Raw genomic sequence first — 57671 nt, 5'->3', positions numbered from 1 at the left:
TTTTGTCCTCTACCTTGGGCAGGCTTTCCGAATCGCCATAAGTCGATGAGCTCGCCGCATACACAAAGCGTTTGACCTGGGCATCGCGGCTGGCCACGAGCATGTTCAAAAAACCCGACACATTGACCTCGTTGCTCGTCACCGGATCGTTGATCGAACGCGGCACCGAACCCAAAGCGGCTTGGTGCAGCACATAATCGGCTCCGGCCACTGCCTTCTGGCAATCGGCCAGGTTGCGGATATCGCCTTCGACCAGCGTAAAATTGGCATCGGCCAGGCAGGCGGTCAAATTGTGGCGGTGTCCGGTCGCGAAATTATCGAGGCACACAACGCGATGTCCTTTCGATAAAAAATATTCGCACAGGTTCGCCCCAATAAAACCGGCACCTCCGGTAATCAAAATCTTGTAACTGCCTTCGTTTTCCATGGTATTCAAGGATTATCTTTTGAAAATCCTGTGGTATAATTTGGCGAAGAAACCTTCCGGTTTTTCCTCTTCGTGGTATCCGTTCGAATAATTGCCATAGCCGTAACCATAGCCATAACCGTAACCATAGCCGTAGCCGGTTCCGTATTTGGCCTTGTTCTCGTATCCGTTGAAAATGATGCTGATGTTATTGAGCTCGCCGCGGCGTTGGCGGTTGTTGAGCAAGGTCACCATGTCTTTCTTGGTGAAATTCTGGCGCATGATGTAGAGCGTCACATCGGCATATTCGGCGAGTTCGAGCGCATCGGAAACGAGCCCGACCGGCGGCGTATCCAGTATGATGTAATCGTAACGCGACTTGAGTTCGCGCATCATTTCGCGCATCGCATCGCTGATGATGAGCTCCGACGGGTTCGGCGGAATCGGCCCCGAAGTGATCACGTCGAGGAACGGGATGTGTGTCGGCTGGATGATCTCGTCCATCGTTTTTTGCCCGATCAGGTAGTTCACCGTACCGATGTCGTTCGAAATATTAAAGTCGTCAAAAATCTTCGGCTTGCGCAAATCGAGCCCGACGATGACCGCTTTCTTTTCGCTCAAGGCAAACACCGTGGCGATGTTGAGCGAGCAGAAGGTTTTGCCTTCACCCGAAATCGACGAGGTGAGCATGAGTGTTTTCGAACCTTCGATTTCCTGCTTCTTGTACAGGAATTGCAGCGACGAACGAATCGCGCGGAAGGATTCCGACAAGGCCGATTTCGGTTTCTTGAACACCGCGAGGTTGTTTTTGGTTTTCTTGATCCCGACCACACCGATGAGTGGAATCTTGGTCAGCTTGCCGATGTCTTCGGTGTTGAGGATGGCGTTTTCGATAAAGAAAATCCCGAGTACCACCAGCAATGGAATCAACATCCCAAAGAAAAATGCCAAGACATAATTGATGCTCGTGTTGGGCCCTACCAAACCGCCGCCGATGTCTTTGGCCGGGTCGATAAAATGGATGTCGGACAGGTTCGCGGCCTTGACAATCTCGGCCTCGCTGCGTTTCTCGAGGAAGGTATTGTAGATGTTGTCGCTCAGGTCATACTTGCGCATGATCTTGAGGTATTCCTGTTTGTCTTCGGGCAACTGCCTGATTTCGCCTTCGATTTTCCCGATCTTTTCGTTGATGAGCTTGAGATCGTATTGGAGCGAAGCCGAAGCCGAAGTGATGTTTTCGAGCAATACTTTCTTGGTCGATTCCATCTGGCTGTCGAATTCCTTGAAAATCTTTTCGCTCTTGACCGAATACGCCAATTCTGAACGCTGGGTCGACAATGAAATGATGCGCGCGACATTGTTGATGATGTTCGGGTCCTCGATTCCGGCCACCGTTGGCGCAGGAAGCTTCGAATAATCGACACTGTTGCGCAGGTACATCTTGAGCGAGTTGTAATAGGCAATTTTTCGGTTGATCAGATCGCGGTCTACATCAAACTGGCGCAATTGCTGTGTGATGCCCGAACCGTCCTGCTCGAGGTTCAGGATGTTTTTGCTGCGGTTGAAATCCTTGAGTTCGTCGCCGGTTTCCTTGAGCTGCTTGCCCATGGCGATCAATGTGCTGTCGATGAATTCAATCGTATTGGTGGCAAACTGGTTCTTTTTGTTGAGCTGGCTGTCGATCAGGATCTGGACCGTCGCATTGAGGTAATCGACCATGCGTTTTTTGTTCGGGCCTTTCATCGACAGGTTCAGGATCGATCCGGCTTTGGCATCGCTGCCCACGTCGAGCATCATGTATTTCTGTACCGAACGGTCGAAATTGTTGAAACGCACGAAATAGACCTGGTTGACGTAATGCCCCGCATCGTCGTTGATCTCGAGTTTCCAATTCAGGAAAGGCAAAGACACCTGCTGCCCCACTTTAAAACGCTTGACGTACTTTTCGTGGGCAACGTTCATCGAACTCCTTTCCTTGTCGCTGTAGCGCATGAGCTCGGCGTTTCCTTCTTCAAAATTGATCAGGATTTCGTATTCGGTATTGCTCAGGAATTTGATCTCGATCAGCGAACCCTGCAATTGGTACTTGGTCTCATCGATGTCGATGCTGAAAGGCGTGGCGCCATAGACGTCGACAAAATTGTACTTGTCTTTCTGCAGGTAATCGATGTAATACTGGAGATGGTCCACGACCAGTTCGTTGTGCGAACGCGACAACAATGTGGTGGTGATGTTGTTGACCTGGTCCGAAGTACCGCCCCAGTTGAATACGAGGCTTGTATTGGAGGTAAAGAACGGGTTGTTTTCTTCCTTGATCGCAACCGAAGTCTCCATCGAATAGATCTTCTGCTTCCGGATGTTGACCTGGTAGGCAATCGTAAAAGCCACCGCGAGGCTCACGATGAACCATTTCCAATAACTGAGGATTTTTATAAGGTAACCCTTGAAATCGAAATTGTTGTGGACGTTTTCAAAAAAGGTTAGATTTTTAGTATCGATCATGCTTTGCGGTTTATTTGCTTAAAAGTACCAACGTCGTCGTAATCAGGGTCAGCACCGAAATGAGCGTCGTAAGCGATTCGATTCCCGTACGGCCGGTTCCCCATGATTTCTGTTTGAGCGGCTTCACATAAATATAATCGTTCGACTGGATGTAGTAGTAAGGCGATTGCATGACCTTGACATCGGTCAGGTCGATATCGTGCATTTCGGTTCCGTGCGGGAATTGCCTGATGATGGTCACATTGTGGCGGTCGCCCGTCACGGTGATGTCGCCCGAATTGGCAATGGCTTCCAAAATAGTCACCCTTTCCTTAAAAATCGATTTGGTTCCCGGAGAGCCGATTTCGCCATTGATCGTGTAATTGAGTCCCGACAATTTGACGGTGACAAAAATGTTCGCCTCCTTGTTGAAATATTCCTTCGAGCAATTTCTTTTCGACCCTTTGGCGCACTTCTTTCGAGCGTGTAGCCGATGACATTGACTTCGCCCAAAATTGGCATGCGGATGTTGCCGTGGTCGTCCACATGAAACCCATCGAAGTAAAGCCCGGCTTCGGTCATGCTGGTTTCTTTTCTTTCTGTGGGCGTAAAAATGGCCACCAATTTCGGGTCGATGGCTTTGATGGTGATGATCAGCACGTCGTTGGTTTGGATTCTGTAGGGTTTGGAAACCACGGGGTTAATCGTATTGATCGTATCGTTCTTATCTTTCTTCTGCAGGTAAACGAGGTCTTTGGTCGGTACGCACGAGACAAAGAAAAGTCCGGCAACCACCAATAAAATAAGTATCGTTTTGTTCATTTTTGACAAAAAATTTAGCAAACAAAGATAGTTTTTCATTTATAAAAACAAAAAAGAACGCCGTTAAATTGAATTAATTGTTTTTGAAGGAGTTTTCAAACGGAATCCGCTGTAAAATACTACGTCCCAAAGTGACTTCGTCGGCATATTCGAGTTCGTCCCCGACGGCAATTCCGCGCGCAATCGCCGAGATCGTAATGCCGCAATCCTTGATCTGTTTGTAGATGTAAAAATTGGTCGTATCGCCCTCCATGGTTGAGCTCAGCGCAAAAATCAATTCCTGCACCTTGCCCGATTGGACCTTTTCGACCAGCGACGCAATCGTGAGCTGCCCCGGACCGACGCCATCGATGGGCGAAATCTTGCCGCCGAGCACATGGTACACCCCGCGGAACTGGCGTGTATTTTCGATCGCCATGACATCGCGCACGTCTTCGACCACACAGATCAGTTGGTGGTTGCGCCCCGGATTCGAACAAATCTCACAGACTTCGGTGTCCGAAATGTTGTGGCAATTCTGGCAAAACCGGATCTGCTCGCGCATCCCGAGCAACGCTTCCGATAAAAAAGCCGTCTGTTCCTTGGGTTGGCGCAACAAATGCAACACCAATCGCAGCGCCGTGCGTTTACCGATTCCGGGTAACTGTGCCATTTCGTGTACTGCTTTTTCGAGCAATTTTGAAGAAAATTCCATGCGGCAAATGTAATTAATTAGACAATTAGAAAATGAGATAATTAGATAATTGACCTTTTGGAGACGCGTGGCGGAATTTGCATTTTCTAATTGACTAATTTTCTCATTGACCCATTTTCTAATTCCATTTTTGTATTTTGGCTTCCTATTAAAACCAACCTATGGAACCCAGCGTAATCCTCTCCCTGATCATCATCTATTTTGGAATCCTGCTCGTGATTTCGCATGTCGTGAGCAAGAAAAATTCCGACAATGATGCGTTTTTCAAGGCCAATAAAAATTCGAAATGGTACCTCGTCGCCTTCGGGATGATTGGCACCGCGCTTTCGGGCGTGACGTTTATTTCGGTGCCGGGACAGGTGGGTTCGCCCGACATCCAGTTCAAGTATTTCCAGTTCGTGCTGGGCAACGCCATCGGTTTTATCCTGATTGCCAAAGTGCTACTACCGCTGTATTACCGCATGAACCTGACCTCGATTTACGGTTACATCGAGCAACGGCTCGGGCATGTTTCGTACAAGACCGCAGCGACGATATTTCTGATCAGCCGCACGATCGGTTCGGCGGCGCGGCTGTATCTGGTCGTGATCGTATTGCAGCATTATGTATTCGATGCCTTCCATGTGCCTTTTTGGATGACGGTCCTGATTTCATTGGGATTGATATTCGCCTACACCTACCGCGGTGGACTCAAAACGATCATCATCACCGATACTTTGCAAACGGTCTTCCTGGTTTCCTCGGTCATTTTTACGATTTATTTCATCTGCGACAGCCTAGATTACAGCATGCCGCAGGCATTCGAGGCGGTCAAGGAAAGCAATTATTCCAAGATTTTTTTCTATGAAGACTGGCTCAAAAGCAATTATTGGGTCAAACAGGTCTTGGGCGGTATTTTCGTCACGATCGCGATGGTGGGGCTCGACCAGGATTTGATGCAGAAAAACCTCAGTTGCAAGAACATCGGTGAGGCACAGAAAAATATGTTCACGTTTACGGGGATTTTTGTAGTGATCAACCTCTTTTTCCTGAGTGTCGGGGCATTGCTGTATTTGTATGCCAACAAGAACGGCATCGACATCCCGATGCTCGACGGCAAACCAAGAACCGATTTGTTGTTCCCCGAAATCGCATTCAAACACCTCCAGCTCATCCCGGCGATCGTATTTTTACTGGGCTTGACCGCGGCGACCTTCGCGACGACCGATTCGGCTTTGACCGCACTCACGACTTCGTTTTGCGTGGATTTTCTCGGTATGGACAAGCAAAACAACAAATACCAGAACCCGGTCAAGACGCGCCATTTGGTACACATCGGGTTTTCGGTATTGATGTTTCTGGTGATTTTGGTGATTTACCTGCTCAACAGCGATTCGGTGGTGGCGCTGATCTTCAAGATTGCGGCCTATACTTACGGGCCACTTTTGGGATTGTATTCGTTTGGCTTGTTTGTCAAGACCAAGACGGTCAAGGAAAATTTAGTTCCGCTGATTTGCATCCTCGCACCGACGATCACTTTTATCATCAGTTCCTATTCGACCGAATTGTTTGGCAATTACCAGTTCGCAGAAGAACTGATTATTTTGAACGGCGGACTCACGTTCCTCGGATTGTTGCTCATCAGTAAGCCAGCGGATCGGCAGACGCGGTTTTAGTCTTTTTTTTACCGCAAAGACGCTAAGTTTTACTTCGTCAGTTCGACCTTCGGTCTCGGGTCGCAAAGGTGTACAAAGGTTTAGCTTTGCTTTTAAAGCTTTGTGTTTCTTTGCCCATCTTCTTTTTGCTTTGCGGTATAAATCTTATTAGGTCAAACTTGTGATAAACGTGAATTTGAAAACTGCTGCCTAGCCCTGATTCCTCCGGCAGTCGCTTCGCTCGTGTGCAGCGAAAATCCTTTTCATGACCGCAAGGAATGAAAAGATTGTAGCGCATAGCAGGACCCGAGCTCCAAATAAAAATATTTGGAGTGAACTGACGAAGTAAAAAGCTCCTAATACTGCCCCGTAGCCAACATCACAAGCGTACACGCCACTTCGATTTCAATCCCATTCATGCGCAAGAGCTGGTACAATTCCGGGTTTTCGGTACCAGGATTGAAGATGACGCGCTTGGGCGAAAGCGACAGGATGTAATTGTAGTATTCGCGCTGGCGTTGCGGATTGAGGTAAAGCGTCACCGTATCGATGTTGGTAAACGGCACCTGCTTGGTCTGGATTTTGACGCCCGCGACTTCGGCTTCCTTGAGACCGACGGCCACTACAGGCTGGTCGTGGTTGACCAATCGGTTGATGGCCATAAACGAATAGCGCGCCGGATTGGCCGAGGCGCCCAAGACTAAGGTTTTCTTTTTCATATTCATTTTGCAAAAGTAGTTCATTTAAAATTACTATCTTTCGGATGGAAGATTCTTAATTTGATCCTAAAGATAATCTGCGGTTGACATTAAGTTGACTTTCGAAACGCCCCATCAATCTAATTTTGCACAAAAACTATGGAACTTTTCATTTACCTTTTCGCGGCTTTGTTTTCGGTGTTGAACCCGATTGGGACCGTCCCTATTTTTGTAGGACTCACGCAGGATGACACTAAAAAAGAACGCTCGCGCATTTCGCTCTGGACCGCGATCAATGTTTTCATCATCCTGATTATCTCTTTTTTTATCGGACAATATGTATTGGAATTTTTCAGTATCAGCATCGACGCCTTGCGCATTGCAGGCGGATTGATCATCGTGGGTTCGGGGTTTTCGTTGCTCTCGGGCAAGTTCAAGAAAACGCGTGGGATCAACAAATCGGTCGAAAGTGAAATCCAAAATAGAAACGACATTGCGCTGACGCCTTTGGCCATGCCGATGCTCGCCGGGCCGGGTTCGATTTCATTGCTCATCGCGTTTTACCAGGAACACCACTCGACTCCAGAAATCCTCTTTTCTTGTCTAGCGATTTTGGCGGTGGCCCTGGTGATTTTCCTGATTCTGAGAAGCGCACATTACCTGGCCAAAATATTGGGCGGATCGGGAATTGTGGCCATTTCGAGGATTGTCGGATTCATCGTCATTGCGATCGGCATCCAATACATCGTGAGTGCGATCATTAGCATCATCAAGGGCAATTTGATGTGATTTTTTAGCCACGAATTCACGAATTTTAAATGTTATAATTCGTGCATTGCTTCGCCAGTTCGCTTTTGCTGTGTCGCGGCCATAAAAAAGAAAAGCCTTCCGAAACCGGAAGGCCAATTCTCAAACAAAAAAACTAAACATTGTTCAATATCGAAACGGAAGTTAGGGACTCCCGATTGCGATCAATTATTGCAATACGATTTTCTGCGTCGCGGTGTAATCCCCTGATTGGAATTGCAATACGTAAACGCCACCGCTCAGGTTGCCCAAATCGATTTCCTGGTTGAAGAAACCGGCATTCGACCCGATTTGCTTTTCGAAAACTTTGGCGCCGGTCAAGCTGTAAATACTTACCGAATTCTTGTCGCCAGCCGTTTTCACATCGTATACCACATTGATTTTCTTGTCTACCGAAGGATTCGGGAACACTGCGAATGAATTGTGGTTGGCAAACGAATCCGTACCCAAAAAGAGGCTGGTCACATTTTCATGGTTGAACGTGATCACGCCGGTGCTGCTGCCTACAAAAGACGCAAAAGTCAGGCGGTAGATTTGCTGGTTGGCCAATTTGATGTAGAACGCCTTGTCGGTCTGGATGGTGTACGTAAAGGTCGACATGTTGAATGTTTTCCAGTCGTAACCGATCGCGTTGATGTCTTCGGTGAAAGTAAGGTTGGTAATGTCAGGCGTTCCGCTTGGCTCGATGTTTTCGGCCACCTGTACATCTGGATGGTGCAGCACACCGGTTACGTCCTGCCAGAAAGAGCCGTCCCCGAAGTAATCGGTTTTGTATTTGGTGAACGTGAGGTCCCAATCAGCCACTGCCGGTTCAGCTACGACAGCCGCATTGTTTTCCAAAGAATAGTAGTTGAATTTGTTCGTCGGATTGGTCGCATTTGGAAGCACTACCTGTTGGTCGGCACCCCAAGCTGCTCCATCCCAAGTCGAATAGGTGAACGTGTATCCGCCAAAGAAATCATCGATCTTGAATTTGCGGAAAGTCCCGTTGGCATACTTCAAAACAAACACGATCGCGCCCGTTACGTGGTGGTTGCCCGGGTTGTATTCGCCCCAGCCATAAGTCGCCGATGCGTTGTCGAAGGCACCGTTCTCCCAAGCCAGTTCGCTGTTGTAGAGACGCGTCCAGTTGGCGATTTGCGTCACATCGATCGTAGCCCAGTCGGCGATGTCGCCCGAAGCTTCGTACACTTCGATGTTTCTCGCATCGTTGATCCTGGTTGCAAAAGCAAATGCGCTGGTTCTCAGGAAAGCCAAATCCCATGAAGCATGCGGATAGGTATTGGTCGCCTGGTTGGCCAATTTGTAGTACACCTGGTTTGCGTAGCTCGGGCCCATGGTCACCGAACCAGCTACGACCTGTGCCTGTGCGGTCCAACCGAATAAAATAGCTGTGATTAGTAGTAATCCTTTTTTCATGATTGTAAATATTAAATAGTTATTGTATTAATTCTCTAGTATCAATTTGTATTCGAACTTCGGATAGCCGCGCACCCCATTTTCACTGAGAAAACCGAGCATCCGTATCTTGTAGTGGTTGCCATCGAGGTCCTTGAGCACATAAAAACGGTCGGCAAAAGCGGTTCCCGAGAACACGTCGCGCCAATCGGCCCCGATCACGCGCTGGTCGTTGGCAAAATTGTTGGGGTTGACGTCGCGCAATTTGAAATCGTCAAATTCATCCGAATTACCCGGATTGGCAATGTTGACGCGGTAGGCTTTGACACCCGCCTTGAGGTTGTTGAGTACAAAGTCGGAATAGCCGTAAGAACCCGCGCCCAAAATCACATTGGTAAACACGGTAAAACTCAAGTCCCAGTTGGTTTTCTGCGGCTCCACCGACACGATATTTTGCGTCGTGAAGCTGAAGAACGTGAAGTTGTAATTGGGCGATTTCGGGATCACGACTTCGGTATGCGTGGTACTGTTCAGGTTGGCGTATTGCAAAATGTAATTGTCACCGCTTCTGAGAATCCTGATTTTTTTCCAACCGCGCGGATCACCCGTTACGGCTACGCTTCCTTGCGGCGGTGTCGTCGTACCGACTTTGTAACCGAGGTTGACGAGATAGACTTTGTTGTCGTCGTTGTTTTCGGAAATCGCGTCGATGGCAGTTTCTTCGATCAGACCCGTCGGGGCATCGATGTAATTTTCGTTTTCAGGATCGAAAGTCCCGATCGTCACCTGATTCTGGAAAGCCTGTACGCTGGCCTGGTTGACCGCATCGATATTGGTCACATTGAGGTTCCTGGCCGCCATGTAAATCGAGCCGTTGATTGTCACGCGAAATTGGTCGCCGCTGTAAAAACCAAGGTCCCAACTGTCGCGGCGTGCCTTGGTCGTGATTTCGGTACTGAGGTCGACAAATACCTGGTCGCCTTGGTTCGGGCCGCCGATTTCGGGTTCCAGCGTCGTACCCAAGGAAGGCAAAAAGGACAAGCGCACCGATTTATAGCCCTGGATGTTGTGGTATTCCGAATAATTGATCTCGACCACTTCGAAGGTGACCATGCGATCGACATCGGTGTCGTCGTACGGCAGCATCTGGTTGTGGTAGATAAAAGAGATTCCGGTCTGACCGGCCTGGAAAGGCAATTCAAAACTATTGTCTTCCATTTCGGGCTCTGTGTGGAATTCGACACCGTACTCGGCATCCTCCGCATTGGCCCTGATCTTGACCGTCCCGGCGCTTACCGCAGGTTCCGAGAACACAATGTTGATTTGCTGCTCCGCTCCCATGTCACTATAACTAATAGACGGGGTTTGGAAAGCCACCACAAACGGCTGCGCCTCCATACGGTCGTCGGGTTCGCAGGCCGAAAAAATGGCCAGAAACAGCAACAGGTTCAAGAAGTATAATTTCGTTTTCATGTCCTAAAAGTTTAATCGGTACAGTAATTTTAAAAAGTAGGAACGGCCATAGCCCATCAAGATGCTGTTGGTTGGGCCGGCGTGCGCGGTTCCACCATCGGTACTCGTATTGACACTGGTAATGTCGAGAATGTTGCGCGCGCCCAAAGTCAACTCGAGTTTGTTTTGGAGCATCGGCTGGCGCAAAGAAGCATCAAGCCATGAGAATTCGTTCTGCTTGCCCCTGGCCAATACGCCATCAGACAATACAAATTGGTATTGCGGGCCGGTGTACTTGAGGAAAGCCGAAAAAACGGTCTTCCATTTGGGCAAGGTATAGGAAGCATTGGCATTCCATTGCACGGCATAGAGGTAATCGTCATTGCGGAGTTCCGGATCGGCATTGCTGTCGAGCACTTTGGATACGCCCGAAAACGTCACACCCGCATTGACCGTCAGGTTTTTGTACAACACCGATGAAGTCAGCGTCGCGCCATAGGTCCGGAACAAATCGATATTGTCGAAAGTGAATGCAATACTGCCTTTGTCATTGAGGTACTGGATCTGCTCGATGCGGTCCTGGACATCGATAAAGAAGGCCGAAAGGTTGTTCTTGAACAGCACACCGTTTTGCGACTGGGCGGTCTTGCTCAGGAAAACCGAAGCCGAAAATCCTTGCTCTGGCTTGAGGTTCGGGTTGCCCTGGCTGTCGTGGTTCACGTCTACATAATAGGTATACAGTTCTTCATAATTCGGCAATCTTGGCGCGGTTCCCACGACGGCACGCAGTTCGAAACCATTGTCGAAGGCGTATTTCGAACTCAAGGATACGGCGGCCTGGGTATCGAATTTCGAAGAAAACAAAGCGCGTGCCCCGGGACGGATCGAGAATTTCTTGCCGAAATGGATCTCGGTCGAACCAAAAACATCATAAGAACCCAAACGCTTTTTGACCGTCTCGGTCAACACGCCTTTCTGCGGCGCGACAAAACCGTCGATGTCGCTGATTTCATAACCGAGCTGGAAATCGATGGTTTCGTTATCGAGGAAATTGCTGAAATTCCCTTTCGAATAATAGCCTTCACGCGATTCGAATTCATATTCATTCACGCCCGATTTTTTGTCCTGGCGGATGTCAAACACAAAAGTTTCGACATTGCGTTCCTGCTGCTGGAACGAAAACGACACGTCATAATTCATGAAATCGAAACGGCCGGCCGCATTGAGGTGGTGGAAATAACGTTCGGTCTTGAAGGTATTGTCGTCGAAAACTTTTGGAAAGGTCGTATCCGTAGCGGGATTTTCGTTGACGTACACATCGTCGGTATAAAAATCGGTGTTCTCGTTGAAGTATTCGAATTTGTAGAAAAGACTGTGCTTGTCGAGGTTGTAGCCCAGGAACGCCTTGACATTGACCTGGTCTTTGGGCAGCCATTCATAGCCGCGCAAACCGTCGTCCTCGAGATGATATTTGCCCTGTTTGTCGTTGAGGAAACCCTTGAAATAATTGGTCGTGATCAGTGCATTGGCATACAGGCGGCTGTTGAAATTGTGTCCGATTTTCAAGGACTGGATGTGACGCCCGCGGCTCATGAGGCTGTACTCCTTGCCGATGGTCTCCTCTTGGATCGACGGGGTGATTTCCCATTTAGAGCTTCCGCTTTTCTTGGTAATGATGTTGATGATGCCCGAAACGGCGTTCGCGCCATATTCGACGCCCATCGAGCCTTCGACGATTTCGATCTGCTGCACGTCATCGAGGTTGATTTGGGTCAAATCGGTGTTGTTGCCGAGCCCTTCGTCATTGATGACCGGGATGTTGTCGATCAGGATCTTGAAATATTGGGCATCGAGCCCGAACAAACGCACGCTCGATTTGCCGTTCATCGCATTCGGGATGATGTTGATGTTGAGCGACTGGTTGAGCAAATCGGCCAGGTTGTTCCCGGCTTGGCGGTCGATATCGGCCCGCGTAATCACATTGACTTTGTACACCGATTTCTTGACCGATTGCGGGTTGTATTGGCCCGTAATGACGACCTCATCAATTTTATTGGCTTTGCGGATGGTATCGTTTTGCGCAAAGGCTTTGGTGCCCAAGAGCAGAACGGTAACGGCGTATAGGGAAGAAGGTATTCTCATGGTGTGCTATTGTGCGGTGGCTTTGAATTGGACTGCGCTTTTGTCGATGACGATGCCTTTCCATTTTTCATACGAGGAGATGATGAACCAAATGTTGATGAGCAGCATGGCCATCGTCATCAGCAATTCGCCGGTTTCGTCCGTTTCGAGAAACAGGTGGAACAGGAAAATATTGAGGGTAATCGGCAGTGCGATAAAAGCACCAATCATCCAAAAGATTTGGCTCAGGACCAAGGCGCCGGCGAGCAATTCGGCAAAACCGAGGAACTGCCAGAAGTAATTGCTTTGCTTGAGTCCGAAAAAGAAATTCTTGATCATGAGCACTTCGGTATTGGGTGCCACTTCCTCCCCGGCTTTGACTTGTTCGATCATTTTGTTGGGCGCTGGGATCGGCTTTTTGAATTTGTCCATTCCACCCGAAATGAGCATAAAACCCAAGAACAGTTTCAATGCAATGTGTAAGATTTTGATTTTGAGGTTAGAGGAAGTAGTGCTGTGCATACAATCTTTTTATTTAGACTAATTACAGATAATTTTTCTGCAAATATATTTATTATTTTTAATTGTTCTAAATAAAAATATTATTTTTGCATCAGAAATAAATAATCAATTACCAATGAAAAAAGGAATACTTTCGGCAATTGTGCTGTTGCTTGCGCTTCACACCACTGCCCAGGACGCAAAAAAGAAAGAAGACATCAAAGCCATCAAGTCGATGTGTGGCTGTTATGAGGTGAAGTTCAATTTCGCCGAGACTTTTATCCGCAGCAAGGATGAAAATTACGTGCCTTCGAAACCAAAATACGACTGGGGCCTCGAATGGGTAGAACTGGTGGAGGACCAACCCAACAAAATTGTGATGCAACACTTATTGATCGTAAGCGACACCATGATCGTCAAGCACTGGAGACAGGACTGGGAATTCGAAAACACCCGTTTCTATAATTTCTACAAAGACACAAGCTGGAAATACAAAACACTTCCGGCCGCTTCGGTCAAAGGCCAATGGACACAGCGCGTGTACCAGGTCGACGACAGCCCAAGATATGAAGGTTCTGCCACCTGGGTTCACGTAGATGGCCGCCATTTCTGGGAAAACACCACCGATGCGCCGCTGCCACGCCGCGAGCATACCATCCGAAAAGACTACAATGTTTTGCAAAGAACCAATGTACACGAAATCGTCAAAGACGGTTGGATCCACGACCAGGACAACGTGAAGATTGTACGCGATGACGCCGGGAAAGACACCGTGCTGGCCGAAGAAAAAGGCCACGATGTCTACACCAAAGTAGCCGATTCCAAATGTGCCGCCGCACAAAAATACTGGGCCGAGAACAAAGCCGTCTGGAAAAACGTACGCGACAAATGGGCCACCGTTTTCGCCAGAAACAAAGACCTCGACTTATTGCCAACGGTCAACAAACAGCCGCTCTACATGCATTTGTTTGAACTCAAGCCAACGGCCACCAAAGCCGAATCGGACAAGATCATCGACAGTTTCGTCAAATAATAAATTTGGGGTTAAAAAAAATCCCGGGCGCCATCGGTGTCCGGGATTTTTGCTTTTAGGAAATGCCTTTGATGGCTTCGAGTACGCTTTCTATTTTTTTGAAATCTTCGGTTTGGGGCAAACGCAAGGTCTTCACCCATAAATTGTCATCTTTGACTTCTATTTCCAGACCTTTGACGCCATCGAAATGCTGGAGTACTTTGATGACCTGCAATACATTTTCAGGTTTTTCGACCGTAAAACTTTCGTAATTCCGGAGTTTGATGTCGTCATCGCTCCTGAAGGCATCCGATAAACTTTCAAATCCCGATTTTTCGCGCAGGTAAAAATGTCCCGACAGCCGATCATCCTTGACCCAAAACATCAATTGCGATTGGTGGTAATTGTCCTGGTACCGACCGCCATGGATATGCACCGCTGGAAAAAACACAAAGTGGCCATTTTTGGCATACGGCTCGGCATACGACCATTCATCATATTTGGATAACATCTGCGTGGCCTCGAGTGCGGCGATTTGGGCATCCGAAAAATCATCGAATTGATAGCCTTGTTGTTTGAGGTGGTTGATGAGCCGCTGGGCTTCGCGCTCCTCCCCTTGATAAAATTGCTCGATCTCGGCACTGCTCTTGACGCGATTCGGGTTGTCGTGTGCGACCCAGTGTCCCGATTCGGCTTGCTCGAGCGTCAGTTTGGCTCCGGTAACCGGATCGTAAATGAATTCGTCTTCGAGGCTCTCCTGGAGTCTTTTTTCTTCGGCCTTATCGCTTTTGCTTTTGTAGGTCAGCACGCGCCATAGGATCAAGACGATGCACAGACTCAACACAATGACCAAACTATCGCTCATGGCCAAAGAAAATTAGTTTCTGGGAAGAAAAATTTCGGCGATCATGCAACGCGCACTGCCGCCGCCACAGGCTTCGATCGTGTCGAGGTTCGAGCTCAAAATCGTGGCGTGTTTGGCCAAACGATTGAGTTGGTCCTGGGTCAGGCTCTCGTGCGCCGCGCTACTCATGACCAGGTAATGTTTGTCATCGGTGCCGCGCAATTCGAGCATATTGCCCGCAAAGTGTTCAAGCTGGGCTTCGGTGATCAGGATGATTTCCTTGCCGTCCTGTTTGAGGTTGTCGAGTACGTTCTTGCGTTCGGTCTTGTCATCGATGCAATCGGCGCAGACCACGGCAAAGGTTTCGCCTATGCACATCATCACATTGGTGTGGTAGATCAATTCGCGTCGGCCGTTGACGGTTTGGAATGCCTCGAAAATAACGGGCGCGAGGTCGAAATCCTCGCAGAATTCGATGAACAATTCTTCATCGGCGCGTGGCGACAAGGCGCAATAAGCCTTCTCGTTGGTCCGGTCGAGTACCAAACTGCCGGTGCCTTCGAGAAAATAACCGTCGTCCTCGGCTTCGGTGTAATCGACGACATTCTCGATTTCAAACCCTTTTTCCTCGAGCAGGTCGAGGATGTCCTCGCGGCGTTCGCGGCGTCGGTTTTCGGCAAACATCGGATACAGTGCCACATCGGCATTTTCGTGGAACGAGACCCAATTGTTCGGGAAGATCGAATCGGGTGCGTCGCGTTCGGGCAGGTCATCGACCACAGTGACATCGACGCCTACCATGCGTAGTTTTTGCACCAATTCATCGAATTCAAGCTGGGCATTGGCATTGATCATCTGCGGCGTCAATCCGTCGATCGCTTTTTGGTAATAATTGTTCTCGGTGGTCTGTTCGTTCATTCGGAACGCCACCGGACGGATCATCAGTACCGCATTGGTCGTTTGTTTCACGGCTTAGTTTTTTAGGATTTGCGCAAATTCTTCGATCAGCCCAAAAGTGACTTCGGCCATCGTATTGATTTTTTCATCGAGACACGGATTGACTTCCACGACCTCGAGGCAAACGGTTTTGGGATTTTGGGCGAATCCCATCAACAAGCCGCGCGCTTCTTCGGGCTGGAGTCCATCGGGTACCGGGGTTCCTGTTCCGTGCGAAGTCAATTGCGGATCCATCGAATCGACGTCAAAAGAAACATAGAGGATATCGCAGGCGGCCAGCTTCTGGTCGATTTCGGACAGGATCTGCCCTACGCCCTTTTCGCGCACCTCGGCCACCGGAATGTTCTTGATCCCGAGACGGTCGATCACCGCGACCTCTTGTTCTTCTACACTCCTGACCCCGATGTAAACGATGTCTTCGGGTTTGATTTTGGGTGCAATCTGCCCCACATTCTTGAGTTCATGCCACTGCTCGATCGTCTTTTGGTCGACTTCATTCGATTGGCATTCGGTATTGTCGATCCCCAAAGCCGTAGCCAATGGCATCCCGTGGATGTTGCCCGAAGGGGTCGTATAAGGCGTATGGATATCTGCATGCGCATCGATCCAGACCACACCCAACCGTTTGGAAGGGAAAGCGGTCCTGATTCCGGCAATGGTACCACCGGCCGAACCGTGGTCGCCCGCCATAATCAGCGGAAAGGCGCCCTGGTTTAATGTTTCGGAAACGCTGCTGTTGAGTTCGTTGTAGATTTGCAATACGCCATCGATGCGCTTGGCGTAGGTGTATTCGGTACAGGCGTCGAGCAGGTGGTTGTAGTTCGGGAGCCGGTGTACTTTATTTTCGCCGAACAGGCAACTCCCTTTTTTTCGCGCTGCGGTTAAAATAGCGTCTGGGCCAAGGGATGCACCGCGCGTTCCGGCAGTGATTTCAGATTTATTGATTAAAAAAGTAATGCTTTTTGACATAAGTTTTGGTTTGCATTCGAAAAGTATGAAAATATTTCCGATTTGAAGTGGCTTGAAGCGCCCGAAGATTTGGTATCGAAATCGTTTTCGTTCACAAATATAAACAAAGCGACCTGATTTCGACCATTACCATTGGGTTAAAATTTAACGGAACTTCTGGAGGTCTAGGTTAAAATAATACAGCAGGAATCGTTTGGCCTTGATGCTGGTATGGAGCCGAAAACCCGCCTTCACGATGCCCCTGATCGAACGCGCATTGTTGCTGGTCACCACAATGAAAACTTCGGGATGCTTTCCTTTGGCCAGCACCTCGCCCGCGATTCGGTTGATGACGTAAGGATAAATATTGCGCCCTTTGTAATCGGCCATTGTCACGCAGTCGCCGATGGCCGGGCCTTTTTTTTGGATGAGCTTGAGGATGTTGAGTTTGGGAAACAGAAAGCTTTGGTGCGCGAAGATGTCTTGGTCCATGATGAAATAACGGGTCCGCCCATCGGACAGTTGTTCGGTTTGTACCTCCATCCCGATTTCAGCCAATGCAGACCAATCGGCTTTTGTCATGCTGTAGATTTGCATGTCGATGTCGACCACCTTTAAATATTTGCGGAATTTCCGAATCATGACTTGCGTTTTAAAACCGAAAACAACCGGGCGAGCGTTTTTTTATGCCGCTTGAGTTTGCTTTCCACAAACATATAGCATTTTAGGTAAAACGGACTGATGACCCAGTGGTATTTTGAATTTTCGAAAACAATCTGCACATCTGCAAAACTGTTTTTGAGATTGATCACACCCGCCGATCCGCCCAACGAAATATTATAGCCGTCGCAGCCTTCCGAAAAAACAAACCGGATGGCCTGCCATTGCAGGAAATGTCCCGCGAGCAAATCGGGTTTTTGGCGTTTGGACCCTCCCAAAATATAGGTGTAATAATTCCCGCCTTTGAGCAACAACACCGCCCCTTTGAGGTCGCCTTCATGGAAAGCCCCAAGGAACTTGGCCATCCCGCTATTGACCATGGCAATCAGGTCGGGACCGAAGGCATGCCAATCGCGTATCGAATACTGGTTGGCCTCGGCGTTTTGCAGACACAAATCGTATCCCAGTTTGATTTGGTCAGCCGTTTCCAAAAACCGCAATTCGAGCCCTTTGCGTTCGGCACTCCGGATGTCGCGGCGCGTCGTACTCTTAAACATTTCCAACAGCGATTCGGTCGAGTCGGCTTTGCGCAAATCGACCCAGTTGAGTCCATAACCCGAATACACATATTTGAACAGTTGTCCTGGTTTGGCATCGACCAGCGATGGAAGCTCGGGCAACGTTGGGTAGACATGACGGTTCGGGCTTGCGGCTACCGGAAGGGAAACATGCGCATAACAGCATTTCCAAAACCGGGCGCGCTGTGGCACTTTGGCGACCAGTTCGTCGAGGTATTTTTCAAAACCTTCGGAGACAATGGGTCCGTAGGGTACGACATAAAACCGGAACATCGCGGCCTTGGCAACCACCGCAGCAAAACCGCCGTGTATCTGCCCGTCTTGCTGTAGAATCCCGACCTCGAAATCAAAACCATAGCCCGAGAACGTAGCGTTCCATTGCGCGAGCATCAGGTGGCTGGCCTTGTCTTCGGACAACACGAAGTCATCCCATTTCTGGAGCCATTGTGTCTCTTTTGTAAAAATGATTTCCATCAGTCAACAAATCGGTAAGGCAAATGAGCGGCATTGGCAATGACGATTTTTCCACCCGGATCGACATCGAGCACCGCCTTTTCGAAATTGGACAGGAAAGCCGCCAGTTGTTTCAACGTCGGATTCCAGATTTGTCCCGAGGCGATTTTTTCCCCGAGGTAGTCAAAATTAGCAGATACGGTTTCATCGATGGCCGTTGCAGAACTGAACATTTTTCCTTTGTGGTAATTCTTGAGGACGGCAAAATAAGTGTGTGCGATGCAAAGCCCGTTTTCCTTAATGAGTTTATCGATATTCTCGCGCATCAGCGATTTCTTGAAATCGATCATCTCGACGGTCTGGAAAAACCAAAATTCTTCTTCGCTTATCCGGTGCCTAAACAGAATGGGCGTATACTCGGCCATCTTGAAAGGCTTGTTCTTGGCCGTCTGCCAACGCAGGAAAACCGTGAGCAAGGGTCCGCACAAACGCAGGAAATTGAAGACAAACGGAATCAAACGGCTTATTTTCTTTTGATAGACGAGCTGCTTGAAATTGGCCGCCGTCATTTTGTAACTGAGGATGATGGTCTCATCGGCATAATGGTGGAACATGATGTTCTTGATCATCACCCCGATTTTGCCCGACAAGGGCAAGTGCCTGTTCCCCTCTGCGAAGCGGCGCAACGTAAAGTCGGAGGCGTTCATCTGGTTGATGACACCCACGGCCGAGGTCCCGCAATCGATACAATTCCACAACAACTGGATGTTCTTGTCCTTGAGCGTGCTTTCCATCGCCTTGGGGCTGAAATTGTACTGCCGGAACGAGGAAAAATTATACGGCTGGAAACCGTGGTCGATCCAGGTGGGCAAATCCCCGAAAGGCGGCTTGAAGTTTTCGAAGTCGCTGAAACTTTCCTCCTTGCTCCTTTTGAGCGACTGCGACAACGAATGGTACGCCAGTTCATGCCCTTGGTCGCGCCAAAGCGACAACTCATCGGCGTCGTTTTCGAAAGAAGCGTTGTCCTGTTTTTTGGAATAGTGGTTGAGAAAAAAGCCCTTGGTGACCTTAATTCCTTTGTCTTTAAAAAAATTGCGTTGCAAAACCAGATTTTCGCACGTGTCGTAATCGCAATGATCGGTGAAACAGACCACGGCCGAAAACGGATTTTCCGAACGGCTGAACTCGACCGCCTGGCGCACCGGAAACAACAAAGCCGGCATGGTAGAGAAATCGTATTGGTGGTAAGCCTGTACAATCTTCTTGATGTTGCCTTCGCCACTGTAGACGGCCAAAGGCGCCGATTTTTTGGTGTTGAAACGCCAAAGCAATTGTTTGTTTTTCTTCGGCTTGATTTCCCAGATGCCCTGGAGGGTATTGGCCTGCACGAGCTGTCCATTGGTCAGTCTGATGATCTTGGGCGAAAATTCGTTCAGGATACTGTTGGCGTCATTCTTAATCCAACTGTAATCATGGTTGCGGATCGAGGCAATCGGCTGCGTAAAATTGATAATGATATCGAAAGACTGCAGTTCATGCTGCGGCACAGCCGTCAGGTCCATATTGAGTTTATGGTCCTGAAACTGCCACTGGATTTTGTAGTGTCCCGATAAGGTTTTTACTGAAACCGATTCTATCATAATACCTGCCGATACAATTGACGAAGATAATTCAAATTAAAACAATTCGTTTGATTTACGAAAAAAAAAAGCCCTCCGGTTGGGAAGGCTTTGGATCAATTGATAATCGTTTAATTCTTGACAAATTTGCTGTTGCCGATTTTGCCGTCCTGCGTTTCGGTGGCGATCAGGTAGATCCCTTTGGAGAAACCGGACACGTCTATTTGCTGTGTAGGGCTATTTACACTTTGCCTGTACACCGTTTTGCCGTCGGCGGAAAGAATCGTGATGCTTTTTAGATTGGTGTCGCATTCGACGGTGATGGTGGTTGAGGCGGGGTTGGGGTATACTTTGATTCCAGCACCTGTATTTCGCGTCTTGTTCGCAGTCGGATTCTTCACGCTTGCCTTTAGATCACCAGGCTGTTTGTTACTCCTATATAAAAATGTATCACTACAACCTTCGATGTAAGCGGAAAATTTAGCCCCAACATCTGCAACAAATCCTGGATTAAGTTCAACAAAATTACCGGCATGATAAATGGCTCCGGCCCCGGCATTGACAATATTGGTTGCTTTGATCCATTGGATGCGTTGCTCCTCGTCTACCGCTGGTGCGACCACATCAATGTCCTGGTTCAAAGTATTGAAACAATTTCCTTGGTGCCATACCCATTGGGGAAGGCCAATTTCAGAAGTATTTCCACCAAGAGCAAACGAATTTAATGTCAATGTTGGAGAAATCACATCTGGATTTGCAATGGTAAAGATACTAGTGGAAGCGTCATTTGCCATGTAAATTTCATCATCTAGTCCGAGCTGCAAAGCTCCAAAATGCCCTCCCGCAACTGTGAATGATCCTACTTGCGAAGACGTCTCGGTATTAATTTGAAATAATGATCCAGCCAATCCTGTACAATACAATAATTTAGAATTTGGTGAAAATTCCAACCCGTACATAATTCCTGAAGGAAATGGAACATGACTTGTAATCGCCACTGTTCCTGTAGTATTATTGAAACTTCCTAATACCAACCCATTTTCAGTCATGTTGATAATAGCGATCTTACGGGTATCTCTTGAAATTTTCATTCCAATTGTATATTCACCGGCGACATCAATACTATAAGTGGTCATTTGCATTGGTCTATTGGCATTTCCCATCCCGTCTTCTACTCCATTTTCCGTTACAAGATAAGAATAGACATCAACTGTATTATCCAGAATATCCTGAATTGCCAATACCACCCAATAATTAACCCCATCAGAATGTATGGTCGAGGTCATCGCTTCTGATGCCTGATTGCCAAACACATGTGGATTTCCTGAAAAATCCAAAAGCGGTTGTGGTAAAGTTGCCACAGGTGGTCCCGAAAAATTCACATTTGACACGTACGCACCCAGTGCACCTGAGCAAGATGCACCTGTTATGGTGAAAATAAAATAATCTTGCGACACATTGGGTCGGGGTACAAAAATTACATTTTGGGCACTTGAATTATGCCCCATCAAGGCACTACTCACGAGTGTTGGCACTCCTGCCGTGACATGCCATAAATCTATACCATTACTGTACAAACACAAATCGCCTGCGGCATCTGATACTGTTGCACATCCTTCCATTGGTTCAAATACTGGTGAAGTAACCGCCATAGCCGATGCTACCGGAGGCAGGTTCAAAGGCAAAAAATTGATGCGATTGCTTTTGCCAAAAGTCCAATTGGCATTCTCAAGGTTTTGGCCCAGTAGCCCACCCGAGAAAAGCAAAATGGCTGTTATAAATAAGTTTTTCATAATTCCAGATTTTACTTATTTATTGACCTTGCAATAAAGCTTTCATTTGCATTTTGAGAGCTTCCAGTTCTTTTTGTTGCGCCTCAAGTGTTTTGTTCTGCTCAATCAGATACAAAGTTAGCTCCTCGATTTTACCCATTTGTTTGGCCTGCATTTCCCCGAGGTCAAGACCATTTTTTACCAACTCTTGAGCAGACTCTATTCCAGGGAGGTGGCTGTTTTGCTTAACATAAATTTCTACCTCACTTAAAGGCGTCAAAGCATAATCCTCGGCGAAAACACTGTCCTGCCAATCAGTGGTTGTCTTGAGGGCCACCTTGATTTTCTCGGTCAAGATTCCCTTTTCGACATACAGTTTGTAGTCATAAGGCGTGGCTGCCGTTGGGACATCACCAATAAAAACCCTTCCTCCAGCAGATGCTGGCCCAGAAGCCACTGTGCTGAAAATCAAATCCCTGCCATTAAGACTAACTGTTCTATCGCTTCTCAAATAATCATCATCGTTGTAGATGTTTTGGACACCGATTACATAAGGCGTTGCCAATGAACCGTTTCCGGATACGGTAGCAAAATCACCCGCATTGATATAAGTGCTGCCTCCCGGCCCCAACTGGTCAGTGGTCAAAACCAAATCCCCGAATTGATTAACGGTCAATACCTTCCCATTTGAAGTAAAACCGGTATTGTTGGCACTCGTCAAATTCTGGAGCCTCAACCCAGAATAGCCATTCACACCACTAAGATTGCTTACAATATTAACCCTGGCATTGGCGCCACCTAATTTATTGACGTTGAATGTTAAACTTTCATCGAAGAAATTACCCATGACAAGTGGATCGGTAACATTCGTATTGTGGATTAACAACAAATTATTTGCTGCAAAAAAAAATGGTCCGGATCCAACCTGATTCCCTATAAAAATGTTGGAAGAACCTGTAGAAACTGCACTTGGATCAAAATGACCTGCCCTGTAGCCAATATAAACATTGTTACTCCCATTTGAATAACTTCCTGATGCTGTCCCAACAAAAGTATTTTGGGAACCGCTTGCGTTTACATAATAGCCTGATGCACTACCCAAAAACACATTCTCTGTTCCTGTAGCAGGCGAAAGCGAATTGGAATAACCCGCGCCGGATCCCAAAAACGTATTGTTGCCGCCATTGTAAAATGCACCTGCGTTAGCGCCAATATAAGTGCTGCTGGAACCATTCAGGTTGGTTGCCCCAGAGCCAGTCCCTATAAATGTATTGTTGGCACCTAAAGGAAATGCAGGATTGTTAGCGCGAATATTAAAACCGCTATTGAATCCCATAAAAACATTAAACCTTCCTGCCGGAGTAAGATTATCAGGCGTGAAGGTGTTGTTTTGCGCAAAAACTGTTGAAATACCCAACAGCATCAAAATTTTGAAAAGTGTTTGTGTTCTCATCATTCAAATATTAAAAGGTTAACGTTAGATCATGGTAATCCTCATCTGAGAATAGTGGCGTCTCTCAAATGAAATCTGGCGAAAGCCAACCTTCAAATAATTCAATTAGGGAGTGAAGTATGGGGCTGTTGTGTGGTGGATTAAAAATAGTCAAATATTCTTACACTTTATCGATTCCGTATATTTAACAGTTAAGAAAAAGAAAAGCCCTGCAAATGCAAGGCTTTCACTATCAAATATTTATTTTCGGTTATCGTTTGTCCATCGCAACGAAATCGCGCAGCGGATGCCCGGTGTAAATTTGTCTCGGTCTTCCGATCGGTTCTTTGTTGACGCGCATTTCTTTCCATTGTGCGATCCAGCCCGGCAAACGGCCGATGGCGAACATCACGGTAAACATTTCGGTTGGGATACCGAGCGCACGATAGATGATGCCCGAGTAGAAATCGACGTTCGGGTACAATTTTCTCGATACGAAGTATTCATCCACCAAAGCCGATTCTTCCAATTTTTTAGCGATCGCCAAAACCGGGTCGTTGACGCCCAAAGTATTCAATACCTCATCGGCGGCTTTCTTGATGATTTTCGCACGCGGGTCGAAGTTTTTGTAGACGCGGTGACCGAAGCCCATCAAACGGAACGGATCGTCCTTGTCTTTGGCCTTGGCCAAATATTTATCAGCGTCACCGCCATTTTTCTGGATTTCTTTCGAGCATTTCCAAAACCGCCTGGTTGGCACCGCCGTGCAATGGCCCCCAAAGTGCAGAAACCCCGGCCGAGATCGAAGCAAACAAACCGGCATGCGACGAACCTACCATCCTTACCGTCGAGGTCGAACAGTTCTGTTCGTGGTCGGCGTGCAGGATGAACAATTTATCGAGCGCATTGATTACGGTCGGATTGGCAGTATATGGTCCTGTCGGCAAGGCAAACATCAAATGCAGGAAATTCTCTACATAGCCTTTGGTGTTGTCGTAATAGTTGAGCGGGAAGCCCATCATCTTGCGGTACGTCCAAGTTGCGATCACGAGGAATTTACCCATCGTCTTGCAGATGGCTTCGTACATTTCTTTTTCGTTTTCGACATTGACCACTTTAGGGTTGAAGGCCGTCAACGCGCTGGTCAGGGAAGACAACACGCCCATCGGATGTGCCGTTTTAGGAAAACCGTCGATGATGTTTTTCATTTCCTCATTGACGAGGGTGTATTTTCTGATGTCATTCTCAAACTGCTCCAATTGTGCCTTTGTCGGCAATTCACCAAAAATGACGAGGTAAGAAACTTCGAGAAAATCTGCTTTGTCGGCCAGGTCTTCGATCGAATAGCCGCGGTAACGCAGAATGCCTTCTTCCCCATCGAGGAAAGTGATGTCGCTTTTACAAACCCCTGAGTTCTTGTAACCCGGGTCCATCGTAATGGCCAACGACATATCACGTAATTTACTGATATCGATACCGACTTCATTCTCGCTCCCGACAATTACCGGAAGGTCATACTTCTTCCCGTCGAGTTCTAATATTGCTGTTTTTGACATAATTATGGGTAGTTTAATCTTGAAAATAATAATTTAACAAATCTAGGGAATTTAAGATGAATTAAAAAAAGAATATTGCAATGAAATCGTTAATTATTGTCTAAAAAAATTAAAAATCCACGCATAAAAAAACCCATCGGATCGATGGGTTATAGTGGGTGTTTTGAATCAGCTATTTTTTGAGCAGTTTTTGTACCCGGGTTCCTTTTTCGGTGTGTACGCGCAAATAATACACGCCTTGGACCAACGACGACACATTCATTTTAGCCGCTGTTTCGCCTACAATGGCCGTTTGGACAATCCTGCCTTGGGCGTCGTACAACTGGACGTTTTGGATGATTTGCTCAGAACGTACCTCGACTACATCGCCTGCCGGGTTCGGATGGATCAAAACCAAATCGTCCGTGGCAAAAGCCTCGGTATCCATGAGCTGGAACGTGGTCACCGCCGGAGCGGTCTCTATCGGATAATTGTAATCGAAGAAAATATTGGCCTTGTTGCTCACCACCGTATTGGCCGGCAACGACCATAAGGTCTTGATTTTAAACACCACATTGCCGTGCTCGCCCGCGCCGAGGTTGATGTTTTCAAAGATGAACTCGACCTTGTTGCCCGTAATCTTGACCTGGACCGGGTGCGAATTATCCACCATTTCAAAACTGTCGATGTCGAATTTAGAGCCATCGATCGCATCGGCCACGACAATATTTTGCGCCGAAGCCGTACCGGTGTTTTCAAAGTTGATTACATAATGCAGGTACTTCCCGATTTCAGCCGCATCGACAATCGTCCCCTGCAGGCAATGCTTGTCGTTGGGATCGAAGGAACCGACGGTAATCTGCTGCATTTCGAAATGATTGTCATAGGTAACCTCATCGGTATTGTTGAGGGCAATGTCACCCATGAAATGCAAAACATCGCCATTGTTGAGCCCGGGCGTCTCCATCGGTCCGTTCAAATTGAGCTTGACGGTAATTTCCCTGGTCTCAAAAGGCTGCAACCCCGTAAAGTTGTAGACACGGCTCGAAAATGCCTGGCTGTTGCTGCCCGGCACCGAGGAAACGAAATCGAGCACATAATCATCGAATTGAAAATTGATGCTCCCCGACTCCACCTGGTTGCCCTTGTTTTTGTAGATGATTTTATACTCGGCATCAAAACCCGGCCTGGCGCCCTGGATCGGGGCAATCGTTACATTGACATCGTGGTGGATGCCATTGGGCGTGATGCAGAAACTTTGGATGTGGGTGCTGTTGGTGGTCATGAAAGTGACCGTAGTCCCCGAGGGCGCAATGGTAAAATATTCCGGATTTTCCATCACCGGCGTCACCACCACTTCGGGTTCATACTGTACATAGAAACGGTAATTACCGGTTTCATCCGAAAAAGCCGCGGAATTTCCGCCCGGATAGTTGAACCTGACCTTGACATTCCTGAAGCTCGGATCACTGCCGCCGCAACCATTGGTGTTGGCGTCAAAACGCACGATTCCGGTGATCGTATTGTAGGCCCCGCCCGGAACAAAGCTGCAATAGGTTCCGATTTGTACATTTGACTGGTCGTCGATGTCGATGTGCTGCGCAGCGCCCGCAATCGGATCATCGATACAAACCTGCAACAAGGCCGGGCAACTGACGACCTGCAGGTTTTCGAAACCCTTGCCGGTTTTGAGGTTGATGAACTGCAGCAACGGATTCGAATCGAAACGCACATTGGTCAGGTAAGCGATATTTTGCGACAAATCGATTGTCGTGATGTTGGTATTGCTGATGTCCACCTGGTTCAGATTGGTCAAGGCCGTCAGATCGAGACTGTTCTGTGACGAATGGCTCACCACCAAACGCTTGAGGCTCGCCAAGGCCGAAACATTGATATTGGATACCTGCGGGCAATTGGCATACAGGTATTCGAGTTGGACCAGCGGATTCAAATCGAGCGTCGTAAACGAATTGGCGCCGACTTCGAGGTTTTTGAGCTGGGGCACGAGCGACAAATCGATCGCCGAAAAATTGTTGTCCCCCACGAACAAGGTGGTCAGATTGGTCAGCGGGGCCAAATTGAGCCCCGAAATATTGTTGTCATAACAGGCCAACCAATTGAGCTGCGTGAGCGTGCCTACATTGAGGCTTGTCAGATGGTTGCCCGCGCATTCGAGAAAAGTCAGTTGGGTCAACGGGGCGACATCCAGGGATGTCAAAGCGTTGTTGTTGCAGCGCAGTTCCTTGAGGTTGGGCAGTTGGCTTACATCAATTGTTGCCAAATTGGGGGCTTCCTCGCAACGGAAAACTTCCAAAAGCGGCAAATTCCCGGTCGTGAGCGTGGTCAGTACTTCGGCATTGGTACACAAAAAATTGACCAGTCCGCCGAGGCTGCTGATGTCGAGCGACGGCAGTTGCACATTGTTTTCGCATTTGAGGTATTTGAGGTTGGGCATGCCCGCCAACGTTACCGAAACCAGTTCGGGATTGTTCGAAATATTGAGATCTTCGAGCAAAGCCATCCCTGTGTAATTGACCGAAACGATCTGGTTGTTGTTGCAGGCCAGCACCTTAAGATTGGCAAAAGCCTGGATGCCCTCGAGGGAAACAATATTGGATGAAGACACATAAAGCCTTGCAATGAGCAAAGCTTCGGTGTCCTGGATTTGCAAGTCGTTGTTGGTGTCAATTTTGACCGATTGGCCGGCGGCATTCAACGCGATATAATTCGTGCTGGTTGCCGAGAGCAGCTTCGCCTTGAAATTGGCATCCGGGATATACACGTCTACCGCACGGGCCATTCCTGAAACCAGCAAAAGTAAGAGTAGTATTTTTTTCATAAAAGCCGCTTGATTTATTGCTTGATAATCTTTTGCGTTTGCGTACCCTCGGCTGTGGATATCTTAAAATAATAGATTCCAGAGGTATACTGTCGCAAAGATACTTCACTTTTGCGTTCGCCGGCCAAATTTGTTTGCAACAATCGGCCTTGTCCATCGTAAATTTCTACCGACCGGATGTCGCTTTGGGCGGTAAGGTAAACCGTATCGCCTGCCGGATTGGGAAAAATATTTACACCCAACGGTTTGTCGAATGCCTGGGTCGCCAAAATCTGGAAGGTCGTGACGGCCGGTTCGGTGATGACCGGAAAGTTGTAATCGAAGAAAATATCGGCCTTGTTGCTCACACTGTCATTGGCCTGCAAGCTTTCTTTGGTCTTGATCTTGAAAGTAACGTAGCCTTTGGCTTCGGGTTCCAAACCGATGCCGTAGAACAAAAATTCCACGCGGTTGCCTTCCCTCCTGGAACTGGCCACTTCGGGATGCGAACTGCCGGTGATCTGCAAACTCCCTACTTCATATTTCGCCGCATCGATCATGTCCCTGACAAAGACATTTTCGGCGGCCGCGGTTCCGGTATTTTCAAAATTGATCGTGTAATGCAGGTATTCCCCAATTTTCTCGGGCGAAACCACGTTGCCTTCCATGCAAATTTTATTGTTCGGATCAAAAGAACCCGTGACCAGGTCGTGCAAAGTGACGGTGTTGTCGCTCAAATCTTCATCGGTCATGCCATTGATTGAAACCGTCGCGGTGAAATCGAGGAAGTCGTTCAAATTGACCGGCGGCGTATCCATCGGGCCATTGACACTGAACACCACATGGATTTCACGGGTCTCGAACGGCTGCAGGTTGACAAAATCATACGTATACAGCCCATTGCCGATGCTGCTTGGCGTCTGGCTGGTCGAAACCACATCGAGCACCTCGTCCTGGAATCCCAGGCTGGCGGTTCCCGAAACCGTCTGGTTGCCTTTGTTGCGGTACATCAAGACATATTCGGTATCGAATCCGGGACGCGGGGTGTTCCATTGCACGAGGAACACTTCTACATCGGGATGCACCCCGACAGCCGAGATGCAAAAACTTTGGGTCGCGACCGAACCGTTGGTCAGCGGAAAGTTGATGGTCGCCACAGGTGGGTTCACCGAAAACAAGGCCGGGTTTTCCAACGTCGGTGTCACGTTATAGGTTCCGTTGGCTACCGAAAAGAAATACATCCCGGTGCAGTTTTGCATGCTGGCGCCGCCATTCATCGTGCCATAGTTGACTGCCATACTGATGCCCCAGTACGGAATGGGCTGGTCATTTTGGCATCCGTCACCCGCGGCATCGAAATAAACATAGCCCGAAACAGAATTCAGGACCGGTGAAGGTTCGGCCGTGCAATAGGAATTGACTTCTATCGCCCCGCCAGTGAATGTGGCCAAATCGGCTATTTCTATATCGTCCCCGCAGATGTAGGTCAGGCTCGGGAATTCTGAAAATTGCAGTTCGCTGAAATATTGGCGCATGCCATTTTTGAGCAACATCGTATGCAAATCGGGATTGTCACCGATGCCCAGATCTGACAGATAAAAATTGTTCGTTATATCAATCAGCCCGATGGGTGTAGAAGCCAGTCCCAACGAATACAGGTAAGGCAATTGGGAGACATCGAGCGCCGTGATTGGACTGCCGGTCAGGTCGATCAACTTCATGGAATTGGGTTGCGCAAACACCAAAGATGATACATTCGTAGCATTGCAATACAAGTTTCGGAGTTGTTCCATCCCGGTAAAATCTAAAGTGGTGAGCGGGTTGTTGGTACAACTCAAGGTCTCTAAGTCTTGGATCCCCGAAAAATCGAGCGCGCCCAAATGGCAATCATCGCAGGCCAGGTATTTCAAGGCCGGCAAATTGACCATCGACAAGCTGTTCAGGGCAGCATTGCCCGACACACGCAGGAACGCCAGGCTGGGCAAATTGCCGACCTGCCAATCGGACAACAAATTTGTCCCGCAATCGACGCCTTGCAGGTTATCGAGTCCCGTTAAATCGAGGGCCGTAAGCAGGTTGTTGCTGCAACCGAGCGATTGGAGCGCCGAAAGCCCGGACAGGTCGATACTGGTCAACTGGTTGTCGGCACAGCCCAACACTTCGAGATTGGTCCGGCCGGCCAAATCAAGGCTGCTGAGCTGGTTGCTGTAGCAAAACAAATATTTCAAATTGGGCACTTCAAGCGACGTCAGTGCATTCTCGTAACAATACAACACCCTCAGGTTCGGCATCATCGAAACATCGAGCGATGGAATCTGGTTGCCCTGGCAATTGAGCCCCTTGAGGTTGACAAAAGCGGCAATCCCCGTCGCATCGGCAATATTACTCGAACTGATGTCGAGCGAATCGATGGCCTGCGCCTCGGCCAGGTCGATTTCCAGGTCCTCGTTGGCATCGATCTTTATAAAACCGCCATTGCCAAAAGCGATCCCGTTTTCGGGACTGGCCTCAAGCAACTTGGCCTTGAAATTGGCATCTGGGATGTTGATGATTTGCGCGTGGGTCGTTGCCGAAAGCAGCAACAACAGCAGTACTAATTTTTTCATATCGTTTGTTGGGCTATAAATGTATCCAATTCGCTTGTACTTTGGTATAACAGGACGAAACAAAAAAACCCGACCTTGTTGGCCGGGTTTATGGGTATTTTGGTATTTTGTTTCGTGTATCTGCGTAGGGGCTACCAAACGAACCGAACTCTTTTTGTCGAAAATCTACTTTCTTCATGGATTCTAGATATAAACCCATGAAAAATGAGCTCTTGCTTAGTTGCGCCTTGCTAATTGTTTAATTTCAATATTTCAAGTGACTTTTCTTTAAATTTCTCAAAGTCTATTTGATCGGTCATAAATTGTTCTCTTGCCTTGAAATAGTTTTCGAAACAATCTGTTTTATCATATTTATCCATATTATCTTGCTTCTTCAAACTCAAGCCAAACATTACCCAATCTAGTTCTGTATCAATAAAAAATTCTTCGGTATCAATCAATCGGTTAAAGTAAGATGCTTTTTTTTCTAGATTTTTTACTGCACCGAAATAGTTTTCCAGGTCTTTGCCACTAACATTTTCGTCATTTTGCAAATAAAACAAGGCTTTAAAAAAAGGAGCCGTATCAAAGAAATCTTTCCCCTGAAACTTTTTAATTGAATCATTAATTATGGCAATTTGTAGAAGGATTTCGGTAAGTCTTAATGATGATTTCAATACACCAATGTCATGATAGTCATTTAAGTTTTTATGCTTAATCAGTATATAGTCATTGGCATCAAAATTTTTCCTAAAACTTTCTTTAGTTATTCCTGCGATTGATTCGTTAAATGAGTAATTGTGTTCGGTGATTATCATAATTGTCTTTTAGAACACCGAAAATATTCTCTACAGGTTAATTGAATAATTTAAAAACATTATCAATATATGATTTCTTCTTGTTACTGCTCCAACTATTTCTTGACGATGGATTGTGTCGCATAACCCGATGCAGTGCCCACTTTGAGGTAATAAATCCCCGCAGCGTATCCTTGAAGGCTGATTGCAGTTGCCGCCGCATCCGAAACCTGCGTCTGGAGCAACCTGCCCTGCGCATCATACACCGTTACCGATTGGATGCGGCCGTCCGCCTCTACCTTGACCACATCCTTGGTCGGGTTCGGGAAAATACGGATCGAGGCATCTGCGGTAAATTTTTCGGTTCCCAATAACGTGAAAGTCGTGACCGCCGGTTCGGTGATGACCGGGAAATTGTAGTCGAAGAAAATATCGGCCTTGTTGCTCACGCTCGAGTTGACGGCGAGGTTGCTTTTGGTCTTGATTTTAAAGACGACATGGCCGTGTTCGCCTGCGCCAAGTTGGATTCCGTTGAAAATAAACTCGACCTTATTGCCCATCATTCTGATGTCCAATGCATGTGAAGCCGACAACATTTGCAGACTGCCCACTTCAAATTGGGTCTCATCGATGGCGTCTCTGACAACCACGTTCTCGGCCGCAGCGGTTCCCGTATTTTCAAAATGAATGACATAATGCAGGTAATCCCCGATTTGGTTCGGGTTGACGGTAGTCCCATCGAGGCATTGCTTGTCGTTTGGATCATACGACCCAATCACAACCTGGTTGAGCCGCGCCTCATTGCTTACCGAAGGGCCATCGTTTACATGGGCCGAAATCGTGGCGTTGTAGTGCAGCACATCGCCGATATTGACGGCTGGGGTTTCCATCGGGGAATTGACATTGAACGTGATAAAGATACTGCGGGTTTCAAACGGAAACAGGTTGCTGTAGCTGTAATCGAGGTTCCCGGCAGACTGCGCATCGGGAGCCAGGCTCGACTGTACGAAATCCAATACACTGTCCTCGTACTGGAACCCGATTGGGCCCGAAACGACCTGGTTGCCTTTGTTGCGGTAAATGATCTGGTAAGTGGCATCGAATCCAGGACGGGCACCGCCAATCGGGACAATCACTATTTCCACATCGGGATGCACACCGTTGGCCGACAAACAGAAATCGGCGGTCTGCGTCGATCCGTCGATGGCTGGGAAATTGACTACCGAATCAACCGGCGTGATATTGAAATAGCTGCTGTTTTCGACCGATGGCGTCAGTGTGGTATTGGCGATTCCTGTGTAAAAAGTATATGATCCGTTGTGGTTCGAAAAAACTGCCCCCGAATCGGAAGCCGTGGCGATGTTGATCCGCAGGTTTTCGATCAGTACATCCCCTGCGCCGCAACCGTCGCCGTTGGCATCAAAACGCACGGTACCCGCAATCGTGTTGAACAAGCCACCAGGGGTAAACGAACAATACGAATTGACCACGATGTTGGGGTAACTTGACAAGTCATTTTGAACCTGGGCCAGTTGGCTTTCGTCCACACAGACATATTGCAGACCCGGATTCGGCCCCAGCGAAAAGCCAAGGTTTTCATTCCTGCCGTTTTTGAGGAACAGGCTTACCAATGGATTTCCCACAAAATTGATTTGATTGAGCGAGGTACAATTGGACGCATCCAAACTCGTGAGCTGGTTGTCCCACAAATCGATGTACTGCAGCGCCGTGCAATCGAACAAATCTATAGCCGTCAGTTGATTGTGCGAAGCGGAGAGCGTCTCCAAGGCCGAACAATTCGATACATTGAGCGAGGCCAGTTGGTTGGTGCTTACATCAAGATTCAAAAGCCCGGGAGCATCGGATACATCAAGATGGGTCAGGCTGTTGTTCCATATCCGCAGGTTTTTTAAGTTGGAACAGCCCGTCAAATCGAGTTCGGTAAGCTGGCAATCATGGAGCCAAATCATATCCAGACCCGTACAGCCCGATGCATTGATGGTATGGATCGAACCGGGCCCCGAAGCCATATTGTTTTGGATTGCGGCCAAATGGGGCAAGCCCGACACATTGAGAAGCTGTAGGTTGTTGCCGCCGATTTCTATGCCCCCCAGCGACGGACAATTCGTAAAATCAAGATTGGTAAATTGGTTATCGCTACAATACAACAATACGAGGCTTGGCAGTCCGCCTAAATCGAGCGTAGTCAAATCATTCCCATCGCAATTCAATTCAAACAGGCTCGTGGCCCCGGCGAGTTGCAGCGAAGTAAGCGCATTGTTTTCGCAGCGCAAGTACCTCAAATTCGTCAATGCGCTCACATCGAGTGCGGTGAGGTTGCCATTGGAAACGTCCAGGTATTTCAATTCCTGGAGTGCCGAGACGTCTATGGCAGTAAACAGATTCACTCCGCAACTGAGATGCCTCAACGCTGACAAAGCAGACACGTCGAGTGTGGTGAGTTGGTTGCCATAGCACCTGAGCTCGATCAGGTTGACGAGCGGTGCGACATTCAAGACCGCCAATTGGTTCATCTCGCAATGCAATCTTTTCAATCCGGTCATGCCCGACACATCCAAAGTCCCGATCGGGTTTCCGGAGCAGACCAATTTCTTAAGGTTTGAAAAACTGGAGAGCCCGGTAATGTCGGAAATCTGTGCTGCGCCAATATTCAGCGAGTCGATGGCCATCGCTTCCGAAAGTTGGATGTTGTTGTCGTTGTTCGTGTCGATTTTGACATATACGCCATTTTTACAGGCAATTTGGTTCGATGGACCTGCCGCGAGCAATTTTGCCTTGAAATTATAATTGGGGATGTTGACGATTTGCGCCTGGACCGCAGCCGAAATCAACAACAAAAGGAGTAAAACTTTTTTCATGGGTTTGGTTTTGATTCTAAACAATTCACAACAAAAAACCTGACACGAGCTGTCGTTTGTTAACGCATTTGGGTTTTCTATTGCTTGACGATGGATTGTGTCACCTGTCCTGATGCGGTGCCGACTTTGAGGTAATAAATCCCTGCGGAATATCCCTGAAAATTGACTGCTGTTTCAGCCGCATCCGAAATTTGTGTCTGCAGCAACCTGCCCTGCGCATCATACACTGTTACCGATTGAATATTACCGTCGGCTTTAACCTTGACGATGTCCCTGACCGGATTTGGGAAAATACGGATCGAGGCATCTGCGGTAAATTTTTCGGTTCCTAACAAAGTAAAAGTCGTGACCGCCGGCTCGGTGATGACCGGGAAATTGTAGTCGAAGAAAATGTCGGCCTTGTTGCTCACGCTCGAATTGACGGCGAGATCACTTTTGGTTTTGATTTTAAAGACGACGTGGCCTTTGCCTTCGGGTGCCAAATGAATGCCTTCGAAAATAAACTCGACTTTATTGCCCGCTATCCTGGTGGTATTTTCGTGTGAAGCCGATACTAATTGCAGACTTTCGATATCGAATTTGGTCTGGTCGATGACATCCTTGACCACAATATTTTCAGCCGCCGCACTTCCCGTATTTTCAAAATTGATGACATAGTGCAGGTATTGCCCTATTTGCGACGGATTGACCGTTGTGCCTTCAAGGCAATGCTTGTCGTTGGGATCAAAAGAACCCACTACCGTTTGGTGGAGCAGTGCCGTATTGTCTTCGGGCAGCGCATCGGTTACATCGGGTGCCGTAACCACCGCCCCGATATCAACTACATCACCCAGGTTGACCGCAGGGATTTCCATCGGTCCGTTCAGGTTGAGCGTGACCAATACGGTACGGGTTTCGAAAGGGAAAATGCCGCTGTAATCGTATTGCAGCAATCCAGAAGACTGATTGGAAGCATTTGGCGACGAGCCGACCAAGTCGAAAATCGCATCGTTGAATGTAAAATTGACCGTACCCGTGGCCAACTGGTTGCCTTTGTTCTTGAATATGATTTTGTAATGCGCATCGAAGCCGGGTCTTGGTTGGTCAATCGGGACGACAAGGACTTCCATATCGTGGTAAACGCCATTGGGCGAGATGCAGAAACTTTGGTTCAGGGTCGTGTTGGTACCCGAGAAATTAACGACGGCACTTGGCGGCATGATGTTGAAATAAGCCGGATTTTCTAGTTGCACCGTTGCAATTATGGCAGGATCAAACGGTGTGTAGAAATTGTAAACGCCATTGGGTTCCGAAAACACAATGCTGTTGCCAAAATCGGTCTGGACTTTAATCCTGACATTACTGAATCCCGGATCGTTCCCTCCGCAACCGTTCCCGTTCTCGTCAAAACTAACGGTTCCGGTGAGTGTATTGTAATCGCCTCCCGGTGCAAACGAACAATACGAGTTGACGACCGCAGCAGTCAATTGCTGGCTGTTAAACGCATTCTGGATGCCCGCGATTTCACTTTCATCGGCGCAGACAAAGGCAAGATTTGGATTTGCGGCAAAATCAACATATTCTTGTCCACCGTTCTTCATGTACACGCGCTCGAGTTGGTTGTCGCCCAGATAGACTGCTTCGAGGTTCGGGCTGTCGGAAACATCAAATGCCGTCAGTTGGTTGTGTGAAGCATAGACCGCATACAATCCGATGCACCCTGTTACATTGACTTCGGTAAGCATATTGCTGTCGGCGTAAATGACATACAGGCTCGTACATCCCGAAGCATTGATGGTCTGGAGTAAACCGTTGCCCAAAAAAATATCACTGGCATTAATAGTGACCAAATGCTGCAGGCCGGAAACATCCAATCCGGTGATTTGGTTGCCTGCAACCCTGACCGACTCCAATAGCGGACAATCGGTCAAATCGAGATTGCCCGTCAATTGATTCTGTTCTATATTCAAATTCTTAAGCTTGGGCAAACTTCCGACTGCCATCGCGGTCAATCCATTGTCATAGCAGATAAGCGTCTCGAGGTTGGAAAGCCCTGTAAGATTCAGGCTTCCCAAATTGTTTTCAAAGCAAGTGAGGTTCTTTAAGCTACCCAATCCTGAAACATTCAAAGCAGTCAGCTCATTACCGGAACAAGCCAAATCCGCGAGATGGCTCAAACCACTGACATTAAGCAAGCTAAGGTTGTTGCTGTTGCAGAATAATTCCTCCAAATTGGGCGAGGAAGAAAGATCCAACGAAAGCATGTCATTATCGCCGCCATAGAAGAACTTCAAGCCAGTCAAACTGGAAATCCCTATGATAGTTGAAACTTGATTGGAGTAGAAATACAATCTCTGCAAATCTGCCAAGCCCGTCACATTGAGTGTTGCGATGGCATTATTGGCACAGTCCAATGTCCTCAACCCGGTCAGGGCCGAAACATCGAGCGCAGCAATCTGGTTGCTCGTACAATCCAGTTTCTTCAGATTGGTGAAACTTGCAATACCAGTCATGTCTGCAATCATGCTACTGGTCACGTTCAATGAATCAATCGCCATCGCTTCGGAAAGCTGGATGTTGCTGTCGTTGTTGGTATCGATTTTGACATACACGCCATTTTTGCAGGCGGTTTGGTTGGCCGGACTGGCAGCGAGCAATTTCATCTTGAAATTGGCATTGGGAATGTTGACAATCTGCGCGTGGGCAACCGAGGCCAACAATAACAAAAGGAGTAATAATTTTTTCATAGTCTGTTTGTTTTGAATCAGCAGCAAAAAAGCCGTTGTAAACCTATAACAATCGGGCACAAAAAAACCCGACATCAGCCGGGTTCCTTTATATTTTATTTTAAAATAAAATTATTTCTTGACCTTGAATGCTTTCAATCCAGGGAAATAAGCGGTATTGTCCAGGATTTCCTCGATGCGCAGCAACTGATTGTACTTGGCCATACGGTCCGAACGCGAAGCCGAGCCGGTCTTGATCTGTCCGCAGTTGAGCGCCACGGCCAAATCGGAAATGGTGTTGTCCTCGGTTTCGCCCGAACGGTGCGACATTACCGAAGTATAACCCGCATTGTGCGCCATGTTGACGGCCGCGATCGTTTCGGTCAGGGTACCGATCTGGTTGACCTTGATCAGGATCGAATTGGCGATGCCCTGCTCGATGCCCCTGCCCAGACGCTCCACGTTGGTCACGAACAAATCGTCGCCCACCAATTGGACTTTGTCCCCGATGCGGTCGGTCAGGTATTTCCAGCCTTCCCAGTCGTCTTCGTACATGCCGTCCTCGATTGAGATGATCGGGTATTTCGAAGCGAGTTCGGCCAAATAATCGGCTTGTTCTTCTGAACTGCGGATTTTTCCGTTCGGCCCTTCGAATTTCGAGTAATCGTATTTGCCGTCCTTGTAGAATTCCGAAGCGGCACAATCGAGCGCGATCATGATCTCGTCCCCGAATTTGTAACCCGCCATCTCTACGGCTTTCTTGATCGTGTCGAGCGCATCTTCGGTTCCGCCGGCGAGGTTCGGTGCAAATCCGCCTTCGTCACCCACAGCGGTAGACAATCCGCGGTCGTGCAATACTTTTTTGAGATTGTGGAATACTTCGGTTCCCATCTGCAACGCCTGTGTAAAGGTTTTGGCCTTGACCGGCATGATCATGAATTCCTGGAACGCAATCGGCGCGTCGGAATGCGAACCGCCGTTGATGATGTTCATCATCGGGACCGGAAGCGTGTTGCCCGAAACACCGCCCACATAACGGTACAACGGCAAGTTGAGTTCGTTCGCCGCGGCTTTGGCCACAGCCAACGAAACCCCGAGGATGGCATTGGCACCCATGTTCGATTTGTTGTGCGTACCGTCAAGCTCGATCATCTTCTGGTCGATCAGGTTCTGTTCGAAAACCGAAATCCCGAGCAATTCCTGCGCAAGGTGGTTGTTGACATTCTTGACCGCCTTGAGAACGCCCTTGCCCATATAAGCCTTGCCGCCATCGCGCAATTCTACCGCTTCGTGTTCGCCCGTCGAGGCACCCGATGGAACGGCTGCACGTCCGAGGACGCCGTTTTCGGTGATGACATCGACCTCTACGGTAGGATTTCCGCGGGAATCAAAAATTTGTCTTGCGTGGATTTTGATGATAATGCTCATGATGCTATTGTTTATTTGTTAATAGTTGAATCAATTTTTTCCGAAATTAAAAAATATCCGTATGGCACAAAAGCACATCGGCAATAAATTGGGAAAACTTATAAACGCAAACGATTTAGTTTTGCGCCGATCGGATGTTTTCGATGAACTGGTCGAACAGATAAGACGCATCATGCGGTCCCGGGCTGGCCTCCGGATGGTATTGCACCGAGAAGCAGTTCTTCGATTTCATGCGCATGCCCGCAACCGTCTGGTCATTGATGTGCAGGTGCGTGATCTCGAAATCGGGGTTGTTCTCGAGGTCTTTTTTCGAAACCGCGAAACCGTGGTTCTGCGAGGTGATCTCGCCTTTGCCCGTCAGCACATTTTCTACCGGGTGGTTGATGCCGCGGTGTCCGTTGAACATCTTATAGGTCGGGATGCCGTTGGCCAAAGCCAAAATCTGATGTCCGAGACAGATGCCGAAAACCGGATCGTTGTTCTTGAGGATTTCCTTGGCTACCTCTTGCGCCAGAATCAATGGTTCAGGATCGCCGGGGCCGTTCGAGAGGAAATACCCGTCGGGATTGAACGCCTTCATCGTTTCGTAGTTCGTGTCGTAAGGGAACACCTTGATGTAGCAGTCGCGCTTGGCGAGGTTCCTCAAGATGTTTTTCTTGATGCCCAAATCCAAAGCTGCGATTTTATAAGTGGCAGTCGGTTCGCCGATGAAATACGGTTCCTTGGTCGACACTTTCGAGGCGAGTTCCAAGCCTTCCATATCGGGCACACTGGCGAGCAATGCCTTCAATTCCTCGATCGATTTCCCGTCGGTCGAAATGACCGCATTCTGTGCGCCATGGTCGCGGATGTAGCTCACCAGTGCACGCGTATCGACATCGGAAATGCAAACCAGGTTGTGCTTCTCGAAATAATCGTACAGGCTCGCATAGGCGTTGTCACGCGAATAATTGAAAGAGAAATTCTTGCAGACCAATCCCGAGATCATGATCTTGTCGGCCTCGATGTCCTCATGGTTGACGCCGTAGTTGCCGATGTGCGCGTTGGTCGCGACCATGATCTGGCCGTAATAAGATGGGTCGGTAAAGATTTCCTGGTAACCGGTCATCCCGGTGTTGAAGCAGACTTCGCCGAAAGTAGTCCCTGAAATGCCGATGGATTTGCCGTGGAAGATGGTGCCGTCTGCTAGGAGCAGGATGGCGGGTTGTCGTGTGTTGTATTTCATTCGTCGTAGTTATTGCTTCTTAAGGTCTCATGCTGTCGCTGCGCTCAAGTCTTTCGTTGTAGTTATTGTCTTTTAAAAAGACTCATGCTTTACGCAAGCCCAAGTCAACTCGTTGCATTTACGCTTAGAAGCGTGGTTGTTGGGGTGCAAATTTAATATAATTTTCCAATATATTTTAACGATTAACATTGTGAATCATCAAATCGGGCGATTAATTTTATACGGCTTGAAACCGATCTTAGAGTAGCATCCATTTTTCATTTAAATGGGTTTGCTACCAAAACAATTATTTTAGTTGCGTTAGATTTCACATTCCGGAATTTATCCGCAAAATGCAGGGGATTAATTCAATCAAAAAAGACAGAACTACAATCGGATGCGAAGCAGATAGCCTGTTCAAAGATGGCCCCAAAACTTTTGAAATAAGCCGATGCCGACCCAACATTTTTTTATATTATTGTGTCATGGTCGGCTACACTCACTTCGCCTTCCCATATATCAACAAACAATAACAAATTTAATGACCAGAGAACAAGAACGCGACGAACTGCACCGGGCCATTTGGCAAATTGCCAATGATTTACGCGGCAGCGTAGACGGATGGGATTTCAAATCCTATGTTTTGGGCATGCTGTTTTACAGATTTATTTCCGAAAACCTCGCGAGCCATATCAACAAAGCCGAATGGGAAACCGGCAACAAAAATTTCGATTATGTTCAATTAAGCGACGAGGAAGCCGAGTTCGGTCGCGCCGATACCGTATCGGAAAAAGGATTTTACATCCTGCCTTCTGAATTGTTCCATAACGTGGTGAAAAATGCCGCAGTCAACAGGGATTTAAATGTACGGTTGCATGCCATTTTCAAAGACATCGAATCCTCGGCCAAAGGAACCGAAAGCGAAGACGACGTACGCGGCCTATTTGACGACATCGATGTCAACAGCAACAAACTCGGCAGCACGGTCGAACAACGCAACACACGTCTGGTTAAAATCCTCAACGCCATTGCCGGACTCAAACTTGGCAATTACCAAGACAATAATATTGACGCCTTTGGTGACGCTTATGAATTTTTGATGACGATGTACGCGAGCAGCGCCGGAAAATCAGGAGGTGAATTTTTTACGCCACAAGAAGTCTCCGAATTGCTGGCCGAGATTACCGTCGTGGGTAAAACCGAGGTCAATAAAGTATACGACCCCGCAGTGGGGTCTGGTTCGCTATTGCTTAAATTCGCCAAAGTACTCGGCAAAGAAAATGTCCGTCAAGGTTTTTATGGACAGGAAGTCAACATCACGACCTACAACCTCTGCCGCATCAACATGTTTTTGCACGACATCAATTATGAAAAATTCAATATCGCGCACGGCGATACGTTGATCGATCCCGCACATTGGGACGACGAACCGTTCGATGCCATCGTCTCCAATCCGCCGTATTCGATCAAATGGGAAGGCGATGCCAATCCGCTGCTCATCAACGACCCGCGTTTTTCACCGGCAGGCGTGCTCGCGCCCAAGTCCAAGGCCGATTTGGCTTTTACGATGCACATGCTTTCGTGGCTTTCAACCTCAGGGACAGCAGCCATCGTCGAATTTCCTGGCGTATTGTACCGTGGCGGTGCCGAGCAAAAAATTCGCAAATACCTGATCGACAACAATTATGTCGACACCGTAATCCAATTGCCGCCCGACCTGTTTTTTGGGACGACGATCGCCACGTGCATCATCGTTTTGAAGAAAAGCAAGAAAGACAACGCGACGTTGTTTATCGACGCAACCAAGAAAGTCGTGCGCAGCGGCAACAAAAACAAATTGTCCGACGACAACCGAAAGGACATCCTCGATGCCTTCATCGCGCGTACCGATGCCGACCATTTTGCCAAACTCGTTCCTAATGCAGACATTGCCGAAAATGATTACAACATCTCCGTAAGCAGCTATATCGAACAAGAAAACACGCAAGAGGAAACCGATATAGTAGAACTAAACGAACGCATTGCTGGAATAGTAATGCGGCAAAATGAATTGCGCCAATCAATCGATGCGATTGTAAATGATTTGGAGGGTGTGGTATGAATAAGATAGAGCAATTGATTGCAGAGTTGTGTCCGGAAGGGGTGGAATTTAAGCAAATAGGTACTTACTGCAAAATTTTGAGAGGTAAGCGACTTACAAAAAAAGAGTTGACAGATGAAGGAATTTATTTTGTTTTTCACGGAGGTTTGATTCCGCTTGGTCGTTATAATAAATTTAATCGCAAGGCGAACCAGACAATGATTATCAATACAGGAAGTGTTGGTGAAGTAGTATGGTGTGATACTAATTTTTGGTCATCGGACGGTACCTTTGTGGTAGAAACGCCTGAAGACATTAATGACAGGTTTTTGTATTTTTTTCTAAAAACACAAGAAAAATATTTTAAAGATCAAAAGCGCGAAGGTGGGGTTCCAACGATTGATAGAAACGCTATTGAAAAATTATACATTCCCGTCCCGCCCATACCCATCCAACACCAAATTGTCCATATCCTCAACCAATTCACGGAGCTGGAGGCGGAGCTGGAGGCGGAGCTGGAGGCGGAGCTGGAGGCGCGTACGCGCCAATATGATTTCTATAGAAATCATTTGTTGGCGTTTGAGGGAAAGGAAGTGGAATGGAAGAGTTTAGGGGAATTGGCAAAAATAGGCGACGGCCTCCATGGCACTCCTAGTTACAGTATGGACGGTGACTATTATTTTATTAATGGAAATAATCTTATTAACGGTTCTATTGAGTACTTTAGTACTACTAAGAAAGTTGATGAGAAAATGTTTGATAAACATGGTATTGAATTCTTTGAAAATAATACCATTTTCTTATCTATAAATGGGACTATTGGTAACTCAGCAATTTATAAACACCAAAAAATAGTATTGGGTAAATCGGTAGCCTATTTTAATGTAACAGATCGATTACTCAACCCTAAATTCTTATTTTACTATTTTCAAGGTAGACATTCAAAGCATTACTTTGAAACACAAAAAACTGGAGCCACAATAAAAAATTTGGGGCTAAAAGCGCTTAGGGGATTTGAAATTCCAGTTCCGCCATTACAAGAACAAAACCGCATCGTCCAAATCCTCGACCAATTCGACGCACTCGTCAACGATATTTCAACCGGCCTACCCGCCGAAATCAAAGCGCGTCGCCAACAATACGAATACTACCGCAACAAGCTGCTTGATTTTAAAAAATGTGAAACGGTATAAAAGATAACGCCATGAGTGAATTCCACCTGATTTCTGAAAACCCCGAGAGCACGGTCGTCGCCGAGTACCAGTCGTCATATACCCGCGAAACCAGCTACCAGAGCGAAGCCGAACTCGAAAAGGCGTTCATCCAATTGCTCGAAACACAAGCATATGGTTTTTTGAAAATCACGACCGAGCAAGACCTCATAGCGAATCTGCGTGCGCAGTTGGAGCGATTGAACCAGTTTACATTCACCGACAAAGAATGGCAGCACTTCTTTGCCAAGGAAATCGCAAATGCCAACGCGGGTATCGAGGAAAAAACCCGATCGATCCAGGAAGACTACATCAAATTGCTCGATGGCGAGGATGGCTCAAAGCGCAACATTTACCTGCTCGATAAGGACAACATCCACAACAATACCTTGCAGGTCATCAACCAATACGAGACCGATGGCGGCAAACGCGCCACACGTTATGATGTAACGATACTGGTCAACGGCCTGCCGATGGTACATGTCGAGTTAAAGAAACGCGGGGTGAGTTTACAGGAAGCGTTCAACCAGATCGACCGTTACAGCAGGGAATCGTTTTGGGCGGGATCAGGTTTGTTCGAGTACGTGCAATTGTTCGTGATCTCAAACGGTACGCTGACCAAATATTACAGCAACACCACACGGTACACGCACCTCAAGGAGCAAGGTCAGCAAACCAAGAAAAGCAAAACCAGTAACAGCTATGAGTTCACCTGTTGGTGGGCTGATGGTAACAATAAGCCCATCCTGGACCTGATGGACTTTGGTAAGACGTTTTTTTCCAAGCACACACTGTTAAATATTTTGATCCGGTATTGCGTATTCACATCAGACAAGTTGCTGCTCGTGATGCGCCCATACCAGATTGTGGCAACCGAACGCATCCTGGGTAAGATCCATACCTCTCAGCATTACAAGAAGTACGGCTCGGTCGACGCAGGCGGCTATGTTTGGCACACCACCGGAAGTGGCAAGACGCTGACCTCGTTCAAGACGGCGCAGCTTGCGAGCAAGCTGGATTATATCGACAAGGTGTTGTTTGTGGTAGACCGAAAAGACCTCGATTACCAGACGATGAAGGAGTACGATAAGTTTGAGAAAGGCGCGGCCAACAGTAACACCAACACGGCGGTACTCAAAAAACAACTCGACGATCCCGAGGCCAACATCATCATCACGACCATACAGAAGCTGTCGATCCTGATCAAGAAACAAAAGAACCACCCGATTTTTGCCAAACCGGTCGTGTTCATTTTCGATGAGTGCCACCGCTCTCAATTCGGTGACATGCATGAAGCCATTACCAAAAATTTCAAGAAGTATTTTCTGTTCGGTTTTACGGGCACGCCTATCTTCGCCACAAATGCCGGAAGCAGCGGCAAGGCGCACCTCAAAACGACAGTGCAGGCTTTCGGATGTTACCAGCACGGCGATGTCTCCAATTGCCCAGACAATCACCCGACCGCGATCCACACCTATACGATTGTCAATGCGATTGCCGACAAAAATGTCCTGCCGTTTCGTGTGGATTACATCCGTACGATGCGTGAAAAAGACGACATCAAAGACCAGCAAGTCCGCGATATTGACCGCGAGCGCGCGCTGATGTCGCCGCAACGCATAGGCAATAATGTTTCCTATATCCTCGAGCATTTCGACCAGAAGACAAGCCGGAATAGCAAGCCGTACTACATGACGGCTTTGGCCAATGTGCACGAGGTAGCCTCGGCAAAAGACCGCTGTAAGATTGAAGAAATCAAGGAAAAAATCAGACGAAGCGGTTTCAATTCGATTTTTGCCGTTACGTCGATCGATGCTGCCAAGTTGTACTATGACGAGTTCAAGCGACAGCAACGGGAGCTTCCCGAATTGCGTCGTTTGAAGATAGCCACCATTTTCAGCTTCGGACAGAATGACGGCGTCGACGATGGCGTCGACGATGAAAACACCGAATCGACTGAGAATTTGCCGGCAAGCCATCGCGATTTTCTGGACGAAGCCATTAAAGATTACAACCGTGACTTCAAGACCAATTACGATACTTCGCCCGACAAATTCCAGAACTATTACAAGGATGTGTCATTGCGAATGAAGAACCGCGACATCGATCTGCTGATTGTTGTCAACATGTTCCTGACAGGTTTTGATGCCACGACACTCAACACGCTTTGGGTGGATAAAAACCTGCGCATGCATGGATTGCTGCAAGCCTATTCGCGTACCAATCGCATACTCAATTCAATCAAGACCTTTGGCAACATTGTGTGTTTTAGAAACCTCGAAGAAGCCACGAACCAAAGCCTCGCACTTTTTGGCAACAAGGATGCGGGCGGAATCGTACTGCTCAAAACATTTGATGAATACTACAATGGTTACCACGATGGCAAAAAGCAAATCGTGGGTTATGCCGATTTGGTACACGAACTTTTGGAGAAGTTCCCGATTGGCGAACGCATCTTGGGCGAAGAAAACAAAAAGACGTTCGTTCGGTTGTACAGTGCCATTCTGAAACTGATGAACATTCTCAAATCGTTTGACGATTTTGCGGGCAAAGAAATACTGTCAGAACGCGAATTCCAAGATTACCACAGCATGTACATCGAACTGTATAACGAGTTTCGTGGTACGCAAGGTGGCGATCGCGAAAACGTAAACGATGATATCGTCTTTGAAATGGAACTGATCAAGCAGGTCGAGATCAATATCGATTACATCCTGATGCTGATTAAAAAATACCATGAAAGTCACCTCAAGGATCAGGAAATCGCCATCAATATTACCAAGGCAATTGATTCGAGTGTTGATTTGCGCAACAAGAAAGAGCTTATCGAACGGTTTATTCTTTCACTTTCCCCGACGTCGGATGTAGAAGACGAATGGATCACTTATGTGAAGGCACAAAAGAAAGCCGAATTGGATGAAATTATTACACAGGAAAATTTAAAACCGGAAGAAACAGTACGGTTTGTAAACAACGCGTTTAAAAATGGCGAAATTCTATCGACGGGAACTGCATTTGCTTCCATTTTGCCACCCGTATCTAGATTTACCGCTACAGACGACCGGACGAGAAAAAAAGAAACGGTTTTGGAGAAACTAAAAACCTATTTTGATCGATTTTTTAACATTTCGGGTGGAGCGCTTGGGTAGTATCCTAAAATAAGAACCAGTATTACAAAACTGGCATCATAAAATGAGGTCGAAATAAATTGTTGTTGCAAAATCCCCGTTGCAAAAATTCCCCAACAAAAAAACCTGCAACGAAACCGTGGCAATATTTTTGTCAACTGCAAAATTGCAACCACCCACCTCATGAAAAAACAAAATTCCCTCCGAAACCTGCTTGGCGTTACGCAACAGGAAATAGCCATGCTACTCAATGTGAGCCGTGGCCAATGGTCGATGTACGAATGCGGCAGGCGCGATTTGCCGACGCATGCGGTGCAATTGCTGGCCGAGATCGTGGCCCATCTGCAATCCTCCGGGACAGCACCGGCAAAAGACAACAAACAGCAGGCACTGGCCGAAAGCCGCCGCGTGCAGCTTGAACACCTACTGCGCGAAAACCAATTCGAGCGGCTGCTGCTTGAAAAGAAAAGATGCGCGTTGGAAAAGCAACAGCAATCTGACGCCGTACGAAAGCAATTGGCTGAATTTATTCGGCAGCGCAGCGTTGCCGACAAATATTCCAATGCCCGGCCATTGGTCTCTCCCAAAGTCCTCGGTAAAAATTTCGAACAGGATTGTGACGCCCAACTGCTGCGTTATGAAATACGTCTCGAACTCCTCTCCCTCGAAAAACTCCTGCTTGAATCCAAACTCCAAAAAATCAATGCACCAAACGTTAACACGGCTTTCCGACCAATTGACGCAAAAGAGTAATTATTGTTAAAATAATGATAATCAATTAAATAAACCTCTGCTTTTGGCACGCAAATCGGAACTGCGTCCCACATCAGTAACCAATAAATTTTTTAATTATGACGTACTCCGTACAAAATTTGACCCTCGTGGCCGATTGCAACGTGTTGCTTTCACTGGCCGCAAAAGAACGTGCCGACCTCGATTTCAAGAGGCTTTCCGAAGAACGCATGACGGTAAGGTTCACCCAGACTTCACAGGAAATAGATGCCGATCTGCAAGGCGTAATCGTCGAGATCGCCGCCACCGAAACCATCATCTCGATGCTGCCCGACGGCCCATCCAAAGACGAAGCCATCGATAAAAAGACCCGGCTCGAATACCGCAAGTTCACGCTCGAAAACCGAAAAGAAAGCTACGGGACGATAGCGCTACTCGAAAAAGAAATGGACTTGTCGCGTACGATCCGCGAAATAGAGGAAGTAGACGGCTTCATCGCCGTGGTCAGCGAACGAAGGGCGGCACTGGCAGCACAATCCCCGAATTAATTCAAGCAGGCTCCGGCCTGCTTTTTTTTATGAAACGGCACAAAACCCATCCAGGCCAACACAGGTAGTGCATGGGTGGGTATTTTTGCGCTGCGCCAGCAAGCAAAAACTAAAAACCCATTCCGCTTAATCGCGCCATAGGATTGCGCAGGCGGGCACCTGCCGTTTGAAGATGGCGTTAAATTGCAAACTGTCTGAGCGCAGCGAGTTTTTGCAATTTAGCCATCGAAAACAGGCAGGTCGCCGAGCAACCCGGCGCTCGGCATTTTTGTTTCTTTTGTTGCCAGACAAAAGAAAGCCCGCCGGCAGGCAAAAACAAAAAAAGGACAAGCTCAAACTTGTCCTTTTTTTAAACTAACTTCCAAAGTTATTTCGTCGAATACACCATCGGATTCGCCCGATGCCGCGGTACCGTACAAAAAACATCCACCGGTTTTTCAACCGAAGCCAGTTCGCCATTGGCATCGGTTACCGTCAACTTTACGTTGTAGGTCCCGCATTTGGGGAACAGATGGTGGGGCGTGGCTTCTTCGGAGGTAGTCCCGTCACCGAAATCCCATTGGTAAGACTTGGCATTCTTGGAGGTGTTCACGAGCTCCATCTGGGTCCCTTCCAGGAAAAGCGCATTGGGTTTGGTCAACTTGAAATCGGCCACTGCGGCCGAAGATCCTGTCTGTGCGGCATCCTGCACCAATTCGTCATCTGCATTGCAACTGCACAGCACCAGCCCGAGGGTGGCTGCAAAAATCATCTTCTTCATACTTATAAGGTTAAATTAATAATACTAGATAGGGCGCATAGTCAAGTATTAAAAGGTAACCTTAGTTCTACATGTGGCGCAAAGATAACATTCGCCACAGAACTCCATTTCATTTAACAATTATTAACTGCTTATAACTGAATTTATGCAGATTTATTGTACTGTAAACCAAAGCTTTTGTTAAATAGCGCTTCATTATTTTGGTAACGCCAACTATTGCCCTTAAAACCAAAAACCCCGGTAGATTGCCGGAGTTTTGTTTTGACGAAAAGATCGCGCCTTTACTTAGGACAGATTGCGTCCATCAAGGTAACGAATAGCCCCACGTATTTGCCAATAAACGGTAATGCCTCCAGCTTGGTCACAAAGGATCTAATCTTGCTCCAGATGGCACAAATTCTCTCGCGCATTCCATCGATTCCGGCATCTGTAAAGCCATGGGCGTTCATCGATGCCACAAATTCGTCGGTCTCTTTTTTGATTTGGTCGTAGTTGTCGAGCATTTCGGACTCGAGTTTTGTTAATTCCATGATCGTTAAATTTTGTTGCCTACTCTTTGATCCCGTTTTCGGCATACCGGTGTGCGTTTTTATTCGATGTGGGATGGGTTTCCATCCAGCAATGTTTCTATGATGTTTCCGATGGCGTAAGGAACCGAGCTGTTTCGTTTTGCGGTCGGCAGGTACGAATGGTCGAAGCCGATTTTGTGACACCATTCGTGTACATAATGGTTGGCCAGTTCATCGATTTCCATTTGGTCGAACATTTCAGAATAGGTATAGATTTCCTTCGACCCGGGATTTCCATAACCAATCACCGAGCCGTTGGATCCGATGACCAATTCAAGGTACAGGTCGATGGTAGGCTCGGGATCTTCTTTAACGAGCTCTTGCGCATCCATGATGATTTCATACACCTGTGCATTGGTGTAGGGCTTGTCGATGTAACGCCCCAACAGGTTGCGCCGGTAATAAAAGCTGTATTGGCCCCTGTAGCGGAATTCCAACACCTGGCGTCTGAAAGCCGTGCTGTTGATGGTCTTCTCGATGGCTTGCATGACACTGTTGAGCCGTTCCAGCCGGCGGCCTTCATAACGGATGCAAGCCAATAGGTTGACACGGGTGGGCACATTCCCGAGCCCTTTGGCCTTATCGGTCGAAAGGTTCTGGAAACTGTTGCGGTCTGGTGTGGGATTATCCATGACGATTGCTTTTGCTAGTAAACAAATGTCAGGAAAGTTGTGTCTCCGGGAATAGTTGAAACACTAAGCGGAATTGGTTTTTAGACTAACGAAAAATCAGACAGCAAGATGCTTTGCGGCAAGATCGCCGCTTTCCTGGCCAAACCCAGTTCACTTGGGGGCAAAAAAAAAGGACGAACTAAAAAGTCCGTCCTTTATTTTGGTTGAAAACGTGGGCTTATTCAGCGGCCTTTGTTTCGTCAGTGTCTGCTGCCGGAGCTTCCGGTGCTTCTGCTTGCGGCTCCTCGGCTTTAGGGGCTTCCACTTTAGTCTCCTCGACTTTCGCTTCTGCTTTTCCTTTTCCGCTTCCGCCACGACGGCTTTTCGTTTTCTTTACTTCTTTTTTACCACCGTTGTAGAGTTCGTTGAAATCTACGAGTTCGATCATCGCCATATCAGCGTTATCTCCCAAACGGTTACCCACCTTGATGATACGGGTGTATCCTCCCGGACGGTCGCCCACTTTAGCGGCTACATCGCGGAACAAATCGGTTACGGCGTATTTGTTTTTCAAATAGGCGAAAACGATACGACGGTTGTGCGTAGTGTCTTCTTTTGACTTGGTGATGAGCGGCTCAACGAATTGCTTCAAAGCTTTCGCTTTAGCAACTGTAGTGTTGATGCGCTTGTGCTCGATCAATGAGCAAGCCATGTTTGAAAGCATAGCCGTTCTGTGGCCTTTTTGTCTGCTTAAGTGGTTGTTCTTTTTTCCGTGTCTCATGACATTGTTTGTTTAAACCTTCCTCTTGCTCGATCCACTCTGGAGAGCAAAATAGGAAGAAAATTATTCTTTATCTAATTTGTATTTGGCGAGATCCATCCCGAAAGTCAGGTTTTTGTTCGCCACGAGCTCGTCGAGTTCGGTGAGCGACTTCTTACCGAAGTTGCGGAATTTCATCAAGTCGTTTTTGTTGAACGATACCAGGTCGCCCAAGGTATCAACTTCTGCTGCCTTCAGACAGTTCAGGGCGCGTACGGACAAGTCCATATCGACCAATTTAGTCTTGAGCAATTGTCTCATGTGGAGCGATTCTTCGTCGTAAGACTCGGTCTGCGCGATTTCATCGGCCTCGAGCGTGATGCGCTCGTCAGAGAACAACATGAAGTGGTGGATCAGAACTTTAGCGGCTTCGGTGAGCGCATCTTTAGGAGCGATCGAACCATCGGTCTTGATTTCCAAAACGAGTTTCTCGTAGTCGGTCTTTTGCTCCACACGGAAGTTTTCGATCGCGTATTTCACGTTCTTGACTGGCGTGAAGATAGAGTCGGTGAAAATGGTTCCGATAGCGGCGTTCTGCTTTTTGTTTTCTTCAGCAGGAACGTAGCCACGTCCTTTCTCGATCGTCAATTCAAAGTTCAATTTGATTTTGCTGTCGAGGTTACAGATCACCAATTCCGGGTTCAATACCTGGAAACCTGAGATGAACTTCTGGAAGTCACCTGCGGTCAATTGGTCTTTTCCTGTAACAGAAATGGTTACCGATTCATTGTCGACGTCTTCGATCTGGCGTTTGAAACGAACCTGCTTGAGGTTCAGGATGATTTCAGTAACATCTTCAACTACACCTGAGATAGTAGAAAATTCGTGGTCTACACCTTCGATTCTTACAGATGTAATTGCGTAGCCTTCCAAAGCGGAAAGCAAAACTCTTCTAAGTGCGTTACCTACGGTCAATCCGTAACCTGGTTCCAAAGGACGAAATTCAAATTTGCCTTCGAAATCGGTTGAATCGATCATGATAACCTTATCGGGTTTCTGAAAATTAAATATTGCCATAGTTCGACTAAGTCTGATTATTTGTTGTACAATTCGACGATGAGTTGTTCTTTGATGTTTTCAGGGATTTGCAATCTTGCAGGAACTGAAACGAAAGTACCTTCTTTCAAATCGTTGTTCCAAGTGATCCACTCATAAACATGTGAAGAATTCGCCAATGAACGCTCGATGGCTTCCACTGATTTTGATTTCTCACGAACAGCCACCTTATCGCCGGCTTTTAAATGGTATGAAGGAATGTTGACCACTTCACCGTTTACGGTGATGTGACGGTGAGAAACGATCTGACGTGCAGCACGACGAGATGGGGCGATACCCATTCTGAATACTACGTTGTCGAGACGCGCCTCGCACAATTGGATAAGAACTTCACCGGTTACACCACGTGCTGCTGAAGCTTTTTCGAAAAGTCCACGGAATTGTTTTTCCAAGATTCCGTAAGTGTACTTCGCTTTTTGCTTTTCCATCAACTGTACTGCGTACTCTGATTTCTTACCTCTTTTTTTAGCCATCCCGTGTTGTCCTGGGGGATAGTTTCTTTTTTCGAAGGCTCTATCGTCTCCGAAGATCGCCTCACCAAATTTACGGGCGATTTTTGTTTTTGGACCAGTATATCTTGCCATTGCTAATTATTTTGGGTCAGAGATTATGAATTCAGGTCTTATAAATCCTTCGATAATCTGGGTCTGTCCCGGTTATACTTAAAAAATAAAATTAAACTCTACGTCTCTTTGGAGGACGGCATCCGTTGTGCGGCATTGGGGTTACGTCGATGATTTCGGTCACCTCGATTCCTCCGTTGTGGATGGAACGGATCGCAGACTCACGTCCGTTTCCTGGTCCTTTCACATATACCTTCACTTTTTTCAAGCCTGCTTCCAAAGCTACTTTTGAGCAATCCTCGGCTGCCATCTGTGCAGCGTATGGCGTGTTCTTTTTAGAACCACGGAATCCCATTTTACCGGCAGAAGACCAAGAGATTACTTCACCTTTCTTGTTGGTTAAAGAAATGATGATGTTGTTGAAAGTAGCGCTGATGTGCGCTTCGCCAGTCGATTCAACGACTACTTTACGCTTTTTTGTTGTTGCTTTAGCCATTACTACTTATTATTTAGTTGCTTTTTTCTTGTTAGCAACAGTTTTACGCTTACCTTTTCTCGTTCTTGAGTTGTTCTTGGTTCTTTGACCACGGAGTGGCAACCCGGCTCTGTGACGGATTCCTCTGTAGCAACCGATGTCCATCAAACGTTTGATGTTCAATGAAGTCTCTGAACGCAATTCACCTTCAATCTTGTAGTATGACACGGCGTCACGGATTGCTCCGATCTGGTCGTCATTCCAGTCTTGAACTTTGATGTCTTCGCTAACGTTGGCTTTAGCCAAAATTTCGCTTGCACGGCTTTTACCAATTCCGAAGATGTAGGTCAAAGCGATAACTCCTCTTTTGTTTTTCGGGATGTCTACCCCTGCTATTCTTGCCATAATTAACCTTGTCTTTGTTTGAATCTAGGATTCTTTTTGTTGATTACGTATAATCTGCCTTTTCTGCGCACAATGATGCACTCGGCACTTCTTTTCTTAACTGATGCTCTTACTTTCATCTCGTGTATTTTTTAGTATCTGTAAGTAATTCTTGCTTTAGACAAATCGTAAGGGCTCATTTCCAGTTTCACCTTGTCGCCCGGAAGCAACTTGATGTAGTGCATACGCATTTTACCGGAGATGTGGGCGATTACGATGTGCCCGTTTTCTAATTCTACGCGAAACATTGCATTCGACAATGCTTCAATAATGGATCCGTCTTGTTCTATTGCTGATTGTTTTGCCATAAAAATATTAAGCTACCGCTTTTCTGTTTTTACCACTTTTCATCAAACCGTCGTAATGTTTGTTCAACAGGTAAGAGTTGATCTGTTGGATGGTATCGATAGCGACACCCACCATGATGATCAAGGACGTACCCCCGAAAAACATTGCCCAGGATTGTTGAACACCAAAACTTACCACAATAGCTGGGAACACAGCGATCAGTGCAAGAAATAATGAACCTGGGAAAGTAATTAAAGACATGATATGATCTAAGAAATCAGAAGTTTCCACACCCGGGCGTACGCCTGGGATGAATCCGCCGCTTCTTTTGAGATCGTCAGCCATCTTGTTGGTCGGAACCGTGATTGCCGTGTAGAAATAAGTGAACACGACGATCAACAATGCGAAAACAAGATTGTACCAGAACCCGAACATATTGCTGAACGCTCCGGCAATCGACTGGGAAGTCTCTGATTGAGACAAACCTGCGAGTGCAGCCGGAATGAACATAATCGCTTGGGCGAAGATGATTGGCATTACCCCAGAAGCGTTGAGCTTCAAAGGAATCCACTGTCTGTTGCCACCCGCTGCATCCTGCTCATAGTCACCAGTAGTTGTACGACGCGCGTACTGTACCGGGATTTTACGTACTGCCATTACGAGCAATACACAAGCAATGATCACGAGCAACCAAACGATCACTTCGATAACCAATAACATCGGACCACCGTTGTTGTTGGTGATGGTCGACTGGAATTCCTGTACGAAAGCCTGTGGCAGACGCGCGAGGATACCGACCATGATCAACAAGGAGATACCGTTTCCGATTCCTTTATCTGTAATTTTTTCTCCCAACCACATGGCGAAAATCGTACCCGTGGTCAAAATCAAAACTGAAGAAAATAAGAACGAGAATGAATCAAATCCTAACAGGAACGCGCTTTGCGGCAAAGTCTTGTAGAGGTTATAGATGTAACCCGGACCTTGTACCAACGTAATGGCGATGGTCAACCAACGTGTAATCTGGTTGATTTTTTTCCTGCCGCTTTCTCCGTCTTTCTGCAATTTCTGCAAGTAAGGGATCGCGATACCCATCAACTGCACCACAATCGATGCAGAGATGTAAGGCATGATACCCAAGGCAAAAACCGAGGCTTTAGAGAAAGCACCACCTGTAAACATGTCGAGGATTGAACCAATACCGTCTTTTGTCTGACCAGCTAAACTGTGCAGTTGGCTCGCGTCGATCCCCGGAAGGGTCACATGAGCACCAAAACGATAAACTAATAAAAGTCCTAAAGTGAATAGAATCCTGTTTTTCAGTTCTTCTATTTTCCACACATTAGCTAATGATTCAAAAAATTTCTTCATATACAGGTTGGATTATAATGTTACAGCTTCTCCACCGGCAGCTTCGATAGCAGCCTTGGCAGTAGCAGTAAATTTGTGAGCGCTTACTTTCAGTTTGGCTTTCAATTCACCACGTCCGAGGATTTTTACCACTTCGTTTTTAGTAGCCAAACGGTTACCAACGATCGTAGCGAAATCTACGGTATCGGTAACGATTTTATTGTCTACCAAAGCCTGAAGCGTATCCAAGTTGATTCCTTGGTACTCTACACGGTTGATGTTCTTGAAACCGAACTTAGGCACACGTCTTTGAAGTGGCATCTGACCTCCTTCAAAACCAATCTTTTTAGAGTAACCAGAACGAGATTTCGCCCCTTTGTGACCACGTGCGGAAGTACCACCTTTTCCGGATCCTTCTCCGCGACCAACTCTTTTATTTTGATTGTGTGTCGAACCTGCAGCAGGTTGTAAGTTACTTAAATTCATAACTGTATTTGTTATTTAACTTCCTCTACGGAAACTAAGTGTTTAACTTTATTGATCATCCCAAGGATAGCAGGATTTGACTCATGCTCCACAGTCTGGCCTATCTTGCGAAGACCCAAAGCCTCAAGTCCACGCTTTTGTGTCAATGGACAGTTGATTTTGCTTCTAACTTGTTTTACTAATAATTTTGCCATGATTTCCTGTATTAACCTTTAAAAACTTTCTCTAAGGATACGCCTCTCATTTTCGCAACCGTGTGCGCGCTTCTCATTTGCAACAAAGCATCGAAAGTCGCTTTTACCACGTTGTGTGGGTTGGATGATCCTTGTGATTTTGACAATACGTCGTGGATACCTACTGATTCGAGCACTGAACGAACAGCACCACCAGCGATTACTCCGGTACCATGCGATGCAGGCATCAAGAATACACGCGCTCCGCCAAATTTCCCTTTTTGTTCGTGTGGTACTGATTGTCCGGCCAATGGGATTCTCACCAAGTTTTTCTTAGCATCTTCCACCGCTTTTGCGATTGCTTCAGAAACGTCTTTTGATTTACCCAATCCGTGACCTACCACGCCGTTCTCGTCACCAACGACAACAATCGCAGAGAAACCGAATGCACGACCTCCCTTTGTTACCTTGGTTACACGATTTACACTTACCAAACGGTCTTTCAATTCGAGTCCGCTAGGTTTTACTGCTTCTATATTTCTATTTTTAGACATATGATATTAGAATTTAAGACCTGCAGCTCTTGCGCCTTCGGCTAATGATTTAATACGACCGTGGTACAAGTAACCACCTCTGTCGAAGCTTACTGTCTCGATACCGGCTTTCAAAGCTTTCTCGCCGATCAGTTTACCAACAGCGTTAGCAACTTCAACGTTAGTTCCTTTTGTATCTACTCCTTTTTCTCTTGAAGAAGCAGCAGCCAAAGTAACACCGTTAACGTCGTCAATCAGCTGAGCGTAGATCTCCTTGTTGCTTCTGAATACAGAAAGTCTTGGTGTAGCGGCAGTACCGTTAACGATCTTTCTGATTCTGAATTTGATTCTCTGTCTTCTCTCTGTTTTATTCAATGACATAACTTTACTTATTAAGCTGATTTACCTGCTTTTCTTCTCAATACTTCGCCAACGAATTTCACACCTTTTCCTTTGTAAGGCTCTGGACGACGGAATCCGCGGATTTTCGCTGCCACAGCACCCAACAATTGCTTGTCGTGTGAAGTCAGTTTAACGATTGGGTTTTTCCCTTTTTCAGAAATTGTTTCGAGTTTCACCTCTGGAGCAACCTCCAAAATGATGTTGTGCGAGAAACCTAAAGCCAAATCTAATTTTTGACCTTGGTTTGAAGCTCTGTAACCTACTCCAACTAATTCCAATTCTTTTGTAAAACCAGTTGATACACCAGTGATCATGTTGCTGATCAATGCTCTGTACAAACCGTGTTTTGCTCTTTGATCTTTGTGGTCAGAAGAACGTTCAACTGTAATGACTCCTTCTTCAACTTTCACAGTTACATCGCTGTATTCCTGCGTGAGTTGACCTAACTTTCCTTTTACTGTAATCACATTGTCGGTTACTTCGAAAGTAACACCGGCAGGGATTGCAATTGGATTTTTACCTATTCTTGACATCTCTAATTCGTCTTTAAATATTAGTACACGTAGCAGATTACTTCACCACCTACATTCAATTGTTTCGCTTGCTTTCCAGTCATAAGTCCTTTCGAAGTCGAAACGATGGCAATGCCCAATCCGTTGAGGATACGTGGCAGTTTGTCAGCACCTGCGTATTTACGCAAACCTGGTTTACTAATTCTTTGGATATCTTTGATTACAGGCTCTTTGGTATCTTTGTCATACTTCAAAGCGATCTTGATAGTGCCTTGTGGGGCAGTATCTTCGAATTTGTAGCTCAAGATATAACCCTGATCAAATAAGATCTTGGTAATCTCTTTTTTCAGATTAGATGCAGGAATTTCCACAACCTTGTGGTTTGCAGCCACAGCGTTGCGTACTCTTGTCAAATAATCCGCAATTGGATCTGTATACATATAATTATAATTGCGGTTTTGGTATTCGTCCCGGACCATCCGGTAGAACCTGAAACCATTAAAACTCTAAATTTATCAATAGATAGTTGCTAGTTCGCGGCAAAAATCCGGCAAACTTACAACTATCTATCGAAATAACAAAATTGAATTTGTTTTATTACCAGCTGGCCTTTTTAACGCCCGGGATCAATCCACTGTTGGCCATTTCACGGAAAGTAACACGTGAAATACCAAACTGACGCATGTAACCTCTTGGTCTGCCTGTCAATTTGCAACGGTTGTGCATACGAACAGGTGAAGCATTTTTTGGTAATTTTTGCAAGCCTACATAATCTCCGGCTTCCAATAAAGCCTTTCTTTTTTCAGCGTACTTTGCTACCGTTTTTGCTCTTTTCACCTCACGGGCTTTCATTGATTCTTTAGCCATGTCTTAGTTCTTTTTAAAAGGTAAACCTAATTCTCTCAACAGTGATTGTGCCTCTTTGTCGGTTGGAGCCGATGTCACGAAAGTGATGTCCATACCAGAAATCTTGTTCACTTTGTCGATGTCGATCTCAGGGAAAATGATTTGCTCGAGTACACCCAAGTTGTAGTTTCCACGTCCGTCAAAACCAGTAGCCTTGATTCCGTTGAAATCACGAACACGTGGCAAAGCCGAAGTGATCAATCTGTCGAGGAACTCGTACATTCTTTCGCCGCGCAAAGTTACTTTGGCACCGATCGGCATTCCCTTTCTCAATTTGAAAGACGCAACGTCTTTCTTAGAGATTGTAGAAACCGCTTTTTGTCCGGTGATTTTTGTCAACTCTTCTACAGCGTAGTCAATCAATTTCTTGTCAGAAACTGCTGCACCAACACCACGGCTCAAAACGATTTTCTCCAATTTAGGAACCTGCATTACGTTTTTATAACCGAATTCTTCTTTAAGAGCAGCTACCACGCGGTCTTTGTACTCTTGCTTCAGTCTTGGAATATATGCCATGATTATTTAGCTTTTTTTGTTTCTTTTTTAGCAGCTTTCGCAGCAGCCGGTTTGGCTGTACCTTCAACCTTAGCCAGGTTAGAGATGTGGATAGGTGCCTCTTTCTTAACGATTCCGCCTTGTGGGTTTTTCGCAGATGGTTTCGTGTGTTTCGACACCATGTTTACGCCCTCAACGATCGCTTTGTTTTTCTCTTTGTAAACACGGGTAACAGTTCCGGTGGTTCCTCTGTGGTCTCCAGCGATAACTTTTACGGTGTCACCTGATT

Annotated in this window: 53 protein-coding genes and 1 pseudogene (2 of these 54 running past the window's edge); 8 read left to right on the top strand and 46 right to left on the bottom strand. The window is 47.0% G+C overall.

What is annotated here, in order from left to right:
• The 5 genes from QM717_RS11990 to recR all read right to left on the bottom strand — a co-directional run.
• Nucleotides 1-427, bottom strand: partial view of an SDR family oxidoreductase gene (locus QM717_RS11990; RefSeq protein ID WP_415040117.1) — the 5' portion only. It extends 557 nt beyond the left edge of the window; the window shows 427 of its 984 coding nt (coding positions 1-427); its start codon is at nt 425-427; the stop codon falls past the left edge of the window.
• 12 nt (nt 428-439) lie between these two features.
• Nucleotides 440-2908 (bottom strand): polysaccharide biosynthesis tyrosine autokinase, encoded by a 2469-nt coding sequence (locus QM717_RS11985; RefSeq protein WP_415037699.1) that lies wholly within the window; start codon nt 2906-2908, stop codon nt 440-442.
• Between the two features lie 10 nt (nt 2909-2918).
• Nucleotides 2919-3212, bottom strand: a complete 294-nt coding sequence (locus QM717_RS11980; protein ID WP_415037698.1) for a hypothetical protein — start codon at nt 3210-3212, stop codon at nt 2919-2921.
• On the bottom strand, nt 3209-3709 hold the full coding sequence (locus tag QM717_RS11975) for a polysaccharide biosynthesis/export family protein (protein ID WP_415037697.1): 501 nt from the start codon (nt 3707-3709) through the stop codon (nt 3209-3211). Before QM717_RS11975 ends, QM717_RS11980 begins: the two co-directional genes overlap by 4 nt.
• Nucleotides 3710-3782: 73 nt before the next feature.
• Complete coding sequence (gene recR, locus QM717_RS11970; RefSeq protein ID WP_415037696.1) at nt 3783-4403, bottom strand: recombination mediator RecR; 621 nt, start codon at nt 4401-4403, stop codon at nt 3783-3785.
• Between the two features lie 161 nt (nt 4404-4564).
• On the opposite strand from recR, the gene QM717_RS11965 reads away from it, so the two are divergent.
• On the top strand, nt 4565-6058 hold the full coding sequence (locus tag QM717_RS11965; RefSeq protein ID WP_415037695.1) for a sodium:solute symporter: 1494 nt from the start codon (nt 4565-4567) through the stop codon (nt 6056-6058).
• A 335-nt stretch (nt 6059-6393) separates the two neighbouring features.
• Here QM717_RS11965 and QM717_RS11960 read toward each other — a convergent pair whose 3' ends face one another.
• Nucleotides 6394-6756 carry a CoA-binding protein gene (locus tag QM717_RS11960; RefSeq protein WP_415037694.1) on the bottom strand — a complete coding sequence of 121 codons (363 nt, stop codon included), beginning with the start codon at nt 6754-6756 and terminating at the stop codon, nt 6394-6396.
• A 138-nt stretch (nt 6757-6894) separates the two neighbouring features.
• On the opposite strand from QM717_RS11960, the gene QM717_RS11955 reads away from it, so the two are divergent.
• Entirely contained in the window at nt 6895-7524 is a 630-nt protein-coding gene (locus tag QM717_RS11955; protein ID WP_415037693.1) for a MarC family NAAT transporter, read from the top strand.
• A 186-nt stretch (nt 7525-7710) separates the two neighbouring features.
• Here QM717_RS11955 and QM717_RS11950 read toward each other — a convergent pair whose 3' ends face one another.
• From QM717_RS11950 to QM717_RS11935, 4 genes are read right to left on the bottom strand one after another with little or no spacing between them, the layout of a single operon-like run.
• Nucleotides 7711-8961 carry a T9SS type A sorting domain-containing protein gene (locus QM717_RS11950; protein WP_415037692.1) on the bottom strand — a complete coding sequence of 417 codons (1251 nt, stop codon included), beginning with the start codon at nt 8959-8961 and terminating at the stop codon, nt 7711-7713.
• Nucleotides 8962-8988: 27 nt separating this feature from the next.
• On the bottom strand, nt 8989-10413 hold the full coding sequence (locus QM717_RS11945) for an HmuY family protein (protein WP_415037691.1): 1425 nt from the start codon (nt 10411-10413) through the stop codon (nt 8989-8991).
• Between the two features lie 3 nt (nt 10414-10416).
• Complete coding sequence (locus QM717_RS11940; RefSeq protein ID WP_415037690.1) at nt 10417-12534, bottom strand: TonB-dependent receptor plug domain-containing protein; 2118 nt, start codon at nt 12532-12534, stop codon at nt 10417-10419.
• A 6-nt stretch (nt 12535-12540) separates the two neighbouring features.
• Complete coding sequence (locus tag QM717_RS11935) at nt 12541-13035, bottom strand: DoxX protein (protein ID WP_415037689.1); 495 nt, start codon at nt 13033-13035, stop codon at nt 12541-12543.
• 115 nt (nt 13036-13150) lie between these two features.
• On the opposite strand from QM717_RS11935, the gene QM717_RS11930 reads away from it, so the two are divergent.
• Entirely contained in the window at nt 13151-14047 is an 897-nt protein-coding gene (locus QM717_RS11930) for a DUF6607 family protein (protein ID WP_415037688.1), read from the top strand.
• A gap of 55 nt (nt 14048-14102) precedes the next feature.
• On the opposite strand, the gene QM717_RS11925 is transcribed toward QM717_RS11930, so the two are convergent.
• From QM717_RS11925 to carA, 16 genes and pseudogenes are all read right to left on the bottom strand, one after another.
• Nucleotides 14103-14891, bottom strand: coding sequence for a hypothetical protein (locus tag QM717_RS11925; RefSeq protein ID WP_415037687.1), 789 nt, complete (start codon nt 14889-14891; stop codon nt 14103-14105).
• 12 nt (nt 14892-14903) lie between these two features.
• The gene (gene ctlX / locus QM717_RS11920) at nt 14904-15839 is read right to left on the bottom strand and encodes a citrulline utilization hydrolase CtlX (protein WP_415037686.1); all 936 of its coding nucleotides are present in this window, start codon (nt 15837-15839) and stop codon (nt 14904-14906) included.
• A gap of 3 nt (nt 15840-15842) precedes the next feature.
• Nucleotides 15843-16796, bottom strand: a complete 954-nt coding sequence (locus tag QM717_RS11915; RefSeq protein ID WP_415037685.1) for an arginase — start codon at nt 16794-16796, stop codon at nt 15843-15845.
• Nucleotides 16797-16940: 144 nt separating this feature from the next.
• Complete coding sequence (locus QM717_RS11910; protein WP_415037684.1) at nt 16941-17417, bottom strand: hypothetical protein; 477 nt, start codon at nt 17415-17417, stop codon at nt 16941-16943.
• Nucleotides 17414-18487, bottom strand: a complete 1074-nt coding sequence (locus QM717_RS11905) for a lipid II:glycine glycyltransferase FemX (RefSeq protein WP_415037683.1) — start codon at nt 18485-18487, stop codon at nt 17414-17416. Before QM717_RS11905 ends, QM717_RS11910 begins: the two co-directional genes overlap by 4 nt.
• Complete coding sequence (locus QM717_RS11900) at nt 18487-20106, bottom strand: hypothetical protein (RefSeq protein WP_415037682.1); 1620 nt, start codon at nt 20104-20106, stop codon at nt 18487-18489. The genes QM717_RS11905 and QM717_RS11900 overlap by 1 nt, the downstream gene beginning before the upstream one ends.
• A gap of 110 nt (nt 20107-20216) precedes the next feature.
• A complete protein-coding gene (locus QM717_RS11895) occupies nt 20217-21878 on the bottom strand; it encodes a 3-coathanger stack domain-containing protein (protein WP_415037681.1) in 1662 nt (553 codons plus the stop codon).
• A 19-nt stretch (nt 21879-21897) separates the two neighbouring features.
• A complete protein-coding gene (locus tag QM717_RS11890) occupies nt 21898-23310 on the bottom strand; it encodes a hypothetical protein (protein WP_415037680.1) in 1413 nt (470 codons plus the stop codon).
• A 250-nt stretch (nt 23311-23560) separates the two neighbouring features.
• Nucleotides 23561-24845: pseudogene (locus tag QM717_RS11885) on the bottom strand (citrate synthase).
• Between the two features lie 172 nt (nt 24846-25017).
• Entirely contained in the window at nt 25018-27663 is a 2646-nt protein-coding gene (locus QM717_RS11880) for a T9SS type A sorting domain-containing protein (RefSeq protein ID WP_415037679.1), read from the bottom strand.
• A gap of 14 nt (nt 27664-27677) precedes the next feature.
• Nucleotides 27678-30248, bottom strand: a complete 2571-nt coding sequence (locus QM717_RS11875) for a leucine-rich repeat domain-containing protein (RefSeq protein WP_415037678.1) — start codon at nt 30246-30248, stop codon at nt 27678-27680.
• A gap of 230 nt (nt 30249-30478) precedes the next feature.
• Nucleotides 30479-31045 carry a hypothetical protein gene (locus tag QM717_RS11870; protein ID WP_415037677.1) on the bottom strand — a complete coding sequence of 189 codons (567 nt, stop codon included), beginning with the start codon at nt 31043-31045 and terminating at the stop codon, nt 30479-30481.
• A 95-nt stretch (nt 31046-31140) separates the two neighbouring features.
• Nucleotides 31141-33903, bottom strand: coding sequence for a leucine-rich repeat domain-containing protein (locus QM717_RS11865; RefSeq protein ID WP_415037676.1), 2763 nt, complete (start codon nt 33901-33903; stop codon nt 31141-31143).
• Nucleotides 33904-33980: 77 nt separating this feature from the next.
• Nucleotides 33981-36629 carry a leucine-rich repeat domain-containing protein gene (locus tag QM717_RS11860; protein ID WP_415037675.1) on the bottom strand — a complete coding sequence of 883 codons (2649 nt, stop codon included), beginning with the start codon at nt 36627-36629 and terminating at the stop codon, nt 33981-33983.
• 111 nt (nt 36630-36740) lie between these two features.
• Entirely contained in the window at nt 36741-38036 is a 1296-nt protein-coding gene (gene eno / locus QM717_RS11855) for a phosphopyruvate hydratase (protein WP_415037674.1), read from the bottom strand.
• 115 nt (nt 38037-38151) lie between these two features.
• Nucleotides 38152-39261 (bottom strand): glutamine-hydrolyzing carbamoyl-phosphate synthase small subunit, encoded by a 1110-nt coding sequence (gene carA, locus QM717_RS11850; RefSeq protein WP_415037673.1) that lies wholly within the window; start codon nt 39259-39261, stop codon nt 38152-38154.
• 520 nt (nt 39262-39781) lie between these two features.
• Between carA and QM717_RS11845 the strand changes: the two genes are divergently transcribed.
• The 5 genes from QM717_RS11845 to QM717_RS11825 all read left to right on the top strand — a co-directional run bounded on the left by QM717_RS11845 (nt 39782) and on the right by QM717_RS11825 (nt 46939).
• Nucleotides 39782-41341, top strand: coding sequence for a type I restriction-modification system subunit M (locus tag QM717_RS11845; RefSeq protein ID WP_415037672.1), 1560 nt, complete (start codon nt 39782-39784; stop codon nt 41339-41341).
• A complete protein-coding gene (locus QM717_RS11840) occupies nt 41338-42513 on the top strand; it encodes a restriction endonuclease subunit S (protein ID WP_415037671.1) in 1176 nt (391 codons plus the stop codon). The genes QM717_RS11845 and QM717_RS11840 overlap by 4 nt, the downstream gene beginning before the upstream one ends.
• Nucleotides 42514-42524: 11 nt before the next feature.
• Complete coding sequence (locus tag QM717_RS11835; RefSeq protein WP_415037670.1) at nt 42525-45680, top strand: type I restriction endonuclease subunit R; 3156 nt, start codon at nt 42525-42527, stop codon at nt 45678-45680.
• A 162-nt stretch (nt 45681-45842) separates the two neighbouring features.
• Nucleotides 45843-46412, top strand: coding sequence for a helix-turn-helix domain-containing protein (locus tag QM717_RS11830; RefSeq protein ID WP_415037669.1), 570 nt, complete (start codon nt 45843-45845; stop codon nt 46410-46412).
• Nucleotides 46413-46510: 98 nt separating this feature from the next.
• Nucleotides 46511-46939: a hypothetical protein gene (locus QM717_RS11825; RefSeq protein ID WP_415037668.1), complete on the top strand. Its 429-nt coding sequence runs from the start codon at nt 46511-46513 to the stop codon at nt 46937-46939.
• A gap of 367 nt (nt 46940-47306) precedes the next feature.
• Here the strand turns inward: QM717_RS11825 and QM717_RS11820 are convergent, their stop codons facing one another.
• From QM717_RS11820 to rplX, 20 genes are all read right to left on the bottom strand, one after another.
• Nucleotides 47307-47699, bottom strand: coding sequence for a PKD domain-containing protein (locus QM717_RS11820; protein WP_415037667.1), 393 nt, complete (start codon nt 47697-47699; stop codon nt 47307-47309).
• A gap of 281 nt (nt 47700-47980) precedes the next feature.
• The gene (locus QM717_RS11815) at nt 47981-48229 is read right to left on the bottom strand and encodes a hypothetical protein (RefSeq protein WP_415037666.1); all 249 of its coding nucleotides are present in this window, start codon (nt 48227-48229) and stop codon (nt 47981-47983) included.
• 59 nt (nt 48230-48288) lie between these two features.
• Nucleotides 48289-48900 carry a hypothetical protein gene (locus tag QM717_RS11810; protein ID WP_415037665.1) on the bottom strand — a complete coding sequence of 204 codons (612 nt, stop codon included), beginning with the start codon at nt 48898-48900 and terminating at the stop codon, nt 48289-48291.
• 217 nt (nt 48901-49117) lie between these two features.
• The gene (rplQ, locus tag QM717_RS11805) at nt 49118-49660 is read right to left on the bottom strand and encodes a 50S ribosomal protein L17 (protein WP_415037664.1); all 543 of its coding nucleotides are present in this window, start codon (nt 49658-49660) and stop codon (nt 49118-49120) included.
• Nucleotides 49661-49723: 63 nt separating this feature from the next.
• A complete protein-coding gene (locus tag QM717_RS11800) occupies nt 49724-50716 on the bottom strand; it encodes a DNA-directed RNA polymerase subunit alpha (protein ID WP_415037663.1) in 993 nt (330 codons plus the stop codon).
• Nucleotides 50717-50733: 17 nt separating this feature from the next.
• The gene (rpsD, locus tag QM717_RS11795; RefSeq protein WP_415037662.1) at nt 50734-51339 is read right to left on the bottom strand and encodes a 30S ribosomal protein S4; all 606 of its coding nucleotides are present in this window, start codon (nt 51337-51339) and stop codon (nt 50734-50736) included.
• 91 nt (nt 51340-51430) lie between these two features.
• Complete coding sequence (rpsK, locus tag QM717_RS11790) at nt 51431-51814, bottom strand: 30S ribosomal protein S11 (protein ID WP_415037661.1); 384 nt, start codon at nt 51812-51814, stop codon at nt 51431-51433.
• 9 nt (nt 51815-51823) lie between these two features.
• On the bottom strand, nt 51824-52198 hold the full coding sequence (gene rpsM, locus QM717_RS11785) for a 30S ribosomal protein S13 (protein ID WP_166335004.1): 375 nt from the start codon (nt 52196-52198) through the stop codon (nt 51824-51826).
• A 2-nt stretch (nt 52199-52200) separates the two neighbouring features.
• Nucleotides 52201-52317 carry a type B 50S ribosomal protein L36 gene (ykgO, locus tag QM717_RS11780; protein ID WP_002987490.1) on the bottom strand — a complete coding sequence of 39 codons (117 nt, stop codon included), beginning with the start codon at nt 52315-52317 and terminating at the stop codon, nt 52201-52203.
• 12 nt (nt 52318-52329) lie between these two features.
• Nucleotides 52330-52545, bottom strand: a complete 216-nt coding sequence (gene infA / locus QM717_RS11775; RefSeq protein ID WP_007136545.1) for a translation initiation factor IF-1 — start codon at nt 52543-52545, stop codon at nt 52330-52332.
• A 7-nt stretch (nt 52546-52552) separates the two neighbouring features.
• Nucleotides 52553-53896: a preprotein translocase subunit SecY gene (secY, locus tag QM717_RS11770; RefSeq protein ID WP_415037660.1), complete on the bottom strand. Its 1344-nt coding sequence runs from the start codon at nt 53894-53896 to the stop codon at nt 52553-52555.
• Nucleotides 53897-53908: 12 nt separating this feature from the next.
• Nucleotides 53909-54361, bottom strand: a complete 453-nt coding sequence (rplO, locus tag QM717_RS11765; protein WP_415037659.1) for a 50S ribosomal protein L15 — start codon at nt 54359-54361, stop codon at nt 53909-53911.
• Nucleotides 54362-54372: 11 nt separating this feature from the next.
• On the bottom strand, nt 54373-54555 hold the full coding sequence (gene rpmD, locus QM717_RS11760) for a 50S ribosomal protein L30 (protein WP_415037658.1): 183 nt from the start codon (nt 54553-54555) through the stop codon (nt 54373-54375).
• A gap of 11 nt (nt 54556-54566) precedes the next feature.
• Nucleotides 54567-55088 (bottom strand): 30S ribosomal protein S5, encoded by a 522-nt coding sequence (rpsE, locus tag QM717_RS11755; RefSeq protein ID WP_415037657.1) that lies wholly within the window; start codon nt 55086-55088, stop codon nt 54567-54569.
• A 6-nt stretch (nt 55089-55094) separates the two neighbouring features.
• Entirely contained in the window at nt 55095-55448 is a 354-nt protein-coding gene (gene rplR / locus QM717_RS11750) for a 50S ribosomal protein L18 (RefSeq protein ID WP_415037656.1), read from the bottom strand.
• Nucleotides 55449-55459: 11 nt separating this feature from the next.
• Complete coding sequence (gene rplF, locus QM717_RS11745; RefSeq protein ID WP_415037655.1) at nt 55460-56002, bottom strand: 50S ribosomal protein L6; 543 nt, start codon at nt 56000-56002, stop codon at nt 55460-55462.
• A 20-nt stretch (nt 56003-56022) separates the two neighbouring features.
• Nucleotides 56023-56421 carry a 30S ribosomal protein S8 gene (gene rpsH, locus QM717_RS11740; protein ID WP_415037654.1) on the bottom strand — a complete coding sequence of 133 codons (399 nt, stop codon included), beginning with the start codon at nt 56419-56421 and terminating at the stop codon, nt 56023-56025.
• Nucleotides 56422-56578: 157 nt separating this feature from the next.
• Nucleotides 56579-56848 carry a 30S ribosomal protein S14 gene (rpsN, locus tag QM717_RS11735; protein WP_415037653.1) on the bottom strand — a complete coding sequence of 90 codons (270 nt, stop codon included), beginning with the start codon at nt 56846-56848 and terminating at the stop codon, nt 56579-56581.
• Between the two features lie 3 nt (nt 56849-56851).
• A complete protein-coding gene (gene rplE, locus QM717_RS11730) occupies nt 56852-57403 on the bottom strand; it encodes a 50S ribosomal protein L5 (RefSeq protein ID WP_415037652.1) in 552 nt (183 codons plus the stop codon).
• 2 nt (nt 57404-57405) lie between these two features.
• Nucleotides 57406-57671 carry the 3' portion of a 50S ribosomal protein L24 gene (gene rplX / locus QM717_RS11725; protein WP_415037651.1) on the bottom strand. It continues 19 nt past the right edge of the window, so the window shows 266 of its 285 coding nt (coding positions 20-285); its start codon lies off the right edge, out of view — the gene reads right to left on this strand; it ends in the stop codon at nt 57406-57408.

The sequence above is a fragment of the Flavobacterium sp. genome (assembly GCF_047602195.1).
Lineage (GTDB): Bacteria > Bacteroidota > Bacteroidia > Flavobacteriales > Flavobacteriaceae > Flavobacterium.
Note: the sequence above shows the minus strand (reverse complement) of the source record. Positions and strands in the feature narration are given on the sequence as shown.

Excerpts from the sequence above, each read along its gene's own strand:
- QM717_RS11800 (WP_415037663.1), bottom strand. The coding sequence starts at position 50,716 with ATGGCAATATTTAATTTTCAGAAACCCGATAAGGTTATCATGATCGAT.
- eno (WP_415037674.1), bottom strand. The coding sequence starts at position 38,036 with ATGAGCATTATCATCAAAATCCACGCAAGACAAATTTTTGATTCCCGC.
- rpmD (WP_415037658.1), bottom strand. The coding sequence starts at position 54,555 with ATGGCAAAATTATTAGTAAAACAAGTTAGAAGCAAAATCAACTGTCCA.
- rpsD (WP_415037662.1), bottom strand. The coding sequence starts at position 51,339 with ATGGCAAGATATACTGGTCCAAAAACAAAAATCGCCCGTAAATTTGGT.
- QM717_RS11820 (WP_415037667.1), bottom strand. The coding sequence starts at position 47,699 with ATGAAGAAGATGATTTTTGCAGCCACCCTCGGGCTGGTGCTGTGCAGT.
- QM717_RS11875 (WP_415037678.1), bottom strand. The coding sequence starts at position 30,248 with ATGAAAAAATTAGTACTGCTGTTGTTGCTGCTTTCGGCAACGACCCAC.
- QM717_RS11985 (WP_415037699.1), bottom strand. The coding sequence starts at position 2,908 with ATGATCGATACTAAAAATCTAACCTTTTTTGAAAACGTCCACAACAAT.
- QM717_RS11830 (WP_415037669.1), top strand. The coding sequence starts at position 45,843 with ATGAAAAAACAAAATTCCCTCCGAAACCTGCTTGGCGTTACGCAACAG.
- recR (WP_415037696.1), bottom strand. The coding sequence starts at position 4,403 with ATGGAATTTTCTTCAAAATTGCTCGAAAAAGCAGTACACGAAATGGCA.
- QM717_RS11955 (WP_415037693.1), top strand. The coding sequence starts at position 6,895 with ATGGAACTTTTCATTTACCTTTTCGCGGCTTTGTTTTCGGTGTTGAAC.
- rplE (WP_415037652.1), bottom strand. The coding sequence starts at position 57,403 with ATGGCATATATTCCAAGACTGAAGCAAGAGTACAAAGACCGCGTGGTA.
- QM717_RS11910 (WP_415037684.1), bottom strand. The coding sequence starts at position 17,417 with ATGATTCGGAAATTCCGCAAATATTTAAAGGTGGTCGACATCGACATG.
- QM717_RS11860 (WP_415037675.1), bottom strand. The coding sequence starts at position 36,629 with ATGAAAAAATTATTACTCCTTTTGTTATTGTTGGCCTCGGTTGCCCAC.
- QM717_RS11895 (WP_415037681.1), bottom strand. The coding sequence starts at position 21,878 with ATGAAAAACTTATTTATAACAGCCATTTTGCTTTTCTCGGGTGGGCTA.
- QM717_RS11915 (WP_415037685.1), bottom strand. The coding sequence starts at position 16,796 with ATGTCAAAAAGCATTACTTTTTTAATCAATAAATCTGAAATCACTGCC.
- QM717_RS11810 (WP_415037665.1), bottom strand. The coding sequence starts at position 48,900 with ATGGATAATCCCACACCAGACCGCAACAGTTTCCAGAACCTTTCGACC.
- rpsM (WP_166335004.1), bottom strand. The coding sequence starts at position 52,198 with ATGGCAAGAATAGCAGGGGTAGACATCCCGAAAAACAAAAGAGGAGTT.
- QM717_RS11960 (WP_415037694.1), bottom strand. The coding sequence starts at position 6,756 with ATGAAAAAGAAAACCTTAGTCTTGGGCGCCTCGGCCAATCCGGCGCGC.
- QM717_RS11840 (WP_415037671.1), top strand. The coding sequence starts at position 41,338 with ATGAATAAGATAGAGCAATTGATTGCAGAGTTGTGTCCGGAAGGGGTG.
- QM717_RS11900 (WP_415037682.1), bottom strand. The coding sequence starts at position 20,106 with ATGATAGAATCGGTTTCAGTAAAAACCTTATCGGGACACTACAAAATC.
- QM717_RS11940 (WP_415037690.1), bottom strand. The coding sequence starts at position 12,534 with ATGAGAATACCTTCTTCCCTATACGCCGTTACCGTTCTGCTCTTGGGC.
- QM717_RS11950 (WP_415037692.1), bottom strand. The coding sequence starts at position 8,961 with ATGAAAAAAGGATTACTACTAATCACAGCTATTTTATTCGGTTGGACC.
- carA (WP_415037673.1), bottom strand. The coding sequence starts at position 39,261 with ATGAAATACAACACACGACAACCCGCCATCCTGCTCCTAGCAGACGGC.
- QM717_RS11935 (WP_415037689.1), bottom strand. The coding sequence starts at position 13,035 with ATGCACAGCACTACTTCCTCTAACCTCAAAATCAAAATCTTACACATT.
- infA (WP_007136545.1), bottom strand. The coding sequence starts at position 52,545 with ATGGCAAAACAATCAGCAATAGAACAAGACGGATCCATTATTGAAGCA.
- rplQ (WP_415037664.1), bottom strand. The coding sequence starts at position 49,660 with ATGAGACACGGAAAAAAGAACAACCACTTAAGCAGACAAAAAGGCCAC.
- QM717_RS11865 (WP_415037676.1), bottom strand. The coding sequence starts at position 33,903 with ATGAAAAAAGTTTTACTCCTTTTGTTGTTGATTTCGGCTGCGGTCCAG.
- secY (WP_415037660.1), bottom strand. The coding sequence starts at position 53,896 with ATGAAGAAATTTTTTGAATCATTAGCTAATGTGTGGAAAATAGAAGAA.
- QM717_RS11965 (WP_415037695.1), top strand. The coding sequence starts at position 4,565 with ATGGAACCCAGCGTAATCCTCTCCCTGATCATCATCTATTTTGGAATC.
- ykgO (WP_002987490.1), bottom strand. The coding sequence starts at position 52,317 with ATGAAAGTAAGAGCATCAGTTAAGAAAAGAAGTGCCGAGTGCATCATT.
- rpsH (WP_415037654.1), bottom strand. The coding sequence starts at position 56,421 with ATGTATACAGATCCAATTGCGGATTATTTGACAAGAGTACGCAACGCT.
- rpsN (WP_415037653.1), bottom strand. The coding sequence starts at position 56,848 with ATGGCTAAAGAATCAATGAAAGCCCGTGAGGTGAAAAGAGCAAAAACG.
- rpsK (WP_415037661.1), bottom strand. The coding sequence starts at position 51,814 with ATGGCTAAAGCAACAACAAAAAAGCGTAAAGTAGTCGTTGAATCGACT.
- QM717_RS11825 (WP_415037668.1), top strand. The coding sequence starts at position 46,511 with ATGACGTACTCCGTACAAAATTTGACCCTCGTGGCCGATTGCAACGTG.
- QM717_RS11815 (WP_415037666.1), bottom strand. The coding sequence starts at position 48,229 with ATGGAATTAACAAAACTCGAGTCCGAAATGCTCGACAACTACGACCAA.
- rpsE (WP_415037657.1), bottom strand. The coding sequence starts at position 55,088 with ATGTCTAAAAATAGAAATATAGAAGCAGTAAAACCTAGCGGACTCGAA.
- rplF (WP_415037655.1), bottom strand. The coding sequence starts at position 56,002 with ATGTCAAGAATAGGTAAAAATCCAATTGCAATCCCTGCCGGTGTTACT.
- QM717_RS11835 (WP_415037670.1), top strand. The coding sequence starts at position 42,525 with ATGAGTGAATTCCACCTGATTTCTGAAAACCCCGAGAGCACGGTCGTC.
- QM717_RS11930 (WP_415037688.1), top strand. The coding sequence starts at position 13,151 with ATGAAAAAAGGAATACTTTCGGCAATTGTGCTGTTGCTTGCGCTTCAC.
- QM717_RS11975 (WP_415037697.1), bottom strand. The coding sequence starts at position 3,709 with ATGAACAAAACGATACTTATTTTATTGGTGGTTGCCGGACTTTTCTTT.
- rplO (WP_415037659.1), bottom strand. The coding sequence starts at position 54,361 with ATGAATTTAAGTAACTTACAACCTGCTGCAGGTTCGACACACAATCAA.
- QM717_RS11945 (WP_415037691.1), bottom strand. The coding sequence starts at position 10,413 with ATGAAAACGAAATTATACTTCTTGAACCTGTTGCTGTTTCTGGCCATT.
- QM717_RS11905 (WP_415037683.1), bottom strand. The coding sequence starts at position 18,487 with ATGGAAATCATTTTTACAAAAGAGACACAATGGCTCCAGAAATGGGAT.
- QM717_RS11870 (WP_415037677.1), bottom strand. The coding sequence starts at position 31,045 with ATGATAATCACCGAACACAATTACTCATTTAACGAATCAATCGCAGGA.
- QM717_RS11925 (WP_415037687.1), bottom strand. The coding sequence starts at position 14,891 with ATGAGCGATAGTTTGGTCATTGTGTTGAGTCTGTGCATCGTCTTGATC.
- QM717_RS11880 (WP_415037679.1), bottom strand. The coding sequence starts at position 27,663 with ATGAAAAAAATACTACTCTTACTTTTGCTGGTTTCAGGAATGGCCCGT.
- QM717_RS11890 (WP_415037680.1), bottom strand. The coding sequence starts at position 23,310 with ATGAGAACACAAACACTTTTCAAAATTTTGATGCTGTTGGGTATTTCA.
- QM717_RS11845 (WP_415037672.1), top strand. The coding sequence starts at position 39,782 with ATGACCAGAGAACAAGAACGCGACGAACTGCACCGGGCCATTTGGCAA.
- rplR (WP_415037656.1), bottom strand. The coding sequence starts at position 55,448 with ATGTCATTGAATAAAACAGAGAGAAGACAGAGAATCAAATTCAGAATC.